This window comes from Natrinema sp. 74, assembly GCF_046097095.1.
GTDB lineage: Archaea > Halobacteriota > Halobacteria > Halobacteriales > Natrialbaceae > Natrinema.
This window is the reverse complement of the sequence record NZ_CP175698.1, coordinates 3,239,481-3,295,144: the sequence shown is the minus strand read 5'-3', so window position 1 is coordinate 3,295,144 and position 55,664 is coordinate 3,239,481. Positions and strand designations below refer to the sequence as shown.

The window sequence follows — 55,664 nt, the reverse complement described above, 5'->3', positions numbered from 1 at the left end:
GCCCAGTTCGAAGCCCTGCTGTGGAAGTTCGAACGCGACGATGCCGGCCAGCAGCAGTTCGCCGCCGGTAACGGCGACCATCATGAGATCGGCGCGTTCGCTGCTGACCGCGACGCCGATCGGTAGTCCGAACTCCTCCTCCCAGACCGGATAGAAGAGCGCGATCCCGCGCTTGCTCCCCGCGACGTCGAGGACGTAATGGGTCAATACGCCGATCCAGACGTACTCGAGGTTCCCGAACACGTAGGGAAAGGCGACGAAAGCGGCCAGAATCGGCAGGTTATGCAAGGTCTTCCGGTGCCTGCCGAAGGCCGTGTCGACGTCCGGAAAGAGCGCCCCCAGCGTCACTGGTACGCCGATCATCACGATCGTCCTGAACGTCTCGAGGTCCCCCGTCGGCTCGAGCAGGTAGCCAAGCCCGATGCTCAACAGGACGGCATTGAGTACATGTCCCTTCTTGTTCATCTACTCGCCCCTGAGGCGGCAGACGGGGAATAGTTTTCTCTCGTGAAACTCGCTTTCCTGTCACTATCACAACACCAGACGAAAACGAGAGACGAACGGAACGTGTTCAAGAACGCGACCGTCAGCGCGACTCGAGTTCGACGAGCAGGTCCTCGAGGGCCCGGTCGACGGTTTTGGCACGAACGTCGGCGCGGTCGCCGTCGAACTCGTAGCGGGAGACGGTCGCGTACGACTCTTCGCTCCCCCAGGGAGCCGCGTACGCGACGCCGATGTAGACGGTGCCGACGGGGATTTCGTCGCTTCCGCCAGTGGGACCGGCAACGCCGGTCGCCGAGACGCCCCAGGTCACATCCGCGACGTCACGAATTCCCTGGGCCATCTCGCGGGCGACCGGCTCGGAGACGGCACCGTGTTCGTCCAGTGCCTCGCGACTGACCCCGAGGTGGCGGCGCTTGGCGTCGTAGGCGTAGGTCGTCAGCCCGGCGTCGAAGTAGTCACTCGCGCCGGGTATAGCGGTGATCGCCGCGCCGATCAGGCCACCGGTACAGGATTCGGCGATGGCCAGCGTCTCCCCGGTGTCTCGCAGGGTATCGCCGACGTCCATCGGCAGATCGCGGTCGACGTCGTCGTTCTGTTCCATGGCTCGAGTGAGGGGCCGCCGGGTTGTCAAATCGTCGGGAGTTGCACGAGCATATTATACAATTCCTGTGATAGTATTTAAAATATGAAATTAATAAGTTATTTAACAAATGGGAATGTATATTGCTCTGCCATCATGGAACGCATCAGCAGTCCCTCGAGACGGTCAGTGATCAAAAGAATCGCTGGAAGCAGTATCGTCGGCGGCATCGGAACCGCCAGTGCAAGCGACCGGGCAGCACCGGACGATCACGAGGTATACATCGTTCTGGGAGGGGGCACTGGGCTTCGTTCTCGACTTGCGAGTGTCGGATTCGACGTTCGACACGAGTTAGCAGATGGGGCGGTCTTCATCGTCTACGGGCCGAAATCAAAGTCCGATGAGCTTCGATCAGTGGCAACCGTCACGGCCGCCATCGCGAACGAAACGTACGTTTTCGACGATATCGAGCAGAGCGAGGGTGAGGCGGTACGAAAAGACGAGCCGTTGTCCAACAAACAATGGGACAAACAGCTCGTTCGCGCAGACGCGGCGCACGACCAGGCGACGGGCGAGGGAACGACGATGGCAATTATCGACTCCGGAGTTAGTTTCGGCCATCCGGATCTCACATCACAGGTTGACACCGACCGAAGTCGACTCGTTCGGAACGCACACGTACACGCCGGAACGGGTGAAGTGCGGACGGCCACGAAACCAGGAAAGATCCTGAAGCCAACTGGCCAAGTCACGCAATCCGTCGCAGCGGACGTCGACGGCCACGGATCTCACGTCGCCGGCATCGCCGCTGCACCGCGAAACAGCACCGGTATCGTCGGAATGGCTCCCAATACGTCGATCGTCTCGCTTCGCACGATGTTTTTCGAACCCGTCTACTCCGTCGGCGGTACCACCTACAGCCAACTGATTGGGACGCTCGCCGATATCCTCATCGCGATCGACTACGCCGCCGACCTCGGTGTCGACGTTATCAACGTCAGCGTTCGGGGGATCCGACCAAACAATAGCCGCGCATTCGCTGCGGTCCGCCGCGTCGTACAGTATGCGATGCGGCGGGGGGTCGTAGTCGTGGCTGCTGCGGGTAACAGAGGAGTCAACGTGGACAGAGAATCCGCTTACGTACTCCCGGCCGAAACACCTGGAACGGTGACCGTCGGAGCGACTGGTCCGACCGACACACGCAGCTTCTATTCGAACTACGGCGATGGAACAATCGATATCGCTGCCCCTGGTGGGGGTTACGAGACGCGAGCGAAGACACGGACGTCCGATCCCGCTGTGGTTAAATATCCGTCCCCGACGAACTACGTTCTCTCGACAGTTCCGGAGTCAATCTACGGAAACCGGTACTTGTACAAGCCGGGCACGTCGATGGCGGCACCACAGGTCGCTGGACTCGCCTGTCTGCTCCGCGAACTCGCGCCCGACCTGCACCCACGGCGCGTGCGACAGGCGATCACGCAGAGCGCCGTTTCGCTTTCGGGCAAGTACACCGATGGGCTCGGAGCCGGCCGGATCGACGCATCCGCTGCACTCGATCGCATCTCGGATCGGCTCTAGGGACGCTCACTCGGCACTCGCCGTGTCGGAGTGGGGTACGGTACAGCCCCATTTCGATCGAAGAGGAGATGGGAAGAGCGAAAGGATCGCCGTCCCATACCGTCACCCATGAACTACGAGACGCCGCTGTTCTTTCGCGTGATGGAGTACGCGGACGCGGCGGACCGCGATGTCGTCGACATGGTCAGCGGCAACCCCGACTGGGAGCCACCCGAGGCGCTTCGAGAGGGGCTTCGCGAGTACGCCGACCTCGAGCCAGATCGGTTCCAGTACCCGCCCAGCGAGGGGCTGCTCGAGTTACGCGAGGAGATCGCCGCTCGCCGCGGCGTCGATCCCGACCAAGTCATCGTCACCAACGGCGCGGGCGAGGCGAACTACCTCGCGATGGCGCGGGCACTCGAGCGCGACCGCGGCGACGAGATCCTGCTGACAGATCCCGTCTACCCCTACTACCCTGGAAAGACGACGATGCTCCGCGGCACGCAGTCGTACGTCGCGACCGACGACACGGGGCAACTCGACCCTGAGGCCGTCCGCGCGGCCGCCGGCGCGGAGACGGCCGCGATCGTGGTGAACACGCCCAATAACCCCACGGGCGCGGTCTATCCCGCGGAGACGATGCGGGAACTCGTCGCGATCGCCGAGGACCACGACGCGATCCTGATCAGCGACGAGGTGTACGACCACTACGACCTCTCCGGGCGGTTCGCGAGCGCGCTCGAGACTGACTCCGCGCATCGAATCGTCACCAACGCGTTCTCGAAGTCGATGGCGATCACCGGCGTCCGCGTGGGCTACGCGATCGTTCCGCCGGAACTGGTCGACGCCGCCAAGAGTCGCCACATGCTGGTCAACGTCGCGACCACCCGGCCCGGTCAGCACGCCGTCCTGAAGGCGCTCCGCGAGACGCCGCCCGAGTACCACGAGCGCAACCGCGAGCGACTCCGCGAGCGCGTCGTGACGTTCACCGACGCGCTCGAGGACGCGGGCGCTGAGTACACCACGCCGAACGGCTCGTTTTACGTGATGGCCCGGTTCGACGGCTATCCGGGGACGCTCGAGAACGTCGAGCGGCTGATCGACGAGGCCGGCGTTGCGGGGATGCCCGGCGAGGCCTTCGGCGACTCGCGGACCGACTGGCTGCGGTTCGCGCTCGTCACGCCGCGGGTCGAGGAGGCCGCCGACCGGCTGGCGGACTACTTCGATTGAGCGCGGCGGGTAGTCGCCGCCTCTCGGTGATCGCTCGCCGACCGGCCACAATACAGATGTGCGGCGATTCCGCACGTAACGGGAGATGCTGCTCGAGGCGGTCGTCGTCGCGTTCGCCCTGACGCAGGCGTGCTATTTCGTCGTTAACTGCGGCCTGCTGACGCTGTTCGTCCGCCGACCTGCCGACGAAGTCGACGAGGCGACGCTCGCCCGCGTCGTCGCGGCGGGCGAGGCCGAGCGCGACGGTCGATCACGTCGAGGCGAAGTCGGCGGTGACCCGGCGGCCGCTACTACGCCGGCCCCGACCGCCTCGAGCCGCGAGCATGTGCCGTCTCCGAGTTCGGGCTGTCGACTTCCACCGTCACGCGTCCGTCGGGTCAATGTCCTCGTTCCGATCTACCGCGACCGCTGGACGACGCTGTCGGACACGCTCGAGACCATCGCAGCCCAGCGGTACCCGACCGAGTACGTCTCCGTCGTCGTGGCCTACGAACCGGCACAGACGACCGCCACCGAACTGCGCGGGGAGCTCGCGGCGGCTCGGACCGATGCGCTGGACGTCAAATTCGTCGCGGTCGATCGCAACGCGCTCGCGACCGGCGCGCCGGACGACCGGTGGTTCGACGGTCTCGGCGACCCGCTGACGACGGCCGTCGCCCTCACCGACGCGTTCTCGTCGCGGTCGTTCGCGAGCGACGATCTCGTCACCGTCTTCGACTCGGGCACGCGGGTCCCGCTCGATACGTTCGAACTCGCCGTCGCCGGCCTCGCGGAGGACGACATCGTCCGAACCAAACAGACGGTTTGCAACGTCGACGAGGGCGTGCTCCCCGTGCTCGAGTCGATGGGGATCGCGGCCTGGTCCGACATCGTCTCCGGTAACTCGGCCGGCGGACCGTATCGGTTCCCGGGGACGGCGTGTTTCACCGAGGCGCGGGTGCTCTCCGACCTCGAGTGCTGGTGGCGCGACGCGGCGAGCGATGACACGGCGCTCTGGGTCGCGGCCCACCGGCGGGGGTATGCGGTCGGCGTCGTGGATCGATACGCCCAGAACCGCTGCCCGACGAGGGTCGACGCGTGGGTGCGACAGAAGCGTCGGTGGGTTCGCGATTGGTACCACCACTCACCGACGCCCGGCCGGTTGGGATTCGAACGCGGTCGGTTCTGGGCGGGAACGGTGCTGACGCAGCTGCTGTCGGTGACGAACGTTGTGGGGGTTCCGATCGGGGTCGTCGTCCTCGCCCTATGCGTTTCGAACCCCGCTACGACGGTCGTCCCCGGCCCAGTGGTGCCGATCGTGCTGTTCAACGCCGCCGTCTGGGCCTACTACGGCTGGCGGTCCTACCGCGCCGCCTGGGACGGCGTCGGCTTTGAGAGCCGGTGGAAATGGCTCGGCTACTCGGTGCTGTCGAACCCGGTTACGCAAGCCGTCTACACGATGCTGTGGGCCGTTTCCATCGCGCTGGCCGTCGCCGACGTCGTCCGCGGCGTCGCTCCGACGGACGCCGTGACGTCGAAGCGCTAACGTCGGCTCGGTCGGCTGACGAGTACGTGCCCTCGCTCGAGTGAGATCGCGGCTCGTCTTCGGCGAGCGGAGACCGACGAATACTCGTGAGAGGACCGGGAACCGTGAGGTATGAGCGGCATCGACGTCGAACCGGTCGACGAGGACGGGGACGGAGCGACGGACAGCGACGAGGGTGTCTCGACCATCGAGGTGACACCGACCGACTCGGTCGACGAGGAGACCGGGGAGCGCGAGACCGTCGACGTCGAGCCCTCCGATGAGCCGATCAGCGGTCCCGAATACGTCCTCTACGGCGGGAAAGGCGGCGTCGGGAAGACGACGATGGCGGCCGCGACCGCGCTAGACAGCGCTCGCGGCGGGACGCCGACGCTGGTCGTCTCGACCGACCCGGCTCACTCGCTGTCCGACACGTACGAAACGGACATCCCGTCCGAGCCCGGCCGCATCCGCGACGATGTCCCCCTCTATGCGGCCGAGATCGATCCGGAGGCGGCGATCGAACGGGGCGAGACGCCTTTCGGCGGCACGGGTGATGGCGGCGACGATCCGCTCGCTGGCGGCGAAGGCGGTGCCGGCGGCTCCCCCTTCCCCGGCGGCGAGGACGGGCAGGGCGGCCCCCTCGGCGGCCTCGGTGAGATGCTCGGCGGCGAGTCGCCGATGGACGCCCTCTTCGGCGGCGCGATGCCCGGGGCCGACGAGGCCGCCGCGATGCAGCTCTTGCTCGAGTACATGGACGATCCGCGTTTCGAGCGCGTCGTCATCGACACGGCCCCGACCGGCCACACTCTCCGGCTGTTGCGGTTGCCCGAGATCATGGACACGATGATGGGCCGACTGATGAAATTCCGCCAACGCATCGGCGGGATGCTCGACGGAGTCAAGGACATGTTCGGTGGCGGAGACCCGTCGGCGGACGAGAACGAACTCGAGGACCTGGAAGTGCTGCGCGAGCGCATCGAACGCCTGCGAGCGGCCCTGCGCGATCCCGCGCGGACGGATTTCCGGATCGTCATGGTTCCCGAGGAGATGAGCGTCTTCGAATCCAAACGGCTCAGACAGCAACTCGACGAGTTCGAGATCCCGGTCGGCACCGTCGTCGTTAACCGAGTGATGGAGCCGCTGTCGAACGTCACCGACGACGTGGAGGGCGAGTTCCTGCAGCCGAACCTCGAGGACTGCGCGTTCTGTCAGCGACGCTGGGACGTCCAGCAGAGCGCCCTCGCCGAGGCGCAGGACCTCTTCCGGGGCACCGACGTCCGGCGCGTCCCCCTGTTCGCCGACGAGGTCCGCGGCGAGGGGATGCTCGAGGTCGTGGCGGCCTGTCTGCGGTAGTCGGCGCTCGGCTGCTACCGCGTACTCGGCGATCACGCACCGCCGTCGCGATCGCCGTCCCACTCGCTGCCGACGCGGTCGGAACAGTCCTGATCGAGTCCGCCGACGCGCTTCAGGGAGTCTCCATCTGAGTAGCGGCCAGGACACCGCTTGCACCCGCAGCGCAAACGTTTGTTAGTCGTCCGCGGACAGTCGCGGCCCGCCGATATCGGGTCGACTCACGTCGCGATCGGTCTCCTCACCCTCGATGTCGTAGGGGTACTCGCCGGTGACGCAGCCGAGACAGAGGTCGATCCGTTCTTGCTCGAGGACGTCGGCGACGGCGTCGGTCGAGAGGTACGCGAGGCTGTCGGCGGCGATCTCGTCGCGGATCTCGGCGGTCGTCTTGTCCGAGGCGATGAGTTCCTCGCGGGTGGCCATGTCGATTCCCATGTAACAGGGGGCGACGATCGCGGGCGCGCCGATACGGACGTGAACCTCCTCGGCTCCGCAGTCTTTGAGGAGCTGGACGAGCTGGGTCGAGGTCGTCCCGCGGACGATCGAGTCGTCGATGACGGTGACCGTTTTGCCCTCGATGGTGGACTTGATCGGGTTGAGTTTCAGCCGGACCGCGCGCTCGCGCTCGTCCTGGGTCGGCATGATAAACGTCCGGCCGACGTACCGGTTTTTCATCAGCCCCTCGGCGAACTCGACGCCCTCGTCGTCGGCATCGCGGGGTTCGCCGTCGGCGGTCGTCTCGCCGGCCGCGTCAGCGTAGCCCGACGCGAACGCGCGCCCGGAGTCGGGCACCGGCATCACGACGTCGGTCTCGACGCCGCTTTCCTCCCAGAGCTTGCGCCCGAGTTCGCGCCGAGCCTCGTAGACCAGCGTGTCGTCGATGACGCTGTCCGGTCGCGCGAAGTAGACGTGTTCGAAAAAGCAGTGGGCGGTGTGTTCGTTCTCGACGAGCTGGTAGGTGTCGAAGCCCTGCCCGTCGTCTCGGAGGACGACCAGTTCGCCCGGCCGCACGTCGCGGACGAGGTCGCCGTCTAACGTGTCGATCGCGGCCGATTCGGAGGCCAGAATGTAGCCGTCCTCGAGTTCGCCGATACAGAGCGGGCGATTCCCCTGTGGATCGCGCACGCCAAGGACCGTGTCGTCGTGGGTGATCGTCAGCGAGTAGGAGCCGTGGATGCGGCCCATCGTGTGCTTGACGGCCCGGACTAGATCCTCCTCTAAGAGATTCCGCGCGAGGTCGTGGGCGATAACCTCGGTGTCACCGTCGCTGGTGAACGCGTGGCCGGCGGCGGCGAGTTCGTCGCGGATCTCGTCGGCGTTGACGAGGTTGCCGTTGTGGCTGAGGCCCAGCGAACCGCTCTTGAACGAGACGGAGAAGGGCTGTGCACACGAGGAGTCGACCGAGCCGGCCGTCGGATACCGGACGTGACCGATCCCCGCTGCCCCGTTGAGCGCGTCGAGGTCGCCCTCGCCGAAGGCGTCGCCCACGAGCCCCATATCGACGTGGCTGTGCTGTTGGAAGCCGTCGTGGGTGACGATCCCCGCGGATTCCTGGCCGCGGTGCTGGAGTGCATAGAGCGCGTAGTACAACGGTCGTGCCGCGTCCCGACCGTCGAGTGAGACGCCGACGACGCCGCACTTTTCGGTCATTCCTGTTCGCCGGGGAGTCTCGCCCCGCCCATCAGTCATGGGAGGCAGTAGGGTATCGAGCCGATAAAAATCCCCGTGTTTGTGCCTCTCCAGTCCCTTCCATTCCCTATCGTTACCCACGTTCGTGCATATCGTTCGGAAGATCGCGCGACGGCGCTCGAGTCCGGATCCAGACCGGCGGCTGTGAGCGGACGGCCGATCGAATCGAGACGGTCGCGGTGCTCGGACAGTGTACCACGGATGACACAGCGTTCAAGAGCATCGCCTCGAGTGCAAGGGGTATGCGACTCGAGGAGTACTGGGGTGTCGGCCCGAAAACGCGGGAGACGCTGGTCGACGAGCTGGGGCGGGAGGAAGCGATCCGGGCAATCGAGAGCGGCGATGTACGGGCGCTGGCCGACGCCGGACTCGCTCGCGGGCGAGCGACGCGGATCCTGCGTCGCGCGACCGGCGGCGCTGGAATCGACGTTTTGGCGACGAGCGACGCCCGCTCGGCATACAACGAACTGCTCGATCTGGCGGTCGACCACGCGGTCACCCAGCGTGCGGCCGACCGGATCCGGGTGCTCACACCGCTTGCCGACCGCGGTGCGATGGAGGATCGGCTCGAGGACGTCCTCGCCGCGCGGGATGCCTGGGCCGACCTCGCCGAAGACGATCGCGAAACCGTCCTCGAGGCCTACGAGCGCTACGACGAACGCGACGGTAGCGAGCACGCGGCCGTCGAAGCCGCGCTGGCGCTGCTCGAGGCCGGTGTTGATTCCGGGCCGTTCGCCGCGATCGCCGACCTCGACGCTGATCGGCTCGAGGACGCCGCCGAAGCGCTGTCGGCGCTGGACGGCCGCGGGGGGAGGGTCCGCGACGGGGCCGACGAGGAACTCGACCGCCTCCGGGACGCGCTGGGTGCAATCGAGGACATGGACGCCGACGCGCTCGAACTGATCGACGACCTCCGATCGGCGGGCGTCCGCGACGTGGAGGGCTTTCGCCAGTCTTTCGAGGACCGTCTGCTGAGCGAGGCGGACGTGACGATCGACCGCGTTCGTGACGCGATGCCGACCGATGCGACCGATGCGACGGACTTCGTCGGTGCCACGCTGCGAACCCTTCGGAGCGATCTCACCGCCGCGCTCGACGAGCGGGAGGTGCTCGTCGCGAGCGACCTCAAGGGGACGCTCGCGGAGAACCGCGACGCCGTCGATCGAGCCGTATCGGCGGTCGACGACATCGCACTGCACCTCTCGCTGGCCCGGTTTGCCCTCGAGTACGACTGCACGCGCCCCAAGTTCATCGAGGGCGAAGCGCAAAGCGCCTCGAGAGAAACGAGTGCACGAAGTGTGCAAACCGACGAGGAAGCCGCCGTCTCGGTCGTCAACGCGCGTAATCTTACGCTCGCGGCGCGCGACGACGAGTCGGTCCAGCCGGTCACCTACGCGCTCGGCGAGCACGACGTAACGAGCGTTCCCGACGGCGTGAACGCGGTCCCCGGCGCGGAGCGCGTCGCCGTCCTGACCGGAGCCAACAGCGGCGGGAAGACGACCTTGCTCGAGACGCTGTGTCAGGTCGTCCTGTTGGCGACGATGGGGCTGCCGGTCCCCGCAGACCGGGCCGAAGTGACGCCGGTCGACTCGCTGGTCTTCCATCGCCGACACGCGAGTTTCAACGCCGGCGTCCTCGAGTCGACGCTGCGGTCGATCGTCCCCCCGCTGTCATCGGGCGGGCGCACGCTGATGCTGGTCGACGAGTTCGAGGCGATCACGGAGCCGGGCAGCGCGGCCGACCTGCTCCACGGGCTGGTCACCCTCTCCGTCGACCGCGAGGCGCTGGGCGTGTTCGTCACCCACCTCGCGGACGACTTAGAGCCGCTGCCGCCCGAAGCGCGGGTCGACGGCATCTTCGCGGAGGGGTTGAACCCCGATCTCGAGTTGCTCGTCGATTATCAGCCCCGCTTTGGCACCGTGGGTCGGTCGACGCCGGAGTTCATCGTCTCGCGACTCGTCGCGAACGCGAGCGACCGAAGCGAGCGCGCCGGGTTCGAACTGCTTGGGGAAGCCGTCGGTAACGAAGTCGTTCAGCGGACGCTCGCGGACGCCCGCTGGACCACCGGCGAGTGATCAGCGGAACGCGTTCCCGTCGCCGCTTTCGCTCTCGTCGTCCGTCTCGTTCGCGTTCTCCGTCCGGTTTTCACCGCCGTTCGCTCGCCCCTCGGGCCAGCGCGTTGACGGCGGTGCGTCCGGTATCCCCGAGTCGGCCGCCGACGAGTCTCCGTAGGTGTAGACGATGCCGTCGTATTCCTCGCACACGCGAGCCTCGAGATACGTCCGCGCTGCCCGCCGGGAGAGCGCCCCCATCTCGACGATGTCCGCCAGCGCGGTCTTGGTGGCGCGAACCCAGCGCCTGACCGCGCTATCGGCCGCGGGATCGACCGCGACGATCGTACCTCGGCCGGGATTCTGCCCGGTTCCCCACTCGAGCCAGCAGACGCGGTAGGGATCGACCCGGTAGTTCGCCGCCGGCGCGACGAGATAGAGCGCCTCGTGGACGCAGGGGTCGAGATGGTCGGTCAGAATCCGATCGCGGGCGACCGAATCGGCCAGCAGTTCGCCCTCGACAGCGCCATCGGCGAGCGGCGTCGTGGCGGTTATCTCGGCGGCGAGCGAGAGGTCCTCGCCGCCCCAGTGGCTGTACCGCAGGTCGTAGCGTCCGTTCGGTCGCCGGTAGGCGACCAGCGCCCTATGGCCCATCGTCCACCAGATCTGGCTTGTCCGAATCGGTCGGTTCGACGCTCGAGCGAGAGTCGATGTCGCGAATCACGGCGGGGCTGGCCGCCCGTCCGTACTTGAACCTGCGGACGGTGCCCCGGTCGGGCTCGAATGCCCTGATCGGACCCGGCCGGTCAGCCACACGCGGCGGTGTACAGTTCGTGCCGGATCGGTGCCCCGACCGGCCCGTCAGCGTCGACCGGCTGCTCGAGACGGTAGATAGTCACTGCACTGACATCATTCGGGGCGCGCTCACAGAAGTACGCGGCCGCCGGCTCGAGGAGGGCGTCGCCGACGCCCTGTCCCTTCGTTCCGTACCGCTTCCAGAGCGTCGTCGGGTACCGGTCCATGGCGTTCGGCGGGCGGTCGAAGTCCACCGCTTCCCCGTCGACGAGATCGATTGCCGGTCCGGATTCGCGCTCGGCTGCGACGACGTACCAGCTATACGAGTCCGGCGGGTTCGGTGCGAAAAAGCCCCAACTCGAGCGCTCGAGGACGCTCCCGTCGTCGTCCGACGGCACGTCGACGAATCCCATCGCGGCCAGTTGCCAGCCCACCACCGCGAGGAGGAAGCCGGCGAGGAAGACCGCCGCGAGGAGTCGACTCCCACGCCGAACGGACGGCGAAAAGCGACGCCAGAGCGGCGATTCGACACCGCTGTCCCGACTCGCGGCGACTGCCTCGAGACGACGCTCGAGCGGACTCTCCGAAACGAGCCGGTCGAGGCGGTCCCAGACCCGCGGCGGCAGGTACAACAGCAGTACGGCGATCATGACGAACGGAAAGACGCCCAACCGCATCGTCGCGGCCATGCCGAGGTGGGCACAGACGAACGCCCCGACGGTCGCGATCCGAAGCCGACCGGTCGCGAAGACGAGGAGTATCGACGCCGACAGCACCCCGGTCCAGAGCCAGTTGATCGCGGTGAGAACCGCGGCGTGCTCGGCCACAGCCGGTCCGAGCACGGAGACGACGTCCTCGAGGTGGAAAATGCGCTGGACCGCGACGCCGCGCATCCAAGCGTCGCTCCGGAACTTGAGTGCCGCGTTGAGCGCGTAGATGACCGCGACGTGGAGGAGGACCGTCGCGGTCGCTACCGAGATCACACGAGGGTCCGCCGGCGCGTCCCCGGCCGAATCACGGCGCTCGAGCGGGCGACGGCGCAGCGCCCACCGCGACTCGAGCGGCAGGAACGCGGCGAGGAGCAGCAGCGAGACGAGGATCGTATCGCCGCCGTTGACCAGGTACGGGTTGCGGGCGTACAGCGACGCGAGGAGTAGCGCCGAGCCGAGCGCCGCGAGTCGGGACCGGTAGCCGGCGAGCAGGCAGACGGCGATCGCAGCGGTGATCGCAAACAGCAGGGCCTGTACCCACGCCGCTCCCGAAAGGGTGTGAAGCGACCACCGCGCGAGTTTCGGAGACGCCTCCGCGAGGGCGGATCGGGGGAAGACGCCGTCGTCCGTATAAAACGTACGCAGCCCCGGCGCTCGAACGACGAGCAGGTCGAAGAGGACGACGAGCGCGAGGCCGATGCGGAACGCGGCTATCGCCCGCGGATCGATCCCGAGGCGCGACCGAGCGGCCGCTCGTAGCGAACGTGTCGGCGTCTCGGTGTGATCCGCGACCGCTATTTCGCGGGACGGAGGTGACATAGGAGACCAGTGGAGCCACTCCCGGATTGTCAGTAGCGGTATAAGTGTTTTCTCCCTCCTATTTGCGGTCGAACATTAGGGTCGCCCTCCGACGCAGCACAACATCGAAATCCCGCCAGACCCTACTGTCTATCACATGGTACTGCGGACGCCGTACGACGCGGTCATCTTCGACAACGACGGCGTGTTGACGACGCCGACGGAGCGGTCCGTACTGGTCGACGCAATGTACGACGCCTTCGAAGCGATCGGCGTAGCCGACCCGCCCGCGGACCACGTCGAGACGCTGCTCGGCCCCACCGTCGACTCGCTCCATCGAGTCGCCGACGGACACGATATCGATCCCGACCGGCTCTGGCAAGCCCGGGAAACGGCAGCGATCGAGGCTCAGCTCGCGGAGCTTCGAGCCGGCCGAAAAGCGCCCTACGACGACGTGGCGACGCTCGAGTCGCTGTCAGTCCCGACCGGAATCGTCAGCAACAACCAACACGAGACGATCGGAAACGTCATCGAGCACTGCGAACTCGCGCCGTTTGATGTCTGGTACGGCCGCGAACCGACGCTCGAGGGGATCGAACGCAAGAAGCCGACGCCACATTACCTCGAGCGAGCGCTCGCGGCCCTCGAGCCCGACAATCCGCTGTTCGTCGGCGACAGTCGGGCCGATATCGGCGCGGCGGACGCGGCGGGGATCGACGCGGCCTTTCTCCGGCGCGATCACCGGACCGACTACGAGTTATCGACCGAGCCAGCCCACGAACTCGAGTCGCTCGCGGCGCTTTCCGACCTGATCTGACGGAGTCGTCCACACCTGGCGGGAAGCAGATCGAGGCAGACCGCATCAGGCGGCCGCGCTCGCCGGTCGTTCCGCTCGGGCCGCGATCGCCTCGTTCATCGCGACGAACGCCCGTTCGACGCGAGCGCGGTCGAACACCAGCGGGGCGAGCGCGCCACGAACCGTCTCCCGCTGGAGCAGGCGCGTGCGTCGACCGCTCTCGATCGGCTCGAGGCGGAACTCGTGGTAGCGATCGAGCGCGAACGGGACGAGGAACCGGTCGCGCCAGGCGAGCCGTCTGCCCGGTTCGACCGCGACTACCGACGGCTCCGCGGCTCGGCGGCCGCGACCGGACGCAAAGCGCGGCCGCCGTGGGTCGCCGCTCTCGACGGTAACGCCCTCGATCGTCCGGCCGATCGGATCCCATTCCGGATACGTCGCGAACGAGAGCAGGGCATCCCAGACGACCGCGGGCGGCGCGTCGATCTCGACGAACACCTCGACTTCGTCCATGTCCTATCTCATGGTGGCGAGTGACATGGGGGTGTCGGTCGCTGCTCGAGACGGGTCGCGCTACCGGCGTCACGTCGCTACGCGCTGTCGTTGAACCGACGGTTCGTCGAGTAGGGCGCCTCGCCCGGTTCGCCGCGAATGAAGTGGCCCGCCGGATTGATCTCGCCGTCGCGCTCCATCGAGAGGAGTTCGACGAACCAGGCCTCGTGTTCGATCTCTTCCTGGAGGATACGCGATGCCATGTCGTAGGTCCGGGGATCTTTCCCGTTGGTCAGATCGCAGATCTCCGACCACGTGCGGATGGCACAGCGCTCGGCCTCGAGTAACACCTCGAGTACGTCCTCGGCCGTGAGTTCGGTGACGTCTAAGCGGCCGCCCTCGTCGTCGTACGGGACGGGCAGTTCGGCGTCCGGGCAGGACGCCCGGTCGGCGAAATCGCGGATGTCGTTTGGCAGATGGCCGCCCAGTTCGTACACCCGCGGCGCGACGAGTTCGAAGTGCGCCCGGTCCTCGAGCCGGGCGTCCTCGGTGATTTCCTTGTAGTCCTCGTGGCCGGCCAGATGCATCCGCAGGTTCGTATAGTAGTAGTAGGTGGTAAACTCGGCACCGATCGCGTCGAGCAGCTTCTCGCGAAGCTCCTCGGGCTCGAGCCCGCGTTCGCGAAGAACCGCCTTTCCGACGCGTTCGCTCGTGTCTCCCTCCTCGATGTTCCCGGACGCGTGTGGTTTCTCATCGGACATCGCAACGGTGGACTCCCATAAGTCGCTACTTAGAGCTTGGCGTTGAACCGGCCGAAACATCCGTCTCGAGCCGATTTTCGACCTCGTTGACGGTCTCTGCGACCGTCGGTTCGGACCGCTGTGACCGCAACCCCCTTTTGCGACGGGCACCCAGACTCGCCTATGCACGAATCGGATCGCGGGCTCTCGCGTCGCGCGTTCGTTCGCAGCGCGGTCGCCATCGGCGGCGCGAGCGCGCTCTCCGCCTGCCTCCAGCGCGAGGAGACCGAGGACGTGCCCCAGGCCGCCCTCTCGCCCGATGAACTCCCCCGCCGCCAGCACGCCTGGAACGAGTTCCTCTCGACCGACGATGCCGGAAACGTCCGACCGCCTGAACACCACCTCCTCCTCGGCCTGGAGTACGCCGGCGACGGCCCCGCCGGTGCGACCGGCGAACGCGACCAGCTCGAGGCCGCGTTCCGGACGCTCGAGCAGGCCTACAAGCGCGGGAACGAGGGGCTGGTGTTTGCGATGGGCTACGGCCCGGCGTACTTCGACCGGTTCGACGCCGACCTCCGGGGAGTCGAGCTCCCCGACCCGCGACCGCTCGCGCCGATCGAGGACCCCACGCTCGACGAGTACGACGCCTTGCTTCACCTGGCCAGTGACTACGGCCACGTCACGCTGAGCGCCGAGGAAGCCCTGAAGGGCGACCTCAAGGAACTAAACGGCATCACGGTCGAGGGATCATTCGACGGCGTGTTTGAGGTGGCCGAACGCCGGACCGGCTTCATCGGCCCCGGAATGCCGGCCGAGCGCCAGTCCGGCATCAGTGGTATCCCGGATAGCGAGCCCGTCCCCGAGAACGCGCCGATGTTCATGGGCTTCAAAACGGGCTTCAGACAGAATCAGGCGAGCGAGGACCGCGTGACGATTCAGGACGGCCTGTTCGCGGGCGGCACGACAATCCACCTCTCGAAGCTCCAGTTGCACCTCCACCAGTGGTACGAACAGGACAGTCGTAGCCAGCGCGTCGCCAAGATGTTCTCGCCGACCCACGCCGACAAGGATCTCGTCGAGGGGGTCGGCGAGAACCTCGGCGACTCGAGCGGCATCACCGAGATACCGGGCAGTGCGGCCGAAGACGCCCGGACCGAGGGGACGGTCGGCCACGCCCAGAAGGCCGTCCGCGCCCGCGAAAACGGCGAGCCGATCATCCTCCGGCGGGACTTCGACTCGACCGACAACGACACGGCGAGCACCCACTTCCTCGCCCTGCAGCGCTCGATCGCCGACTTCGTGACGACCCGCGAGGCGATGACCGGCTCCGACCTCACCGAGGGGGCCGTCGGGCCCCGGATGAACAACGGCATCCTCCAGTATCTCACTGTCCACAACCGGGCGAACTACCTCGTCCCGCCACGGGGGTTGCGATCCCTGCCAGCGCCGACCCCGCAGTGACCGCCTGACGCGACCTCGTTGGTCGGTTCGACTGTCTCGCTCGAGAAGGGTTCGCCTCGATCGAACGTTCTCGAGGGACGGCTATTCGAGCGAGATACACCACCGGGTCGGCTTTTATCGGTCTCGTCAGTGGCCACTCATTATGGCGTCATCACGACGACGGTTTCTCGAACTGGGGGCACTGGCAGGGGTCGGCGGCGTCGCGAGCGCGTCCGGCATCGGCGCGGCGAGACGCGACCACGGAACCGGTGGCAACGGGAACGGCGAGGAACCGGCGGTGACGGTCACGGCCAGACAGGAGCCGGGGAAGGCAGTCTACTGGGTGCTTCCCGGTTCGCGGCCGCTCAGCCCATTCGTGTTCGGCACCGCCGAGAACACACTCCGCGGAACCGACCTCCTCCAACTGCGGATCGAACAGGCGAGTTCCCTCCCGTCGCCGCTGGACGAGGCCGTGGCGCAACTGCTCGCAGAGCTTCCGTTCCTCGTGGCCGCGCCCGACGAGGCCCGCGAGCCGATCGAGGAGTCGGACGGGATCTCCCAGCAGGTGCTCACCGAGCCGACGCTGTACAGCAACAACGCCGAGGTGACCAGCGGCTCGTTCGAGATCAGCTATCGGGATTACCGGCCGTACGACCTCCCCGGCGCGCCGGGCGACACGCCCGACAGGATCGACCTCGAGACGCAGTTCACCGATCCGGCGGGCAACGAGTACGTCCTCGAGCACGATCACGTCGTCCAGCCGCCGATCCCCGGGTACCAGACCGGCGGCGGGGTGTTCACGGACGGCTTCCTCCATGGGATCACGGGCACCGGCTCGCCGCTATTCCCGCGGGTGTACACCTACGGCGCGTCGTGGGGCGTCGGTAACGTCCACGTCAACGGCGAGCTAGCCACCGACGACGGGATGCGCGTCATCCACTTCATGACGACCCAGACGGTCCGTGACGAACGCTACCGGATGGCCCTGGACGAGGAGATGCCCCTCGAGCCGGAGAACACCATCGCGGGGCAGATCCACCATACCCACGGCGTCGTCCTGCCGATCAAGCCGACGCCTGACGGCCCGGTGTACGCGCCGGTCCCGACCGCGTTCGAGCTACCAAACGGCGAGACGCAGCCGTTCATCCACGCGATGTGGGAGCAGGACACGCTCGTCGAGGGACCGTTCGCCGACTGGGAGTACCCCGGCGGTGACGGCCAGCAGGAGGGCGATGGCGGAGGCGCCGCCGACGTGCAAGCCGACTACCGGCTCCTCGCCGACGCGTCTGGGTGGCGAGGCGTCGCGCCCGAAGCCATCGCGGAGACGGAGAACCCGACGCTGACGCTCGAGGCGGGGACCGAGTACGCCCTCATCTAGGAGAACGGCGACGGACTCCAGCATAACTTCGCGATCCAAAACGGGAACGGCGAGGACCTGCTCGCGACGGAACTGCTGGGCGAACAGGGGGCGACCCAGACGGTCCGGTTCACCGCGTCGGCCGAAATGGCCGAGTACTACTGCCAGATCCACCCGCGTACCATGCGAGGAGCGATCGAAGTGCAGTAACGGCGCGGCACCTCGTCGCTTCGAATCCGAGTGCGCCGAGCGCGAACTCGAGCGATCGGATTCACCCGGTCGGCACGTGCGTCCGGCTGCCGGCCGCCGCCAGGTCGTCGAACAGTGCCGTGGCGTCGTCGGCCATCGGGTACGCGTCGTGGTAGGGATCGATCTCGCGATCGGTCCCCGAGACGGTTTGGACGGCGTCAGCGAACCGTTCGTAGCTCTCGTCGACGATGTCCTGGACGAGCACGGGCATTCCGGCGCGGTCGCACAGTTCCGTCGCGGCGACTCGGCCAGCCCAGACTGTTTCGGCTTCGATGTCCACGAAAAAGAGCGCAAAGGGGTTCTCGCCGAACTGGGCCTCGAGGAACGCCTGTGCGGCCGGGTCGTCCCAGGGGACGACGCCGACCGACTCGAGTCGGCGCATCGCGCTCGAGGCCGCCGAGCAGAACGGACAGTCGCCGTCGTAGAGCAAGACACCAGTGAACCGCGGCTCCGTCGACTCCGTCATATCAGTCCGTACGTCGGACGAGCGGAAAACGTTCGATGGGGCAGTTGCCGGCCTCGCCCCGTCAGCTACCGGTTAGCCGAGTTTCGACCGACCCGGGGGCTGATCGTTGTCGGCGCGGTGCTGGAGCAGTTCGTCGTACTGCTCGACTCGGATCACGCAGTCCGAGCGGGGGCGAGCGACGCAAGTGAGGACGAAGTTCGCCGCCTCGTCTTCCGGGTAGTACCGCTTTGCCTGACTGTGGTCGACTTCGCCCTCGAGTAACTTCGCGCCGCAGGTGATACACCAGCCCTGCTGGCAGTCCGCGGAGAGCCAGATATCGGCGGCGCGGGCCGCCGCGAGAATCGACTCGTCCTCGTCGACCGCGATCGTCCGCGACTCGCCGGCGGCGTCCAGCTCGGCGTCCTCGGGGATCACCAGTTCGATGTCCCACGTCGTGGGGGCTGTCACAGGCGTACGTACGGCCGATCGCGAAAAAGGCCTGCGCCGGCCGACCGCAAGCAGGGGGACTGGATCGTGCCCGTCGCGTAGCGTCTCGGACGGCGGTTCGTTTTATAGTATGTTCGATCAGACGTAGCTACCGTAACCGTGGTTGATGCAAATCCGGACGGACGAACGGCCACTCGCCGTGGCGTTCTCGCCGCGTGCAGCGTTTCCTTCACGGGGGTACTCGCCGGCTGTACGAACGGTCTCGAGACGAACGAGAGCGCCGGGAACGAATCGAACGACGAACACCACCACCACTATCATTCGGCCGAGAGCCGATTCACTGACGAAGAGCGGAGCCGAGCGCTCACGACCGGGAAGCGCGTACGGGAATCGGTCGCCGTTCTCAGTGGCCAACGCCGGGGCGGAAACGGTACCGGCGGCGGCACCGCCTGGCATATCGGCGACGGCTACTTCGTCACGAACGGCCACGTCGTCCGACAGGTGACCGATATCGACCTCCACACGCTCGACGACCGGACCGTCGCCGCCGACGTCGTCGAGAACTCCATGGACCCCGATGTCGCCGTTCTCCGGACCGATGCACCGTCCGTGCCCGCCGTCACGACCGGTGACGAATCGTCCCTCGAGTCGGAGCAGCCGGTGCTCCACGTCGGGCATCCCGCTCTCGTCGGGGAGTGGGTGATCAGCATGGGACGGTTCGTCGAGAACGGCCCGTTCGGCGTCCTCACCGACGTTCCCTCGAAACGGGGGTACAGCGGCTCGCCGCTGGCCACGCTCGAGGGAGACGTCGTCGGGCTCACGACCGGTGCCGTCCCCCGCGATCGTACCGGCAGTCCGTCCGACGACCCAGAACCGGACGGTGACACGGTTCACGAGGAGCTCTCCGGTTACACCTACGCCCACCACGTCCCGATTTCGACCGTCGAAGACAGACTCGACGAGTGGACCCGGTGACGCGGCGAGAGCCGCTGCGAGCCACGCTCCGGGCGATCACCGACGGTTCCGCCTTCCCTAGGATCTTTGCCCTCGAGAGCGACTGCGGAACCGATGCGAGCCGCAGCCTTCACCGAACTGACCGGCCCGGAGGGAGTGAGTGTGATCGAACGAGACGAGCCCGAGCCCGGCCCCGGCGAGGCGCTGGTTGACGTCGAGGCCTGCGCGATCAACCGCCACGACCTCTGGATCCTCGAGGGGGACTCGGCAATGGTCGACGCCGACGACCTGCCGTTCGTCACGGGGCTGGACGTGGCCGGCGTCGTCAGCGACGTCGGTGACGACGTACGTGGCGTCGCGCCCGGCGACAAGGTCGTCCTCTGTCCGAACCAGACGTGTGGCTCCTGTCGGTTCTGCCGCGAGGGCCCGGAGAACATGTGCGAGCGTTTCTCACTGTACCACGGCGGACTCGCCGAAACCGCTCGCGTCGAGGCCGATCGGCTCGTCCCGCTGTCCGACGGCGTAGATGCGACGACCGCCGCCGCGATCCCGACGGCGTACATGACCGCCTATCACATGCTCCGGCGGGCCGAGGTCGGCCCCGCCGATCTCGTCTTCGTCCCCGGCGCGACCGGCGGTGTCGGCGTCGCCGCGATCCAGCTGGCCGACACCCTCGGTGCCGAGACGATCGGCTCCTCCTCGTCCGCGGCGAAACTCGAGCGCGTTCGCGAACTCGGCCTCGACCACGGCATCCAGTCGACGGATATCGACGAGCTCCGCGAGGCGGTCGACGAAATTGGCGCGCCCGACGCGGTGATCAATCACCTCGGCGGCGAGTTCACCGACCTCGGCCAGACCGTCATGCGCCGCGGCGGTCGGATGGTCATCTGCGGTCGCACGGCCGGCGGCGAGTCGACGATTCGCGTTGCGAACCTCTTCCTCGGCCATAAGCGCGTCATCGGCTCCACGATGGGCACCCAGGACGACCTCCGACGACTCGTCGAACTCACCGCCGACGGCGAACTCACCCCCGAGATCGACGAGACGTACCCGCTCGAGGAGACTGACGCGGCCTTCGCGGCCATGCAGAACCGCGACAGCGTGGGCAAGATCGTCGTCGAACCGTAGGTTCGCACCCTGTCTGCCGCCGCATTTCTGCTGACCGACTTTTCCACCACCGGGTGGGAATGAAAGGGGCTCCTGCTATCGACGAACCCGAACGAAGTAAGCACTGCAGGGAGCGAGCGGAGCGAACGACCGAGGCGCGCAGCGAGTTCTGGGAGTCGATAGCGGGAGGGGCTTTCTGAGAGTTGTCGACGCTATTCTCGTTTCAACCACGGGTGACTCGGCAAGAAGACGCCGGCCCGACCTATTTCAGCGCGTTCGCTGTCCGTTCCGTATGACGAACATCGCGATCACCGGCGCGGCGGGGAACGTCGGCCGCGAGGCCATCGACGCCTTTCCGGACGACGACCACGAACTGACCCTGTTCTCCCACAGCGAGGCCGAGGACCTGGATGCGACGCCGCTCGAGATCACCGACGAAGACGCCTTCATCGGCGCGCTCGAGGACCAGGACGTGCTGATCCACCTCGCGGCCAACGCCTCGCCGCGGGCCGAGTGGGACGAGGTACGCGGGCCGAACGTCGACGGGCTCTACAACGCCTTCGAGGCCGCAGTGGAGAACGACCTCGAGCGAGTAGTCTTTGCCAGCTCGAACCACGCGGTCAACATGCGAAACACCGCCTCGCCGATCCGGCCGGAGTCGACGGTCGGCACCCCCGAAATCGTCCGGCCCGAAGATCCGACGGATCCGGATACCTACTACGGGGTCACGAAGGTCTTCGGCGAGGCGATGGGGTCCTACTACGCGAAGCGCCACGGGTTCGAGGTGGTGAATCTACGGATCGGCTGGCTGCTCACCCGCGACGAACTCCGCCAGGAGTGTGCGGATCGAGACGGGGCCGGCGAGCGCTACGCCCGCGCGATGTGGCTCAGCCCCGACGACTGCCAGCGGCTGCTCAACGGGGCCGCGACGGCGACGCTCGACGAGTCGCCGTTGATCGCTCACGGTATCTCCGACAATTCGGAACGATTTCTCTCGCTGTCCGAGACCATGCAAGCACTTGGCTACCGGCCCCGGGACGACTCCGAGGACGTGCTGAGCGACGACTCGGACGGCCGAGACGGGCTCACATCACTGAGCTGACCGGCAGTCTGCTACAACCGTTGCGGTTTATAACGTACTACTTCGTTCACAGACACGGCTGTGTCTCGGCTATCACACGGCTCCCCACTTCGACATGCCGGTGGGCGCTTCCACGCCGAAATCGGTCGGACGATCACCGGGAAAAGAGCGTGCCCTTGATTTGGTCGTACAACGACTGATTGCTCCCTGAATCGACCAGTCCACCGAGTTCGCCCCAGGTAATCGGGAGATCAGGGCGGAACTCGTGACTATAGCCGGGGATATCCGCGTCGAAGCTGTGATACGGCGGATAGATGTCGAAGTTATCGTACTTCCCAGTAAAGCGATACTGGCCGTGTCCCAGCACCCGGTACTCCTCGGGCGGTTCCAGTCCCATCATGAGATAGCAGTCCCGGATCTGACACCGCAGATTGTACACGAGGGAGTCTCGGAACGGCGCGGGATCACCCAACGGTGCTGGGAACAGTTCGATTCGGGCATCCGGCTCCCGATCTGGCGCGTCACCACGCCATACTGTCTTGCGTTCCCCTCTGGCAACGTAGTAGGTAATCCCGATTCCCGACACTGCCTCGATCGTGCCATCCTTGAGGTAGATCTCCTGTTTGTAGATAACCGCGTCCTCGCCGCCGATCATCTCCGCCGGCAGCGCTTCCGGGCGCGTAGTATCCCCGATGTCGACATCAGGATCGTCCGCGTAGTGGCTCAGGCTCTGCTCGAGGAGGTCACCGAAATACGTCTCTATCTCCTTGCTCGAGAGGGCCTGCAATGCCTTCCGGACTGTCTCGAAGCGGTCTGCATTGAGATCCCACGTCAGCGTGTCGTACGCTGTTTCTTGGTCGACGTAGTATTTCGCGTATCGGCGCGACTGGCTGACGTGTTCGCCCTCACTGTATGTGCGTTCGTTCGGATCGTCGGGATAACTGTCTTGTAGGTGACCATCAATTTCACCGTTGTAGCGGACACCTATCTTATGCTCAACATTATTGTCGTCGATGATGAGCAAGCCAAACCCATCATTGGTCTCTTTTTTTATCTCTGCCTGCACGGTCAGAAGTCCACCTTCTCGGTATCCGATCCAGTCCGGTCCTCAGAACCGAACTCCTGATTGGTGTTTAAACCGAGTACGTCACGCACGACTTTTTGAATTTCGCCGGCTGCCTGCTCACCGAACTTGGTCGTGAGGAACGCTCCGAGTGGTATACCAGCGAGCCCACCGGCGACAGCACCAACTGGGCCGAAGGCGGACCCGAGCATCGAACCTGCTGTCCAGCCTTTCGTCGCGCCTTTGACTGCGCTACTGGACGCGTCCTGGACGCGACTAGTCACGTCGATGTCGTGATATTCGATGTACTTGGCGAGTCCCTTCGGCGTTTCAACCGACTGCACTAAATCTACCAACTGGTCTTTCGTCAGTCGGTACCTCTTGGTCGTCGATTCGTCGACTTTCTCCACACTAGTCCCAACGAGATCTTTGGTCTTGCTCACCAATTCGTCTCCTGGCAGCTGCTGGATGTGGACCTCCGTCTGAGCCAACCGCTGAACGCCCAGTTCTCCGCCGCTCATCACCCGTTGGGCCGTCTCCTCGGCTTCCTGCTCCAAGCGTGGATCAGGATCGATCTCGAGGCCGAGATCGTCTTGGGGCAGCATCGACACTGCACCGCCGGTTTGTTGTCTCGTATGTACTAACTCGTGAGCCAGCACATGCTGGCCGTCTGCATTCGATGGGGCGAACTCGCCGTTGATATGATTGTCAGCGGTGAAGTCGCGCCCGTTACTCGCCTTGCAGGGAGTCATGGGTTCTCTCCCACGGTTTCCAGGACGTGATTTCAGCGTCTGACGACCAGTAGTTCTCGTACAGGTCACAGAACCTCTGGCACTGGAACCCCTCGTAGGTGCCCCAGCCCTGCGCACGGAACGGAACCGGCGGTTTGACGCCCATCAATAGGAAGCGATCCCGGATCTGGTAGGCGAGATGTGAGACGAGATAGTGCTGGAAGGAGTCGACCGACGCCGGATCGAACGCCAACAGTTCAATTCGTGCGTCTGGCTCACGTTCGAGAGGCTGTTCACTCTCCGCGACCTGTTGGGTGCCCTGGCCGTCATTGTGCAAGACGTGAATCCCGGAAACCGCCTCGATCTCGAAGTTCAATACGTCCATCTCCTCAAATTGGAGCTCGTCGAGTGCGCCGATCGCTGGCGAGTCCGGATCGCCCTCGAAGCGCGCCATGAACTGTTCGAGGACTGGCGGGTCGAACTCGACGGGATTGGGCTGGAGGGAGAGGTCTTGTTGGTAGACGATGGCGTCGTCCGGGTCGGCGTCCGGGAACGGGAGGTCCACCTCGGAGTCGTCGTAGTGGGCTTGGAGCCGTGTTTCGAGGTCACCGAAGTATTCCTCAAAGGCGGTTGGGGAGAGGTCGGCGACCGCCAGCAGTGCCGCCATCAAGCGGTCGGGGTTCTTCCGTGGTGGCACCGTGTCGTAGCCGCGCTCGCGATAGATGTGCCATCGTGCGTAGCGACGAGTTTGGTCGACACGTTCGCATTCTTCGCGCGTTCGGAGTGCTGGGTTGTTCGCTATCTTGTCGCATTTGTGGTAGGTGATTTCGCCATCAAATGCGACATGGATTCCGTGACTCACGCCGACGTTATCGACAACTCGGATACCAGTCCCATCAGCGTCTCCATCACCAAGTACCGCTTTCATTATTCAATCGCCTCCGGAGAGGGAATATCATCAGGTGCCTGGCCTTCTTCCAGCCACGTCCCCTCACGGATCTCCTGTTCGATCTGCGCTGCACGATCCTCTAGGGAGCCATTGGTCTGTTTCCAGATGTCCCGCAGGTCGTCGAGACTCGTAATCTTACCGCGGCGTACCTGTGCGACAGTCTGAACACCACGTGTGTCGATATCTGCTGACGCGAGCCTCGATCCCTGAGTCGCCAAGAACAGCAGATTCGGCAGAGTTGTCCCGCCGAGGATCTTCTTGACGGTACCCCAAGCCACGTTGTCCCAGCCGTCAGTCTCGACGTTACCGCTGAGTTCTTGGCGCTGATCCTCGGTCAACGCGACGTCTTCAAGGTCGGCGTCGATGCTATTCTTGAGAGCTTGAATTTGGGACTTCAAATCCGCCATCGACTCCCAGCGCTGGGCCAGCTCTTGGGCTACCGCATCCGGATTGGCCGACTGCTGGACGTCCTGTTTAATGTCGACCTTGACCTGCTCGTCGTTCTTGTCGATGACCTCGTTTGCTATGTCGTGGAGGTGTCCGAGCTGATTTCGATTGTGTCGCTCCCGAACGTCACTGAGGTCGCCCTCCTCCAGTTCGCCCTCGAACATCGCCAGTGCGTCGAAGACCTTCGACTCCTCCAGTCGCTGAACGTAAACCTCGGTCTGAGCCAGCCGCTGGATGCCTAACTCACCGCCGCTCATCATCCGCTGGGCCGTCTCCTCGGCCTCCCGCTCGAGTGCAGGATCAGGATCGATCTCGAGGCCGGGATCGTCTTGAGGCAGCATCGACACCACCCCGCCGGTTTGCTGTCTCACGTGTGCGAGTTCGTGAGCGAGGACGTGTTGACCCTCCGGACTCTGCGGATCGTACTCGCCGGAATTAAAGGCGACGTGATTCCCGACGGTGAACGCACGCGCGTTGATCTGCTGGCAGGCTTGAGCGGCTTTCGGTCCGGTGTGGATCCGCACGTCTCCAAGCGAGTCTCCCATTCGGTCTTCCATCGCGCGCTGAATCGAAGTGTCCAGCGACCGGCCAGACGAGGAAATGACGTTCCGAACCGACTCGGGCACCTGCGTCTCGCCGGCCGAATCCGTATCGCGTGCCGCCGCGGTGCTTCGCTAGAGCGACGTTGGCGCGTTCGGGCCGGGGCTCCAGTGAGTGTCGGACTGGAAGCCGCTCTGTGTCCGTTCGGTGGCCGTTTCAGTTTGAGTTGTGTCTCGTTGCAGCCGTTCGGCGGCACCCAACCCGCCCGGCGTAGAAATGCCACTGCTCGGTCCCGAGGAATCCGTTCGCTCTCTGACCCGCTCGAGGCGTTCGGCGGCACCGAGGCCACCGACCGAGTCGGGCATCGGTGCTTGGTCGGCCGTGTCGCTGGTCCGCTGGACCGCCCCGTCTACGTCCACCGATTGCCGAATCGAGAGCGAGGACGACGACGACGAGTCGGACTCGTCGGATGACCGCTGCGAGCGTGACGAATATCGTCCCATCGATATATTACTCGCAGCGTTCCAACCCACGCATATTAGTGCTTACTGTTACATTCGAACAAAATTTATCGACAGCTACTGCGTTGATCTGACATTATCGAACTGCCATACGAGATCACGCGAGCGCATCTCCTCGACGAACTCGAGCGAATCGGCGCGCTCCACGAGACGAACACAGAAACGACCGAGACCACCTGATAGATACTCATCAACAACTTGGGTGTGTTAGCAGTTAGGGTATCAACGCGTTCTCCGTTCGGTGCACGGTGCGTGGGCACGTGTTTCCGAAACTGGCCGCACGTTCCCACCGCTCTCGAGCATGAGAGGATCGCAATCGGGTCGAAAGATAGGGTGAGCGACCCGCGGATTCGAAAGAGGGAATAGCGACACGTTCGTAGCGCCACACATGTCAGTCAAGGTGTCCGAGTCGACGGGCTACGGGCCGAACACGCAGATGTCGCTGTTCGGATACGTGATGGCCGCAATCATGGTCATCGTGTTGCTCCCGCTACTTCCGGTCCTCGTCCTCGCGTGGCTCCTCTGGAAAGTGTTCGTCTCGGACGAGGATATCGAGCACAGCTTCGAGAACTGGCGACGCGAGACCGGCCATACCGGCTCCGGTCGGCTCGAGGCCGACGAGACAGGGCCCGGCGAAACTAAGCCGGACGAGACCGAAGCCGCCGATGCCGAATCAGACCAGCCCGAGGCCGATCAGACGGCGGCAGAGTCGTAACGTCACCTCTTTGCTCGAGTGCGTTGGTCCTTAGTCGTCAGCGCTCGCGGTGGTGACGAGATCCGACGGCGGACTGCCCGGCAGGTCGTCACGGTCGTGCGGTGCCTCGAAGTTTAGATCGGGGCCGCGGGCGACGATCAGGTGGGGGTTCACGTCCGGATGAGTCGTGTAGTAGTGTTCTTTGATGTGGTCCATGTTGACCGTCCGTGCCACACCGGGGGTCTGGTACAGGTCGCGCAGGTATGGCCAGAGGTTGTCGTACTCACGGATATACTGGACGTTACACATGAAGTGCGTGTGGTAAACGTTATCAAACCGGACGAGCGTCGTGAACATCGCGATGTCGGCCTCGGTCAGCCGATCGCCTGCGAGGTAGCGCTGCTCTGCCAGCACCTCGTCCCAGTGGTCGAGCGCGGAAAAGAGGTCGTCGACCGCCTCGTCGTAGGGCGCTTGCTCCGTCGCGAAGCCGGCGCGGTAGACACCGTTGTTGATCGGCTCGTAGATCTCATCGATGACCCGGTCGACCTCGTCCCGGTAGCCCTCGGGATAGAGATCGACGTCCCGCGTGGCGTACTCGTCGAACTCCGTATCGAGCATACGCATGATCTCCGCGGACTCGTTGTTGACGATGGTCTCCTCCTCGGTGTCCCAGAGGACCGGCACCGTCACGCGGCAGGTTGCGTCCGGATCGGCCCGCACGTACAGTTCGCGGAGGTAGTCAGCGCCGTGGACGTGATCCGGCGTACAGCCCGCCTTCTCGGGCGTGAACTGCCAGCCGTCCTCGTCTCGATAGGGGTCGACCACCGAGATCGAAATCGCGTCCTCGAGGCCCTTCAGCGCCCGCGTTACGAGCGTTCGGTGGGCCCACGGACAGGCGTATGAAACGTAGAGGTGGTACCGACCCGATTCGGGCTGAAACCGCGCATCTGGATCGTCGCGGATCTCGTCTCGGAACGTCGTCTCCTGGCGCTCGAACGAGCCGTCGTCGCCGGTCGACTCGTACGCGTCGGTTCGCCACTCACCGTCGACGAGCATGTTCATACGACGATCTGGGGGAGCAGCGCATAAATGATCTCGCTAACACTCGCGTCACTGGCTCGCATCGCGTTGCCAACTGCGGGGAACTGCTCTCGAGTCAACCCACGACGCTGGGATTCAGTGTTCCGCGCTGCTGCGCAGAGCGAGACGCCAACTGGGACACGGCGGGTACGCGACACCGCGGCCGACTGGAGCCGTAAGCGTTTAAGCGGTCCGCGTGAGCACTTGAGGCCATGGCAGACGACGGGGACCGGCATCGACAGAGCCGGCTATTCACGAACGACGACGGCGAGTTCGACACCGAGCGCGCCCGCGAGGAGTCGCTGCCGGTCGAAGACGGCGAGGTGATCGACACCGACGAACTGGCCGACCACCAGCGCTACGTCGAGGGTCGCGGAATCTACGACGAGCGCAACCGGGTGAACGACCTCACCGGCAAGGAGTGGAAATACGCCACGAAGTCGGTGATCGCCGAGGGCTATCCGCCCGCCGTCCAACACGACCTTCGCAGCGAGCACGGCGGCCAGAAGCCGCCGCGGCTCTGTGCCGAGTTAATCGGCCGGTTCAGCACGGCCGGCGACACCGTCCTCGATCCCTTCGCCGGCGTCGGCGGCACCTTACTGGGGGCCAGCTTCTGCGAACACGAGGGAACTGGCCGCCGCGAGGCTATCGGCTTCGAGCGCACGCAGCGGTGGATCGATATCTACCACACGGTCCTCGAGCGAGAGAACGAAGACCGTCGCAAGCGCGGTGAGCCGCCGCTGGCCGAACAGGACGTGCACCACGGCGACTGCGCCGAGTTGATCAACGAGGTGCCCGACGACTCGGTCGACCTCCTGCTGACCGACGTTCCGTACTGGCACATGGACGAACTCGAGCAGACGCGCAACGAACGCCGCACGCGCGAGAGCAAGCTGGGATCGTTCGACGGTCCGGACGGCGACGACGCGGACGAGGAGGCCGCTGCCGGCGCGAACCCGTCCGCGTCCGACGGCGAGTGGGAGACGAAAGCCGACTGGCTCGATGACATGGCCGCGAAGTTCGATCGCTTCGCCGACGCGGTCGCGCCCGAGGGCCACCTCGTCGTCTTCATCGGTGACATGTACCGCGAGCAGTCCTACGAGTTCCTCTCGGCCGATCTCGCGCGTGCCATCGAAGACGCCGCCCCCGTGACGCTCGCGGCCACCCTGATCTGGTACGACCCGACGAAGGACCTCCACGTCTACGGCTACCCGTTCTCGTTCGTTCCGTCGATGGTCCACCAGAACATCCTTGTCTTCCGGCTCGATGACGAGGCCAACGCGAACGCGTGACGACCGTCTGACGCGGTTTTATTGGGGGTCGCCGAGACGAAACGAATAGGCGCGCCGACGGCTTCCCCACCCCCTCCCCATCCGTCGCGCGCCTGCTCCCGTTCCTCTCCCTTGTGAGTTAGGCGCTTGCGGGCAACAGCGCCGCCCGAACCGCATCTGCGCGGTCGGTCTCGGTGATGACCGCGACCTCGTCGCCGACCGCGAGTTCGGTCCCCGGTAGCGGAATCGTCAGCGGCTCTCGAGCGCGGCCGTGGGCGTAAATCCGTGCGGACTCGGGTAGCTCGAGCTCGCTCATCCGTTTGCCGACCGCGGGGGAGCCGTCTTTGATCTCGAGGACCGTCAACTGGAGGTTCGTTGCGAGGTCGGCGACGACGTTGAAATCGCCGCCGAGCAGGGCCGTCTTCGCGCCCGCAGCGCCGAGCCGTTCGGGGTAGACGATCTCGTCGACCTCTTCGGCGTATTTCTCGTAGATGTCTTCGCGGTAGTCCTCGTCGATCCGCAGGACGGTCCGACAGCCGTGGTGAGTTCCGACCATGCAGGCCGCGAAGTTGACGTTGAGGTCGGGCGTGAACGCGCCGATCGCGTCGGCGGCTTCAATTCCTGCCGTGACGAGGACCTCCTTGTCGGCACCGTCACCCTGCACCGTCTCGAAGCCGTCGCCGGTGGCGCGTTCGATGCGATCGATGTCGTCGTCGACGATGACGACCTTGTGACCCTCCTCGGCGAGGATCGTCGCCGTCCGCGAGCCGACCCGACCGTATCCAACGATAACAAACCTCATGGTATGTCGGTACGCGCTCGGCTGCCAAATACGTTGGTCCGCTCAGGGGGCGACGCCGGCTACGCCGGCCTCGAAATGGCGAGCAACCGATCGAGACGGCTCGCCGACACATTCGGGCGCGTAGCGGCTCACACGCCGTTGCAGACAAGAATATTTAACTAACCGGTGTGGCTACGCTCGAGCATCTGATGGGGGCACTCGACTCACTCGCAGCGTATTTCGAGATCGATGAACGCGATACCGACCTCGAAACGGAAACGATCGCGGGACTGACAACGTTCCTGGCGATGTCGTACATCATCGTCGTTAACCCGGCGATCCTCAGCGAGGCGATCACGCTCGAGGGATACAGTTCCGGCGAGGTTCAACAGATGATCACCGTCGCGACAATCCTCGCGTCGGCAGTCGCCATCTTCGTGATGGCGTTCTGGGCGAATCGGCCGTTCGGCCTCGCCCCGGGCATGGGCCTGAACGCGTTCTTCGCGTACACGGTCGTCCTCGGGCTGGGCGTTCCGTGGCAAGTCGCGCTCGCGGCGGTCTTCGTCGAGGGCGTGATCTTCATCGCGTTGACCGCGATCGGTGCGCGCCGATACATCATCGAACTGTTTCCCGAGCCCGTCAAGTTTGCCGTCGGGGCCGGGATCGGTGTGTACCTGCTCTTTCTCGGACTACAGGAGATGCAACTCGTCGTCGACGATTCGGCGACGCTCGTCGGGTTAGGTAACGTCGCGACGAGTGCCGTCGCGGCGCTTTCGGTCGTGGGACTTGCAGTGATGCTCATCCTCCACGCCCGTGGCACTCGAGGTGCGATCGTGATCGGAATCGTCGCTACTGCCGTCGCTGGCTGGGTGCTGACGGCCCTCGGTGTCGTCTCGCCAGGCACGCTCACGCCGCCGGGGAGCTACGAGCAGGTCACCAGCGAGGGCGTCGTGAGCCTGATCGCGAACGTCCAGTACGACTTCACGCCGCTCGTCGCCGGGTTCGTCGACGGCCTCGGAATGATCACCGACGATCCGCTCGTTTTCGTGCTGGTCGTTTTCACGTTCTTCTTCGTCGACTTCTTCGATACGGCCGGCACGCTCATCGGCGTCTCCCAGATCGGTGGCTTCCTCGACGAGAACGGCGATCTACCCGAGGTCGAAAAGCCGCTAATGGCCGACGCGATCGGGACCACCGTCGGTGCGATGATCGGAACCTCGACGGTGACGACGTTCATCGAATCCTCGACCGGCGTCGAAGAGGGTGGTCGAACCGGCTTCACTGCGCTCGTCGTCGGCCTCCTCTTCGTGCTCTCCTTGCTCATCGTACCACTGATCAGCGCCATCCCGCAGTATGCGTCCTATCTCGCGCTGGTCGTCGTCGGCATCATCATGCTACAGGGCGTCACTGACATCGAGTGGCAGGATCCCGCGTGGGCGATCGCGGCCGGACTGACGATCACTGTCATGCCGATGACCGCCTCGATCTCGAACGGGCTCGCCGCCGGCATCATGAGTTATCCGCTCGTCAAAGGGGCGATGGGCGAGGCAGACGACGTTCCAGTCGGACAGTGGGCGCTCGCGCTCGCGTTTATCGTCTACTTCGTCGTCTACTTCGCCGTCGATGCCGGTATGGTCTCCTTCTAACAACCGTTTTCCGTCCGTTCTCTGCCGGTCGCTCGTTTGACCGTGTGACGGCCGTAGTTCCGGCAACCGTCCGGACGACCGGTGGGCTCATACCGCGTCCGCAGCAACATCGATGCATGGCTGCTATCACCATGTACGAACTCCCCGGTTGTCCGTACTGTGCGAAGGTCCGGTCGAAGCTCGACGAACTCGAGCTCGAGTACGACATCATCGAAGTTCCCCGCTCCCACGAGGACCGCACCGAAGTCGAGAAAGTCAGCGGTCAAACGGGCGTGCCGGTCATCGTCGACGAGGCCAACGGCGTGGACGGAATGCACGAGAGCGACGACATCGTCGCATACCTCGAGAAGACCTACGGCGACGGCGCGGCGTAATCCGTCCGCGACGAGTAGCGACGCTGCCAACCAGTCCGCGACGAGAGCGGGACACCTCGCCCTCTCGAGCGGGGCGAAAGGATCAAGCAGCGCAAAAGAGCAGCAGCGACCGGCTCAGGCGGCTTCCTCGCGTTCGGAGCGTTCTCGAATGACGTCTCTGAGTTCGTCGGCATCGCGAAGTTCCGCGAGTTCGTCGCGTTCGACCAGCGCCGTGCCGTCGACGGACTCCTGGTTCGCCCGGTCGACGACGTAGACCGAGCGCGTGCGAGTGACGTGACCGATCGAACTCATGATGCGAGCACGTTTCTCCGCGGCCTTGGTGAACTTGGAGTGGCCGGTCAAGACGATATCGCTGTCGTCTTCGTCCTCGCTGACCGCCGTAAACGGCGAACGGGCCGTCGGGTGGACGCGATAGCCGGCCCGCGTGAGGACCGCGACCACCCGTTCGTCGTCGGGATCCGCCGCCGGATCGTCCGGCGTCGATTCGCTCTTATGGACCTCGTCGGCCCCCTCGAGGACGTCGACGGGACTGGTCAGCGGTGCGTCGAACATCTCCTCTAAGTCCATCGCGACCTCGACTGAGGCGTTCATGCCGTCCTCGTATTTCGAGACGGTCCGCCGAGAGACGCCGAGTTCGCTGGCCAACTGACCCAGACTCCAGTCGCGGTCCTGGCGCTCGTCGGCCAGCAGATCGCCGTCGATGCTGACGTAGAGGCCGCCGGGGGCGGCGTAGATCAGCGGCGGAACATCCTCGATAAACATGTTGTACGCCGTGTCGGGACTGAAGACGGGAACGCCGTGGCGGAAGTAGACGACGTCGGGTTTGAGATCTTCGTCGCGACTACGTAGACCGATGACGAGCGGCGTCGCCCGGAGATAGGTCCCCAGACGGCGCATTTCGTGACCGGTCGCCTCGTTGAACGCGTCGATGTTCGCGAGGATCTTCACGAGAATCAGGTCATCACCGCGGCGTGCGGCGATATCGAAACTCTTCGGCCGAATCGCACACCGGTCGCTGACCACGAATCCCGCGTCCTCTAACATCGCGGTTATGTTGCCGACCAGTGCGGAACGGGACATACGGGGACGTAAGCGATTCCTCCTATAAGACGTTTTCCCCGAGATGTCCGCGTGCCGTGTCGCGATTCGGGGCTGTATCGGAGGTATACTTATATAGTTGGCTTCGACGGACGGGCGATCCCGAAAGGGGTTACTCGACCGGTCGACAAGCACCGCCGATGACCGTCGTCGGGATCGACGATACCGACTCACGTGAGCGGGGGATGTGTACGACCTACGTCGCCGCGCGGATCGCCCAACGGCTGCGAACTGACGAGTCCGCGACGGTTTCGCGGCTCCTGCTCGTTCGACTCAACCCCGCCGTCGAGTACAAGACGCGGGGAAACGCCGCGCTGGCGATCCACACCAACTGCGCTCCTGATCGCGCGTTCGCGCTCGCGCGCGAACAACTCGAAATATTGTCCGAAACTGGCGATGAGCGGACGAACCCCGGGCTGGTCGTGGCGGACGGAGACCCCAGCGAATCGGGGGTTCCAGACGATGTAAGCCGATTCGCGAGCGCGGCGATCCGCGACCGCCTCGAGATCGCGGACGCCGCTGCCCTCCTCGAGCGTCACGGCTATCGGTCGTGGCACGCCGGTAACGGCCGCGGCCGGATCGGCGCGCTGGCGGCGATCGGAGCCCGGTCGGCGCTGTCTGAGTGGACGTACGAGTATATCTCCTACCGCGAGTCCGACCGCTGGGGGACGCCTCGAGAGGTCGACCGCGAGAGCGTCTTCGCCGCGGCCGACGAGGCCTACCCTGCGGTGTGGGATACGGCCGATCGCGGCGAGGGCGAGACCGTCTGCGTGCCCCATACTCCCGGCCCAATTCTGCACGGCATCCGCGGTGACGATCCCGACGCAGTCCGGACGGTCGCCGAGCGGATCGAGAGCGAACCCGTCGCCGACGGTCGACTGTTCGTCACCAATCAGGGAACGGACGTCCACCTGCGGGACGGCTCGCTCGAGACCGTCGAAGACGGTCGCGCCTATCGACTCGAGGGTCGAGTCGTAAGCGAGCCCGAGACCCGCCGCGGCGGACACGTCTTCGTCGATCTCGCGTCGCCGACCGACGCGCCGGCGGACGGTGGGCCGGCGGACGATGAGCCGGAATCGGGCGAGCGGCTCGTATGTGCTGCCTTCGAACCGACGAAGCGCTTCCGTGACCGCGTGCGCGCGCTCCGTGTCGGCGACCGGATCACCGCCTGCGGCGAGGTAAGTCGCGGGACGCTGAAACTCGAGAAATTCGCCGTCCGTGACCTCGTCCGACACGAGCGGGTCACGCCGACCTGTTCCGACTGCGGCCGGACGATGGAGAGTGCGGGCCGCGGGCAGGGCTATCGCTGCCGAGATTGCGATACGCGGGCGGCCAAGAAAGCGCGGCGACGACTCGAGCGCGACCTCGAACCGGGCTGGTACGAGGTGCCTCCGTGTGCGCGACGGCACGTCGCGAAGCCGCTCGTCCGCGGCGGGTTCGATGCGCCGACGCATCCGGAGCGGTAGCGGTGGACGGATCGTCCGTGTGGCGTACAGCTGATTTAGCGAACGCTAACTCCGTTGCGGGCGAGGTACTCGCTCGCCGCCTTGATCTCGACGGGGCTGCCAATGATTCGGCAGCGGTCGTCACCTTCCGAAACGACGGAGACGGTGAACTCGTCGTCGAGCCGCGGCTCCAGCCCCTCGAGAATCTCGCGCGAGAGGACGATCTGGGTGCTGTCACGCAGCTGCGACGCGTCCGGCATGCGTAACCGATTCTGCGCCCATCGTTTATGTGTGTCGAAGTCGGGTTGGTATTGGTAATAGGAGGGTTGAGGCGCGTAGAGCCGGTCTTCGGACCGTAAACAGGGCGTTACGGACCGGTCGCTGAGAGTCGGCGGACATCGGTCATGAAACGACCGGATCCGGTTCGGTTACGCGGAGTCTACCGACGACGGCGGAAGTTCGACGGCGACGAGTTCGTGTCCCGTCTCCCGCCGATGGTCGGTACCGACCTGCGTCGCTTCCTCTCGCCCGTCCGCCGGCCGCTCGAAGGAACAGCCGTCGCACTGCACGAGGAACCGCTTCGGCCCCGTCCGCGTTGAGCGCGTTTCGTTCGTCGCCATGATACACGGTTCAGCGGCAGTGGGCTTGAATTATCCTCCAAAGAAATTGGGGTCGCGCCGAATTCGACCCCAGTACGTATCGCTGTTCGAGAGTGTTTACTCCTGCGAACGTGGCGCTGCCTCGAACCGACGTGTGTACAGACGACGCAACGAAAGACATCGTCGGCCCCGCTCGCGCCGTCCCGTCGCTCGAGTCGAGTCGGTCGAGACGTGCCAAACGGCGACGGCCGACGAAGCGCGGACTCCGATTGGTACCGCGTCCCAGTATCGGCTCGCAGACGGAGTTCAGTTCGTCCCGTGGACGGTCACGGTCCGCGTGTCGCTCGTGTGTGGCGACCGCACCGTCACCGGGAACGTGTCGTCATTTCGCACGGGATAGGTCTCGTAGCCGAGCGAGACCGACGCAGACTCGCCCGGACCGAGGCTCACGGTCGCCGAGTCGACCACGTCGGGCGTGCGGCCGACGACGAGTTCGACCGTGTGGGCACCCGCGGCACCGCCCGCGTTCTCGACGGTGGCGTTCACGGTGAGGCGCTGTCCACCGGTCACGGGCGCGTTCGTACCAGTGATCGACACCGCAAACGATGCCGTTCCGGCATCACCGTCGTCGCCGTCACCGTCACCGGCACCGCCGTCGTCGTCGCCATCGCCATCGCCGCCGCGTCCACGGACGAGCACCGAGCGCGAGGCGGAATCGTCGCCGGTCCGGACGCGCACGGGGAACTCGTCGTCGTTTCGAACGGGGTAGGTCTCGTAACCGAGCGAGACCGTCGTCGACTCGCCCGCGCCGACGGTCACCTGTCGGCTATCGACAGTCGTCGGGTCGTGACCGACGACGAGCGTGACCTCGCGGCTGGCCGGCCCGTCGCCAGTGTTCGAAAGCGTCGCGGTCACCGTGAGGCGCTGGCCGCCGGTCACCGGCGTGTTCGTCTCGAGGCCGGTCACCGCGAGGGTCCCGTGAGCGCCACTGTCCTCGGTCCCGATAACGGTGACGTCCGTCTCCGAAGCGGCGTGGCGAGTCTCGACGCGGACGGGGAACGTCTGCGTGTTCCGGACTGTAGCCGTGGTGAACTCGAGTCGCACGGTCTCGGTCTGTCCGGTGAACACCTCGACCGTCTCGCTGTCGACGGTCGTCGGGTCGTGACCGACGATGAGAGCCGTTTCGACGTCGACGAACGCGTGGTAGGTGGAGCTCCCTTCGACGTCCAGGTCGGCGTCGACGACGAGTTCCTCGCCCGCGCGGACCGGCGCGTTCGTGCCGGTGATCCTGACGTCGCGAAACGCGGCGATCGACGGGCCGTCGGTGCGAGCGACCGAGACGCGGCCGTCGTCGCAGACGACCCACGCCATCATCGGATAGCCGCCGATGAACCAGATCGCGTTCCCCGCGGCCATCGTATACGTGACCGTCGCGTCGGCTCCCGACATCCCGGTCGTATCGACGTACGTCGCGTTGCGCCCTTCCTGCCAGATGACCCGCTCGAGCGCGCCACCGCCGTCGCTGGCCGTCGCGGTCACCGCAATCTCATCGCGGGTCGTGACCGTGGTACCTGGCCCGGGATCACACGTTAGCGTTCCGCTCGGTGCCGCCGGCGCGTCTTCGGAGACCGCGACCCGCCAAGCGACGGACGCCTCGCCAACGGTCGCGGTGACCCGGTAGGTTCCAGAGTCATCGAACCGAGCGTACGCCGCCGGGTTCCCCGTCCGATGCGTGTAACTCCAGAAGGGTGCACCGCCCTCGATCTCCCCCGCGCCCGCACCCTCGACTCGCCACTCGGTCGTCGACGGATCGACGGCCGACGATGCCACCGCTTCGAACACCACGTTGTTCCCCGGACGGACGGCCGTCGCGTCGGTCTCTGGACAGACGCGATCCAAGCGCTCCGTCTGCGCCTGCCCGACTCCCGTCGTCGCGAGCACCCCCACGCCACTTCCCACCGTGGTAATGTAGTCCCGCCGTCGCATACGCTGTCATTCGATCTATCGGACGGTATAGCTAACAGAACGTTTGCGATACGAACACGGCCGACGAAACGAGTGTCTGCCTCGATGATACGGCGCATTGAGCGAGAAACGCGGCCAAAGCGCTCTCGAGTCCCCGTCAGAGATGAGGAAGGGTAAACGTACGTCGAACCGTCGGCGGTTCGATCTCCACCGTGCGTCTCGAAAGGGTTTTTCGGCGCGGCCGGTTGTGTACGGGCAAATGGGGCTCGAGGAGGAGATCGAGGAGATCGAGGAGGAAATCGCCAATACGCCCTACAACAAGTCGACGGAGGCCCACATCGGCCGGCTGAAGTCGAAGCTCGCGGAGAAAAAAGAGAAACTCGAGAACCAGCAATCCGGCTCGGGCGGCGGTGGCGGCTATTCCGTCGAGAAACACGGCGACGCGACCGTCGCGCTCGTTGGCTTTCCGAGCGTCGGCAAATCGTCGCTGCTAAACTCGATGACCAACGCCGAGAGCGAGACCGGCTCCTACGAGTTCACGACGCTCGACGTCAATCCGGGCATGCTCAATCACCGCGGCGCGAACATTCAGTTGCTCGACGTCCCGGGGTTGATCGAGGGCGCAGCGTCGGGGAAAGGCGACGGCCAGCAGGTCCTCGCCGTCGTGCGCAACGCCGACTTGATCGTCTTCGTCCTCTCAGTGTTCGAGATCGATCAGTACGATCGGCTGCAAGAGGAACTGTACGACATTAACATCCGCGTCGACCAGAAGCCCCCGAAAGTCACGGTTCGGCCGAAGATTAAAGACGGCATCAAGATTACCTCGAGCACCGAGCAGGACCTAGACGAGCAGACGATCCAGGACGTCCTCCGCGATCAGGGGTACGTCAACGCCGATCTCAATTTGCAGGAGAACGTCACCATCGACAGGCTGGTCGACGGTCTGATGGAGAACCGCGAATACATCCCGTCGATCACCTGCGTCAACAAGGTCGATCTGATCGAACCCGACTACAAGGAAACGGTCGACGAGCAGTTGCGCGAGCGCGACCTCAATCCCAATGCGGTCACCTTCATCAGTGCCGAGAAGGAGAAGGGGCTCGAGGCGCTCAAAGACCGCATCTGGGAGACGCTCGGTCTTATTCGGGTCTATATGGATAAACCCGGCCGCGGCGTCGACTGGGAGGAGCCGCTCGTGATCGAGGACGGTGCCACCGTCGGCGAGGCCATCGAGAAACTCGGCGGCGAGATGGAAGACCGATTCCGCTTTGCCCGAGTGACCGGCCCCAGCGCGACCCACGACGAACAGCAGGTCGGGAAAGACCACGTCCTCGAGGACGAAGACGTGCTGAAGCTGATTCTGCGACGGTAGTCGCCCGTCTGTGAACGTCGCGGGCGTCTGGACGGACCAGCATCCACGGGCGATGCAAGCGAGTTCTGCCGGAGCGAATTTGGTCGCTCGAGGCAAGTCGAGTACAGACTGGAACTAGTGACCCGTCAAAACCGAATACTATAACCCAGTGGTACCGCAATCAATAGCATTATCTGGTCCTCGAACTACCGAGCAAATATGTCTGAGTTTGGGGTTCTTTCGATCGCGCCGCCGCTGCTTGCGATCGTTCTCGCGGTCGCGACCCGCCGGCCGATGCTCTCGCTGTTTCTGGGTATCTGGTCGGGAGCGGTCATCTACACCGAGAGTCTGGGCATCGCACAGACTTTCGATTGGATCGTCGCGGCGATCATCGGCCCGCAGGACGTTCCCGGGTTTCACGCACAGATCCTCGTCTTCACGCTTTTACTGGGGTCCGGCGTCGCACTCATCTGGCGGCTCGGCGGTGCGATCGCCGTCCGCCAATGGGCGATGGACCGTCTCGAGAGCCAGCGAACCGTCGGTGTGACAACGTGGCTGCTGGGGATCGCGATGTTCTTCGACGACTACGCGAACACGGCCATCGTCGGCAGCACGATGCGCGAGATTTCCGACGAGCTGCGCGTCTCCCGCGAGAAGCTCGCGTACATCGTCGACTCGACGGCCGCACCCGTCGCGACGCTGGGCATCTCGAGTTGGGTGGCGTTCCAGCTGTCGCTGATCAGTAGCGCCTACGAGGACATGGGTGTCGCGAGCGAGGCACCGACGGCGTTCGCGACGTTCTTCGGGTCGATTCCGTACAACACCTACGCGATACTCGCGATCGTCATGGTCGGTATTGTGGTCTACACCGGGCGGGACTACGGCGAGATGCTCGACGCCGAACACCGCGCGCGGACGACCGGGGCGGTCAACCGCGAGGGCGCACAGCCGCTCCAGAAGGTCGAGGAAGACCTCGGGAAACCGATCGACGACCGGCCGATGCTCCGGACCTTCTTCGCGCCCGTCGTCGTCCTCGTCGCGGTGACGCTCGGAAGCGCGTTCTGGACCGGCTATCAAACGTGGGTCTCGAATCAGGCCGAAGCGGGCGCGCCGACGTCGATAGGGGCCGCTATCGAGGGCGACGGGGCCGTCGACGTGCTGTTCTCGACCCTGCAGGTGCTAATCGACATCGTCGGCGAGGCCGCCTTCGCGTCGGCGCTGACCTGGGGTTCGTTTGCCATGGTCGTCTCGGCGATCGCGATCGGGCTCGCCTACGGCCTGTTCGATATCGGCGACGGCGTCGACACCGTCATCGACGGCTTCGGTATCATGTTGACGGCGGTGACGATCCTCGTTCTCGCGTGGACGATCAGCAGCGTCGCGGAGACGCTCGGAACCGGCCAGTACGTCGCCAACATAGCCGAACCGTACCTCTCGTCGGAGTTACTGCCCGTCCTCATCCTGTTCGTCTCCGCCTTCGTCGCGTTCACCATGGGTTCGTCGTGGGCGACCATGGGGCTCGTCACCCCGATCGCAATCCGAGTCGCATACGAGTTCGGCACAGGGTTCGAACTCGTCCCGGTCGCCGTCGGGGCCGTCTTCTCCGGGGCGATCTTCGGCGACCATGCATCGCCGATCTCCGATACGACGGTGCTGTCGGCAACGTTCAGCGGCGCAGACCTGATTGACCACGTGCGCACGCAACTGCCCTACGCCCTGACCGTCTTCCTCGTCGTCGTGCTCTGTTACCTCCTTAACGGCTATCTCGGCGTCCCACCGATCGTCTTCTTGCCGCTTGGCGTCCTCCTGCTCGTCGGCCTCGTGGTCGGCCTCTCGAGGTTCGACGCCGATCGGAAAGGGGTCGAACCGACCCCGACCGAACCGGCGGCCGACCTCGCCGACCGCGATACCGATTCGCCCGAAGGAACCAGCTAAACCGCCGCCTTCGCCAATTTTTTGCTTCCCGCAGCCAACCACACACATATGGACGGAACGCTCGACCATACGATGATTCGCGTCGCCGACCTTGCGGAGTCCCTCGAGTGGTACCAGACCCACCTCGAGTACGAGGAGAAAGATCGCTACGAGGGAGACGGCTTCACCATCGTCTATCTCGGGCCCGAAGACATGCACGAGGACAGTGCGATGCTCGAGCTCACCCACAACGAAGGCGAGGAACCCGAGGTAGGCGACGCCTGGGGGCACGTTGCGGTCCGTGTTCCCGAGGGCGAACTCGAGGACTACTACCAACAGCTCATGGACGAGGGCGTCGATGACTACCGCGATCCCGAATCCTGTGGCGGCCGCTATGCGTTCGTCAAAGACCCCGACGGCCACGAGATCGAGATCGTCCAGCGCGATCAGGGTGCGCTGTGGTCCCTCGATCACACCATGATCCGCGTCGAGGACGCCGACGAGGCGCTTGGCTTCTGGACCCGCAAGTTCGAGTACGACGAAGTCGGGCGCTGGGAGTCCGACACCTTCGCAAACTACTTCGTCGAACCCAGAGACGCCGCCCCCGAGGCAATGTCCGTCGAACTTACCTACAACTACGACGGTCGCAGCTACGACATGGGCGACGCCTGGGGTCACCTCTGTGTTCGCATCGACGACCTCGAAGACGATTGGGACCACCTCATGGAGCGAGAGGCCACAGACTACCGCGACCCGGAGAGTTGCGATAACATGTACGCTTTCACGAACGATCAGGACGGCCACGAGATCGAACTCATCGAGCGCGACCTCGAGGCCGACTCGTTATTCCCCTTCTAATCGCTACCGGGCTCGAGGCGTCCCCCACCGATCGCAGTCACCGCCGGCCGAGGGCCGGTAGTGGCTCACGTGTCACGCCGCCGCTATCACTCTGGAATCGGCACGACGACGACCGGACGGGTCGACGACTCGAGGAGGGTTCGTGCGGTCGAGCCAAGTGTGCGCGTCGCATCGGGGTCGCCGCTGTGGGCTCCGATAACGATTTCGTCAGCGTCAGCCGCCGCAGTTCGGAGTTCGTCGGCCGGCGTGCCCGCGCGAACCTCGGTCTCGACGTCGCCGACGGTCGCAAGTCGAACGGCTGCGACGTTCAGTGCCTCCTCGCAGTCGCGTCGCACCATCGACTCGCCGGATGGTGCGACCGCGATCACGGTGACGGTGTCGTCGGCGGTGGCCCGGTCGTCGAGGTAATCACAGATCGCCGCCGTCGTGTGAACGGAGTCGGTCCCGATGAGATAGTCCATAGTGGACGGAAGGCGACGGTCTCGAAGAACCCTGTGGACGCGGCCGGCTCGGAGCGCTCGACGTCGATAGTCGAGTTTTCTGAGCCAGAAAATACGCTCCTGTGACTAATACACTCCGTCGGAAATGGACGGTCGGGGGCGAGAAAGGCCATATCCCCGCACGCCTTGGCGCTCCCCGTCCTTCCCGACGACCGATCATCTGGGGGTCGCGACACTGCCCCATCGCACGTCCGTGCGCTCCCCCTCGGCAGGGACGTGCGCCGTCGATCGACCCCATCGCATCACTCGGTAAACCGATCGTCCGAATCCAATCGCTTCGGCCCTCACGGTCGTGAATCGATTTTCAGTGGTGCCCGTACAGCGAATAGGTGATCGCGACCAGCCCAACCAACCGACTCACGTTCTCGAGCAGTGCGATGACGACTCGGTCCGGGCTGAGTAACGATGTCACCGAGACGTTGAGCAAGAACGGACACAGCGTCAGCAAGAGGAGCCCGAGTGCGAGGTAGAACATCGACGGGGCGTCGTTGCGACGGTAGCCCCGATAGGCCTGATAGGCGATGACCGTCCCGAACAGCGCGACGAGGAAGAGACTCGCGACGGTCAGCAGTTCGAACAGCGACGCCTGATCGAGGCGCACGACGTTCCGACTCATCGCATCCCCTCCCACATGCGAGTGAACTTGTCGGCGACGTCTTCCTCGCGATACGCCAATTCGAGGGAAAACGAACCGTCGTCGAGCGAGAGCTCGAGCCGATCGAGGTTCGCGCTGTAGACGCTGTAGTGATTGCCGTCCGATGCAAGTTCCGTCTCTTCGGTGACGAGATTGCACTCCTCGAGGCGGTCGAGTCGTCGATAGATCGTCGGGAGGGAGGCGTCACACCGTTCGCTCAGGGTACTGGCAGACATGGGTTCGACGCTGGTATGGGTGAGGATATCTCGCGCGTACTCGTCGTCGAGAACTGCAAGTAATGTCGACAAGTCGGATTCCTCACTCACTGGTATAACTGTTCGTTCCGGTGTTATTATGAAAAGCTACCCGATTTTTCTGAGTGAGAAAATACGATCGTCGAAAGACGGTGATCGATCGGCAGCGCTTACGATCCATTTTAGCGGCCGGGCGGCGTCAATCCGCAGTGTGTACGTGGTCTCCGTGGCCGCCTTCGCCTTCGGACGGATCAGAGCGGTGAAGCCAGTAGAGAGCGACGAAAAGCGCCGTTGCCAGCGCGTTGAGCACTAGCTTGTAGTTCATCTCGATTTGTACCTCGGCGACCCGGACGCTCGAGGGGTCGGGAATCAGACCGAGGCCGAGGAACACGAAGTGGACGACGACGCCGGTCAGGACCGCCGAGACGAAGATCATCAGCGAAAGGACGGCCGCGAATGTCGTCCCGTAGTACTCGCGGTAGGCATCTACGATCGGCGGGACGATCAGGTCCGCGTAGATGTAACTCAGGACGCTCCCGAACGGCAGGCCATTCGAGAACAGGACTGCACCGAACGGGACGTTGCCGACCGAGCAGACGAACGTGGCGACGCCGATGAGTGCTCCGACCGCCGCCGTCCAGAAGATGTACACCGGAACGCCGAAGACCGGCCCCGAGAACACGGACGTCCAGACCTGTTCGGGAACGAACCCGGCGATGAGACCGGCGAAAACGAACCCGATGGCGATCTCGTCCCAGAGCATTCCCCACTCTTTCCACTGTTTGTCGGCCAGTTCTCGCCACCCGGAGAGCGACGTCGCCTGTTCGCGGATGGTCGTCTCGGCCGCTTCGGGATCGAAGCTCTCCGTGCAAGACTGCGAACAGAAGTAATAGGTGTGGCCGTCGTGCTCGAGCGAGTAGTCGGTCTCCGTCGGATCGACCTCCATACCACAGACGGGATCTCGTACCGTCGTGGAGCCGTCTTCGAGGACGTTCTCTCGAGCCCGGTCGACGATCTCGTCGGGTACGAGGAAGACGAAGCCAAACGCCATCAGTCCGATGAGCATGAATCCGCCGATGATGTCCGCCAGGAGGAACTGCCAGCCGAGCAGGATCCAGATGACCGCGCCGATCTCGATGACGAGGTTCGTCGAAGCGAACATGAACGCGCCGATGGTCGCCGCCGCGGACCCGCCCTTTTTGAAGAGGTTCTTCGCGGTGGCGATCGCGCTGTACGAACACGACGAGGAGATGAAGCCAAACAGCGATCCGTAGCCGATTTCGCGGAACCCGTGTCCCTCAAGCAGGTCCGCGACTTCCTCGTCGGAGGTCCACGCTTCGACGCCGCCGGCGATCGCAAAGCCGACGACCAGTGCCCACCACGTGATCCACGCCATCGCGACGGTTGTCGTGACGAACTGCCGTGTACTCTCGACGACGAACGTCGCGAGCGGTGCGGTGGTCGTGACGGCACCGAAGCCCACAGTTGCGAGCGCGATGCTCACGAGAATTGCATACTCCGTTCGCTCCATACACGGATACACGCGATCGATAATTAACGGAGTTGGGGCTCACACGCCGTTGGCTCGTCGGGCACAGCCATTGTGTCACTAAGCGGCTGTCGGATCGGGCTTCGAGTTCAAAAGCATCGACCGAAGGTACCTCGGAACTCGAACCGATCGTCGACGACCGCGATTCGGATTGCACAGGTGAGCCACCCGAATAGTAGCGCTTAGTATTGACCATCATCTGAACGTTCGTGGCCAGTCCGTTCGGCGAGGCCGTCAGAACGACAATCATCACGCCCGAAACCGTACATTCTCATCTTACACCGAACCCGCTCCGAAGTCTCCGAAAGGCAAACCGCCCCGCACGGACGTGTTTGTTTCATATATCGGAATAGGATTTATTCGTTCCCTCCCCCGTCACGTGGTCATCAAAGGGACAGCAACGCAGCGTTCGAGCGGCCGATCACGCTTGAGCGCCTGCCCACTCGAGCCAGCCGAACAACCGCTCGAGCAGCCGTTTCTCGCCGGCCCGTGAAAACCGGTGGCCTTCCCCTGAGAATCGCTCGACGAGGACGTCCGTCTCGAGTCGTCGAGCGGCCGCGAAGCTGTCCGCCGGAGCGACGGATTCGTCGTCGCCGCCGTGGAAGATCGCGACGGGGACTGCGAGGCTCCCCGCGACTTCGTCGAAGGGGTGTCGATCGAGCGCGTCGAAGAATCGATCGTCGATTCGCTCGCCGGTGTCGAACGTCGCCGCACCCGTTCGATCGACCGTCGCCCGGTAGTCGTCGAAGGCCCCGTTGAACGTCACGGGCGCACGCGTCGCGACCGCACGAACCCGGTCGTCCGCTGTGGCGGCGTGGAGCGCGACTTTCCCGCCGAAACTCGAGCCGAACAGGGCGTACGATCCCGGATCGAAGAAATCGACGACGCCGCGGAGATCGGCGAGGCGTGCCTCGAGGGTCGAGTCGACGAACGCGCCGTCGGAGTCGCCACAGCCCCGGGCGTCGAACCGGACAGCGTTGTACCCCGCCGTGACCGCTCGCTGACAGCGGTGCTCGTAACTGCCGGATTTATCGCTCCGCAGGCCGTGGCAGAAAAACAGCCAGTCGTCGGTATCGGCCTCGTGGTGGACGGCGGCGATCTCCGGAACCTCCGCCGCCTCAGTCGTCTCTCCCTCGATCGGAACGCAATGTCGGTCGGGCATATATTGACGGACGCGTTCGGTCGTCTTGACACCAATGTCACCGCTTCGACACGGAGACGGCGGAGTGACGAAAGACCGGTCCACGAACGGACGGGTGACCGTGTCCGCGGATTTGAGCCAAGCGATTCGAAGAAGCGATCACGTCGCTTTGGTACTTGTCGGCGCGTCGTTTATCGCTTTCCGCCGGGTTAAAACGACCATGACTCGCACGACCCACCAGTGTCAGTGTGGCGCGCGCCTCGAGTTCAAGCAGGACCTCGAGAAAGAGCCCGGGACGCCGACGCCGACCTGGAAGTGCCGAGACTGCGGAACGCCGGTGCCGGGGATGACCGCCGAGAAGATTAGCCATCAGGATCCGTCCTGATCTCCCGCTTTGGTTCCATTCGAGGAGGAAACTGCCGTTCGATTATCCGCGTGTCCGTCCGTCGACCGCTACTGCCGATCCGTTGTTTCCGTCGGCTGATCTTGACGTGGTGTGAAAGCCGTCTGGTAGTCGTCGTCACCCCGCGGACTCCTAAACTAAATATCGCTATATCAAATTGGCCGGTCGCCGTCGGGTAGACGGTCGTGTTCGCTCGAGGGAAAAGCAATCGCGTAACGGCCATCGAATGATAGGTTTTCGCATAGTGACGGGATCGAAGTCATATAGCACGGAATTATAATCGGCTTTATCGGCGAACGAGGTTGACCGATCCGGAAATGACTGACAACACCGAGACGGAGCGGCGGACCGCCCATCCAGACACGACCGGGAGCGCCTTGCGTCGACGAGCGTTCATCGCCGCGGCGGGCGCATCGGCGACCGGATTCGCTGGCGCTGTGAGCGCGACGCCCGGTCGCGGTAACGACCACGGGGATGTCGATACGGGACGGGATGACGGTGAGGAGACGCGCGGACCCGGCAGCCAAAGCGGAGACCCGAATCTGATCGCACACCGCGGTTTCGCCGGCCTCTATCCGGAGAACACCGTCGGTGCTGTTGAGAGCGCATCCCGCGGCGTCCCGGCGTCGTTCGCGCCGTCTCGTAGCGCCGACATGATCGAGATCGACGTCGTCCCAACAGCGGATTCCGATATCGTCGTCTTCCACGATGATCGACTCGCCGGACGCGATGGCGGCGAGCGCGGACTGACGGACGCCGAAGGCGTTGTCTGGGAGACCGACACCGAGACGGTCACGAGCGCCGAGGTCCTCGAGAGCGGTGAGACGGTGCCGCTGTTGCGAACCGTCTTTGAGGCAATTCCGACGGACGTCGGCGTGAACGTCGAATTGAAGAATCCGGGCTCGTTCGACGTGGCCTTCGCTGAATCGCTGTCGGGGGATGAACTCGAGGCCCAGAAGTCGCTTTGGCAGCCCTTCGTCGCGAGGGTCTTGAACGTCGTCGACGACGTCGATCACGAGGTTCTCTTCTCGTCGTTCTACGAGGCGGCGCTGGCGACGACCCGCGACGCATCGGAATACCCGGTTGCACCGTTACTCTGGAATTCCGTTCGCGACGGCGTCGAGATCGCGCGGCGGTACGACGCCGAGGCAGTCCATCCACCGTATCACATGATCCGGGGGACGCCGTTCTACGCCGACCGCCATCACGAGGAGGGCGCTGACTGGGCGGAGCTCGATCTCCTCGCGGTCGCACACGAGGAGAACAGGGACGTGAACGTGTTTACGCTCGATACGTGGTATCAAGCAGAACGGCTTGCGGCGGCCGGCGTTGACGGGCTCATCAGCGATCACGCCGATGTCCTTCGATTCGGCGCGAGCTACTGAGTCGCCGTCCGATCGGCGATAGACCCACCGTATCCGACCGTCGTTTTTTCCGACCCCGTGACACCGAAACACGGATTTAGCTCCGCAAGACAGTATTGACCGAAGCGATGAATCGTGGCGTCTCCCTCGTGATCCGTGACCGCGGTGGCCGCGGCGACCGCATCGAGCGAGCCGGCGGCGGACGGTTCGAACCCCGGCGGCAGCGACTCGACCCGGCCGCCGACGCGATTCCCGAACGGGTGATCGAACCGTGACCGACGTCGCGATCGCGGACGCCGTCGACGCGTACCTCCAGCGAAAGGCCGTCGGCGATCCCAACGGGTCGGGGGCAGGTACCTACGCCTCGAACGCCGAATCGATCCTCCGGCGATGGGCTGAGTGGCTCAAGCACGACCACGACCTCACGGCGATCGACGCCCTGGAGGTCGACCACATGCGCGCCTACGCTACGGAACTCCACCGGCGAACTGAACGCGGAGAGTACACGGCCTCGACCGCCGGCACCTACTACGCAGTGGTCCGAGCGTTCTGCTCGTGGTGTGTCCGCGGCGGCATCCTCGAAGCGAATCCCGCCGCGACCGACCGCGCCGAAACCGCACTACCGACCACCGAGGAGCGGCCGACGAGCGACTCCTGGACGGCCCAACAGCGCCGCGAACTCGAGCGCCACGTCCGCGACCGGGCGCTCGAAACGGCCGCTCACTCGGCGAGCGAGCGACGAACTCGGTTACGCGAGTACGCGATGGTGGCCGTCCTCGCCCACTCGACAGTCCGTGGGGCGGAATTATTTCGCGTCCCCGACGACGACCGGCGGACGGGTGCGACCTGGCAGGACGTCGATTTCTATACGGGAACGATCCGCGTCCTCGGGAAGTCCCAGCGCCTCGAGGACGTTCCGCTGCCGGCTCGCGCGCGGACCCCGCTGCGCCGGTATCGGGTCGTCCTCGATCCGCCATCGACCGACTGGCCGCTGTTTCCGACCGGCCACGCGCCCTCGATCGCCGCGCGAGTGCGGTCGGTCCTGCGCGAACGGGGATACGAGGACGCGACGATCGAGACAATGCTCGAGGACGCGACAGCGATGGAACTCGCCCGTGAGCGGTCGATCGCGCCGCCGGCGATCACGACGGAAGGCGCGCGGTCGGTGCTGCGCCGACGCTGTGACGCGGCCGGGATCGACGTCGACGGCGACTACCTGACCCCGCGGGGCGTCCGCCGGGACCGAACGGACGAGCCCTACCGGCAGGAGGCGACGGCCTCGAAGCCGACGCTGCGCGCGTCGGTCCTCGAGCAGGCGATCGCCGTACCGGCGGATCGACCGTCGAGCGCGGATATTGCCCCGCGCGACGGGAACGACCCCCCGGACACGGACTGACCGAGTGCGAGCCGACGGCATTCAGTAAGTAGGTCAGTCGATCACGCCCCGACTTCGTAGCGAGGTTCGTCGATCGTTTCTGGTCCGACGGCTTAGACCACGAGCAGCCACAGGACCACGGTCAAGACGACCGTCAGCACCAAGACGGTGGTGCCAATGCCCGCCCGGAGGTGGATCGTCGACGGCCGGCCGCCGTCGGTCGGTCGACGCTCGTCGACGTCGACCAGCGGGAGCCGGCGCGCGGCCGCGTCGACCGCCAGGACGGGATTGTTCCCGACCCAGTAACAGCGTTTGACGACGCCGACGACCGTGGCGTCGACGGCGGCGTAGGTCTCGGTGACCGCGAGCATCGACCACCGGCTGACGTAGTAGGTCGCGGGATAGACGACCATCACCGGGTCCTCGAGATCGAGCTTCGAAAGCGGCTTGCGGACGACGGCGAACGCGACGACCGCGATCGCGATCAGTATCCCCGAGGTCTGCAGGTGACCAAGACTGTACGGGTGAAGGTGGCCGTGTTCGGCCCCGCCGGCGTACGAGAACTCGAGGTGGTGAACCGTCGGTGCGAGGTCGGCAAGCCCCTGCCACCAGACACCGAGCAGGAGACAGGCCCCGCCGAGACCCAGCATCGCGACGGTTTGGCCGGGTTTGGCGTCGGCGACCTCGAAATCGCTCTCGCCGTGGAAGAAGACGTAGTAGCCGAGCTTGATAAACGAGAGCAGGGTCCCGATCGCGCCGAGATAGAGCAGCCAGTACAGCGCCTGATACTGGGGCTCGCCGTAGTAGTGAGGATCGGCAGCGTTGAAGAGCATCCCCTTACTGACGTAACCGTTGAAGCCCGGGATGGCGGTGATCGAGAACGCACCGAGGCCGTATCCGATGGCGGTCAGCGGCATCTCACGCCAGAGGCCGCCGAGTTCGTAGAGATCCTCCTCGCCGGTACGGTAGATGACGACGCCGACGGCCATGAACAGCAGGCTCTTGAAGAGGATGTTGTTGAGCAGGTGCGTCATCGCGCCGGCGACGGCGATGCCGGATGTCATCCCGATTCCGGCGATGATGTAGCCGAGCTGAGCCTGAATGTGGTAGGACAGCAGCGCTCGCATGTCGTGTTGTAGCAGGGCGAAGGCCGCGCCGTAGACGGCCATTAATCCACCCATGTACGCGAGGAACAGCGTTCCTTCGCCCTCGGGAAACGCCCGGTAGAGGACGAACGCGCTCGTCTTGGTCGTATAGACCGAGAGAAACACCGACGCCGCAAAGTGCGGTCGCGGGTAGGTGTCGGGCAGCCACGTGTGGAGGCCGATGAACGCGACGTTGACGCCCATTCCCAACACGGCGAGCAGTGCCGGGAGTCCGTCGGCGATACCCCCGTCGCTGTAGACGAACGTCCCGACCTGAATGTAGTGAGCCGCGACCGCGAGCATCACGAGCACGCCGCCGGTGCCGTGGAAGAGCGCGTACCGGAAACCGGCCCGAACCGCGTCCCCACCGTAGTGCCAGACCACCAGCGTGCTCGTCACGGCCATGAGCTCCCACATGAAGAGGAGCACGAGCCAGTCGCCCGCGAACGCCGCCCCGATCGACGAGGAAACGTACACCAACGCGAGGGCGGTCAGCGCCTTGCTGGCCTCGCTCGAGTAGGCGTAGATGACGCTACAGATCCCGAGGAAGCCGAGCCCGATCCCGATCATTCGGGAGAATTCGTCGACGTAGAACGGGACCACCTCGAATCCGAGGAATGTGCCGGTCAGGTAGTGACCTTCGGGGACGAATAGCGAAATCGCCAACACGGCTGCGAGGCTGAGCGCGCCGAGGGTGAAGCCGGCGATCCGCGGCAGGACGAACACGAGCAGCGCCGCCGCGAAGACCAACAGCGGCGGATAGGCCAGCGAGAGGAACTCGAGTTCCATCAGGCGCTCACCTCCGTCGCAAGCTCCGCGAACGGAACGGTCCCCAGCTCTTCGAGCGGCAGCCCGAAGACCTCCTCGACAATCTGGGTCGCTAGCTCGAGGAAGACGGCGTAGTCGGGGGCGACGCCGAGGACGATCGCACCGGTCGCGATGACGGCAATCGGGGCGAGCATGAGCCACGTGCTTTCCGCGAACGGCGAGCGACGCGGCCAGCCGTCGGCCGGCGGCCCGCCGGTGAGATGGTCGTCGTAGTCGCCGTGATGGTCGACGGTACCGACGCGTTCGCCTCGCGACTCGGGGTCGACATCGTCGGGAACCGTGTGGTCGCTTGGATACTCATCGACGGCGTACTCGTAGTCTTCCTCGCCGTCGGCCGACGCGGCTGTCTCGGCCGATCGGTCCGCCGCCGTATCGGTTCCTTCGCTGTCCGTCTCCTCGCCGTCGGCGTGGTGCTCCTCGCTACTCGCCTCACCGCCGTCCGTCGCGACGCCGTCATCGGACTCGGCCGTATAGGACTCGAAGAGACCGCCTCGTGGGAACTCGAGCAGCGGTTTGGCGTCGTGGTAGTCTTCGCTCTCGAAGAAGGCGGTGTAGACGACCGGCCAGAAGTAGGCGATGTTGAGGACGGCCGACAGCAGCAACGCGCCGGCGAACAGCCAGTACTCGCCGCCCATGGAGCCGGCCCCGATGAGCATGTAGAACTTACTGACGAAGCCGGCGATCGGCGGCAGGCCGGCCATGCCGGCCGCGCCGACGGTGAAGGCGGCCATCGTCAGCGGCATCCGCTTTCCGATACCGGCCATCTCGCTGATGTAGTCGGTGTGGGTCTCGACGTGGATCGAGCCGGCACAGAAAAACAGCGTGAGCTTCGCGAACGCGTGTGCGGGAATATGGAACAGCGCGCCGACAATCGCGTAGGGGTGCAACATCGAGAGCCCGAGCACGATATAGGAGAGCTGTGCCGTCGTCGAGTAGGCGAGCCGGCGCTTGAGGTGGTCCTTCCGCATCGCGATGATACTCGCCGCGGTCAGCGTGAACGCGGCCACGATCGCGACGGGAACGTTCAATCCGACCTCACCGATCCCCGGTACGTCGAGCGGGAGATCGTGAATGAGGCCGGGGCCGTAGACCTCGAGAATTACTCGCGCGATACCGAACGCGCCGGACTTGACGACCGCCACGGCATGGAGCAGTCCGGAGACGGGCGTCGGCGCGACCATCGCGTCGGCGAGCCAAGAGTGCAGCGGCATCAGCGCAGCTTTGACGCCGAACCCGGCGATGAGCAGGAAGAACGCGGCCTGTGCGTAGACCGGGTCGGTCTGGGCGGCCGCGGCCAGCGCGTCCATACCGCCGGCTTCGAAAGCGAGCGTCGGTCCCGCGATCGTCAGGCTGGTGAGCCAGTAGATCATGACGGTGCCGGCAAGCAGGAAGACACCGCCGCCGAAGAACGTGTACGTGACGTATTTCCGGCCGGCGATGCGGGCCTCGCTGTCCTCGTTATGGGCGACTAACGGATACGTGACCAGCGAGAGGAGTTCGTAGAAGACGAAGATCGTCACGAGGTTTGCCGCGAATGCGATCCCGACGGCGGCCGAGAGGCTGGCCGCGAACGACGCGAAAAAGCGCGTTTGGGCGTGCTCGTCGAGGCCGCGCATGTAGCCCACCGCATAAAAGGACGTGAAGATCCAGAGAAAGCTCGCGAGCAGGGCGAAGAAGATCCCCAGCGGATCGGCGCGTAGGGCGAAGTCGATCCCCTCGAGGAACTGGATCCCGGTCGACTCCGCGAGGCTCCACCGGAAGACGGTCCCGTCCATGACGGCGGGAAGCATGCTGACGACGATCCCGAACTTCGCGAGGGCGGCCAGAACGGACCAGCCCTCGCGTAGGTTCGGACGGCGATGCGACGCGACGATCAGGACGATCGCGACCGCCGACACAAGGACGGCGGCCAACGGTCGAATGTCTGCGACCATCAGTTGAACACCTCTGTAAGGAACGGCTCGAGTAAGTCGGCAATCGTGCCGCCCGCGAAGCCGAGCGCAACGGCCCCGACCGCGGCGATCACGACGACGGCGATCATACCGACGGAGACGGCGTCAGCCGACCCCTCGCCGCGGATCGCGGCGGCGGCGGTCGTTCCGCCGTCGGTCGCGGCGGGCCTCGAACGGGACGTCTCGACCGTCGGCGGCGTGAAGTACATCTTCTCGAGCAGGCGGGCGGCGTAGGCGAGGGTGAGCATGGTACTGAGGAAGATTACGGCGGCGACGGGCCACAGCTGCGACTGGACGGCACCCAGGGCGATGTACCACTTACCGACGAAGCCGACGCCCGGTGGGACGCCGACCAGTGCCAGCAGGAGGACGGCCATCGCGCCGGCGACGATCGGTCGGCGCTTTGCGAGGCCGGCGTACTCGTCGACGGTCCGTGCGCCGTGGCTCGTCGCGACGAGCGCGGCCGACAGGAAGAGGCCGGCTTTCAACAGGCCGTGGCCGAGCAGGTGGATCGTCGCACCGACGAACGCCGTCTCGGAGCCGCCGGCGATGACGACCCCGTAGGCGGCGATGACGAGCCCGAACTGCGAGACCGACGAGTAGGCGAGCATCCGCTTGACTCTGGTCTGGATCACGGCGAGGACGGTGCCCGCGAGGACGCTCACGCAGCCGATGGTGAGGACGATCGCGGCCGCGTTCCCCATCCCGGCCAGGTAATCGACGCCGAAGACGGTCACGATCAGCCGGCCGAAGGCGTAGGCAGAGGCCGTCGAGACGAGCGCGGCGATCAACGGCGTCGCGCCGTCGGGAGCCTGCTGGTAGGCGCTTGGCTGCCACGTGTGCAATGGCCACTGGGCGACTTTGGTGGCGAAGCCGACGGTGATGAACCCGAAGCCGGCCCGAATCAACAGCGGCCGTTCGGCAGCCGGAATCTGGGTCGCGAGTGCCACCATGTTGAGCGTCCCCGTGGCCATCAACAGGAAGGCGACGCCGATCAGGTACATCGACGCGGCGACGGTACCCAGAATCAGGTACTTCAGCGCGGCGACCGCCGACTCAGGGCCGTCGCCGCTGGCGACCAGCGCATAGGTCGCGATGCTCGTGATCTCGAGGAAGACGAAGAGGTTGAACACGTCGCCGGTCAGCGAGATGCCCAGCAGGCCGCCGACCAGCAGCAGGTAGGCGGTGTAGAACGTGTTCCCGCGCGGGCCGCCCCGGCGCGTGTACGCGAGGACGCCGGCGGCGACGGCCGTCACGAGCAGGACGATCAGCACCGAGAACTCGTCGGCGACGAGCTGGATGCCGAACGCCGGCTCGTAGCCGCCGAGCTCGTGGGTCACCTCCCCGTCCGCGAAGACGACGCTTGCGAGGGCGACCGCGGCGGCGAACAGGCCGGTCGTCGCGAGCGCGGCGACGCCCCAGCCGGTCCGGTCGTAGCGCAGGCCGAGCGCGATCGGCAGCGTCGCCGCGAGCAGCGGGACGACGATCAGCAGCGGGAGGAGCAGGTCGACGCTACTCATCGGCACGCACCTCCCGAAGCGTGTCCTCGCGGAGCGTCCCGTACTCCGCGTAGATGCGGATGATCAGAGCCAGCCCGACCGCCGTCAGCGCGATCCCGACGACGATTGCGGTCAGGACGATGACTTGGGGAAGCGGGCTCGCGACGAGCAGTTCGCCGGGGTTCTTCTCGGCGGGCACGATCGGCGCAGAACCGCCCTCGACGTAGGCCATCGCGACGAAAAACAGGAAGATGGCCGTCTGGAAGAGGTTCACCCCGATCAGCTTCTTCACGAGGTTCTCGCTGGCGATCACCATGTAAATCCCGATACCGAGCACCACGAACACCAGCGCGTACAGGTAGTAGTTCGAGAGGAACTCAATCATCGTCGCTCACCTCCCGGTCGTCCGACCGGCCGGTCCCGCCGGTCCCGCTCGGGCGTTCGGGCTCGAACCCCGCCGCCATCGAGAAGAACAGGCCGACCATGGTCCCCGAGACGATCAGCGCGATGCCGAGGATCTCGACGGCCTCGAGTCCCCATTTCGGTTTGACGTGGAAGGTTTCCTTGAGCTGATAGAACTCGAGGAACTCTCCGCCCAGCGCGACCATCGCGAGGCCGATCGCGCCGAAGATGACGACGCCGCCGGTGACGAGGCCGACGAGCAAGGAGTTGCGGAGCCACTGACGGGTCGGCTCAATCCCGAAGGCAAAGGCGAGCATGAGGACCGTGACGCCGACGATGGTGCCGCCCTGGAACCCGCCGCCGGGGGCGTCGCCTCCGTGGAAGGTCATGAACAGCCCGTAGGTGAGCGTAAACGGTGCGATGATCTTCACGGCGGTCATGATCACTTGGCTTTCGGTGTACGTATCGTCGTAAGAGTCTGCCATTCAGGCGAACACCTCACGTTTCAACACGAGCAGCGTTGAGACGCCGGCGGCGAAGACGACGACCGCCTCGCCGAACGTGTCGAATCCACGGTAGGCGGCCAGCACGGCCGTGACCGCGTTCTCGACGCCGGTCTCTTCGTACGTCTCCGTGATGTAGTGTTGGGTCACCTGGGGATCCGTCCAGACCGGCGTGTCGGTGATACCGACCGGGTACATCTCGGGGAGGACGACGGTACAAAGCAGGAGAACGAACGCGCCGACGGCGACGGCTCCCGGGACGTGGATCCGTTCTCTGAGTCCGTCGGTCGAGGGGCGTGTCGTCCGCGCGATCGTCAGCAACAGCAACAGCGTCGTGACGCCGGCCCCGATTGCGGCTTCGGTCATCGCCACGTCGGGGGCCAACAGGAAGGTATAGAGGATCGCCATACCGAGACTGTAGGCTCCGAAGACGATGATAACCGACAGCACGTCGCGAAACAGCACGGTCGCGACCGCAGTCGCGAGTATGAAGATCGCAAGTGCGTACGCGAAGGCGCTCACTGCGGGTCACCTCCCGTTCCCGCGTCGTGGTCCGTCGGCTCCGAACCTCGTCCGGAGGGTGCCGGCTCGGGGTCGTGCTCCGGCTCGCTCTCGTCGTCGGCGAGTCGCGGCTCGACGCCCGTCTCGGCCGCCGAACGTGCGATCGCGTGGGCCGCCGTCGGGTTCGTGATAAAGACGAAAAACAGCAACAAGACGGTGTACACCGTCGCGTGCTGCCAGCCCAGCGCCACCGCGACGCCGGCGAGGGTCAGCCCGGCCCCGAGGGTGTCCGCCTGCGAAGCCGTGTGCGTGCGGGCGTAGACGTCGGGAAGCCGGATGACGCCGACCGTCGCGACGAACGTAAAGAACACGCCCAGTCCGACGAAGACGACGGCAACCCAGAAG

55 protein-coding genes (2 of these 55 cut by a window edge) are annotated in these 55,664 nt (G+C 65.0%); 23 read left to right on the top strand and 32 right to left on the bottom strand.

Annotated features, from left to right (window positions below):
• Together ACJ70B_RS16375 and ACJ70B_RS16370 are read right to left on the bottom strand one after the other, a co-directional pair.
• Positions 1–465, bottom strand: the 5' portion of a protein-coding gene (locus ACJ70B_RS16375; protein ID WP_408958060.1) for a metal-dependent hydrolase. The gene continues 21 nt to the left of window position 1, outside the view; 465 of the gene's 486 nt are visible here — the first part of the coding sequence; the start codon lies at positions 463–465; the stop codon falls past the left edge of the window.
• A gap of 121 nt (positions 466–586) precedes the next feature.
• Entirely contained in the window at positions 587–1,105 is a 519-nt protein-coding gene (locus ACJ70B_RS16370; protein WP_408958059.1) for a CinA family protein, read from the bottom strand.
• Positions 1,106–1,240: 135 nt separating this feature from the next.
• Between ACJ70B_RS16370 and ACJ70B_RS16365 the strand changes: the two genes are divergently transcribed.
• From ACJ70B_RS16365 to ACJ70B_RS16350, 4 genes are all read left to right on the top strand, one after another.
• Complete coding sequence (locus ACJ70B_RS16365) at positions 1,241–2,665, top strand: S8 family serine peptidase (RefSeq protein WP_408958058.1); 1,425 nt, start codon at positions 1,241–1,243, stop codon at positions 2,663–2,665.
• Between the two features lie 108 nt (positions 2,666–2,773).
• Positions 2,774–3,874 (top strand): pyridoxal phosphate-dependent aminotransferase, encoded by a 1,101-nt coding sequence (locus tag ACJ70B_RS16360; protein WP_408958057.1) that lies wholly within the window; start codon positions 2,774–2,776, stop codon positions 3,872–3,874.
• A gap of 85 nt (positions 3,875–3,959) precedes the next feature.
• Entirely contained in the window at positions 3,960–5,399 is a 1,440-nt protein-coding gene (locus tag ACJ70B_RS16355) for a glycosyltransferase (RefSeq protein ID WP_408958056.1), read from the top strand.
• A 111-nt stretch (positions 5,400–5,510) separates the two neighbouring features.
• Entirely contained in the window at positions 5,511–6,734 is a 1,224-nt protein-coding gene (locus ACJ70B_RS16350) for an ArsA family ATPase (RefSeq protein WP_408958055.1), read from the top strand.
• 174 nt (positions 6,735–6,908) lie between these two features.
• On the opposite strand, the gene purF is transcribed toward ACJ70B_RS16350, so the two are convergent.
• Positions 6,909–8,381, bottom strand: coding sequence for an amidophosphoribosyltransferase (gene purF, locus ACJ70B_RS16345; protein WP_408960125.1), 1,473 nt, complete (start codon positions 8,379–8,381; stop codon positions 6,909–6,911).
• 281 nt (positions 8,382–8,662) lie between these two features.
• Here purF and ACJ70B_RS16340 point away from each other — a divergent pair, with 281 nt between their 5' ends.
• Positions 8,663–10,495, top strand: a complete 1,833-nt coding sequence (locus tag ACJ70B_RS16340) for a MutS-related protein (RefSeq protein WP_408958054.1) — start codon at positions 8,663–8,665, stop codon at positions 10,493–10,495.
• Here ACJ70B_RS16340 and ACJ70B_RS16335 read toward each other — a convergent pair whose 3' ends face one another.
• Positions 10,496–11,125 (bottom strand): DUF6735 family protein, encoded by a 630-nt coding sequence (locus ACJ70B_RS16335; protein WP_408958053.1) that lies wholly within the window; start codon positions 11,123–11,125, stop codon positions 10,496–10,498.
• A gap of 152 nt (positions 11,126–11,277) precedes the next feature.
• A complete protein-coding gene (locus ACJ70B_RS16330) occupies positions 11,278–12,795 on the bottom strand; it encodes an HTTM domain-containing protein (protein WP_408958052.1) in 1,518 nt (505 codons plus the stop codon).
• 136 nt (positions 12,796–12,931) lie between these two features.
• Here ACJ70B_RS16330 and ACJ70B_RS16325 point away from each other — a divergent pair, with 136 nt between their 5' ends.
• Positions 12,932–13,591, top strand: a complete 660-nt coding sequence (locus tag ACJ70B_RS16325; RefSeq protein ID WP_408958051.1) for an HAD family hydrolase — start codon at positions 12,932–12,934, stop codon at positions 13,589–13,591.
• A 45-nt stretch (positions 13,592–13,636) separates the two neighbouring features.
• Here the strand turns inward: ACJ70B_RS16325 and ACJ70B_RS16320 are convergent, their stop codons facing one another.
• Entirely contained in the window at positions 13,637–14,083 is a 447-nt protein-coding gene (locus ACJ70B_RS16320) for an SRPBCC family protein (protein WP_408958050.1), read from the bottom strand.
• Positions 14,084–14,160: 77 nt separating this feature from the next.
• Positions 14,161–14,823, bottom strand: a complete 663-nt coding sequence (gene dps / locus ACJ70B_RS16315) for a DNA protection during starvation protein (protein WP_408958049.1) — start codon at positions 14,821–14,823, stop codon at positions 14,161–14,163.
• A gap of 162 nt (positions 14,824–14,985) precedes the next feature.
• Between dps and ACJ70B_RS16310 the strand changes: the two genes are divergently transcribed.
• Positions 14,986–16,263 carry a Tat pathway signal protein gene (locus ACJ70B_RS16310; protein WP_408958048.1) on the top strand — a complete coding sequence of 426 codons (1,278 nt, stop codon included), beginning with the start codon at positions 14,986–14,988 and terminating at the stop codon, positions 16,261–16,263.
• 142 nt (positions 16,264–16,405) lie between these two features.
• A complete protein-coding gene (locus tag ACJ70B_RS16305; RefSeq protein ID WP_408958047.1) occupies positions 16,406–17,620 on the top strand; it encodes a hypothetical protein in 1,215 nt (404 codons plus the stop codon).
• 250 nt (positions 17,621–17,870) lie between these two features.
• Here the strand turns inward: ACJ70B_RS16305 and ACJ70B_RS16300 are convergent, their stop codons facing one another.
• Together ACJ70B_RS16300 and ACJ70B_RS16295 are read right to left on the bottom strand one after the other, a co-directional pair.
• Positions 17,871–18,314, bottom strand: coding sequence for a DUF393 domain-containing protein (locus ACJ70B_RS16300; protein ID WP_408958046.1), 444 nt, complete (start codon positions 18,312–18,314; stop codon positions 17,871–17,873).
• Positions 18,315–18,386: 72 nt separating this feature from the next.
• The gene (locus ACJ70B_RS16295; RefSeq protein WP_408958045.1) at positions 18,387–18,761 is read right to left on the bottom strand and encodes a 2Fe-2S iron-sulfur cluster-binding protein; all 375 of its coding nucleotides are present in this window, start codon (positions 18,759–18,761) and stop codon (positions 18,387–18,389) included.
• Between the two features lie 138 nt (positions 18,762–18,899).
• On the opposite strand from ACJ70B_RS16295, the gene ACJ70B_RS16290 reads away from it, so the two are divergent.
• The 3 genes from ACJ70B_RS16290 (at position 18,900) to ACJ70B_RS16280 (ending at position 21,903) form a co-directional block, all read left to right on the top strand.
• Positions 18,900–19,715, top strand: a complete 816-nt coding sequence (locus ACJ70B_RS16290; protein ID WP_408958044.1) for a trypsin-like peptidase domain-containing protein — start codon at positions 18,900–18,902, stop codon at positions 19,713–19,715.
• Between the two features lie 93 nt (positions 19,716–19,808).
• Positions 19,809–20,822, top strand: coding sequence for an alcohol dehydrogenase catalytic domain-containing protein (locus ACJ70B_RS16285; RefSeq protein ID WP_408958043.1), 1,014 nt, complete (start codon positions 19,809–19,811; stop codon positions 20,820–20,822).
• A gap of 271 nt (positions 20,823–21,093) precedes the next feature.
• Positions 21,094–21,903, top strand: a complete 810-nt coding sequence (locus ACJ70B_RS16280) for an NAD-dependent epimerase/dehydratase family protein (protein WP_408958042.1) — start codon at positions 21,094–21,096, stop codon at positions 21,901–21,903.
• A gap of 133 nt (positions 21,904–22,036) precedes the next feature.
• Here the strand turns inward: ACJ70B_RS16280 and ACJ70B_RS16275 are convergent, their stop codons facing one another.
• From ACJ70B_RS16275 to ACJ70B_RS16255, 5 genes are all read right to left on the bottom strand, one after another.
• Entirely contained in the window at positions 22,037–22,948 is a 912-nt protein-coding gene (locus ACJ70B_RS16275) for a hypothetical protein (protein WP_408958041.1), read from the bottom strand.
• 2 nt (positions 22,949–22,950) lie between these two features.
• Positions 22,951–23,697, bottom strand: a complete 747-nt coding sequence (locus tag ACJ70B_RS16270; RefSeq protein WP_408958040.1) for a DUF4157 domain-containing protein — start codon at positions 23,695–23,697, stop codon at positions 22,951–22,953.
• Positions 23,675–24,373 (bottom strand): hypothetical protein, encoded by a 699-nt coding sequence (locus tag ACJ70B_RS16265; protein ID WP_408958039.1) that lies wholly within the window; start codon positions 24,371–24,373, stop codon positions 23,675–23,677. Before ACJ70B_RS16265 ends, ACJ70B_RS16270 begins: the two co-directional genes overlap by 23 nt.
• Before the next feature lie 230 nt (positions 24,374–24,603).
• Positions 24,604–25,617 (bottom strand): DUF4157 domain-containing protein, encoded by a 1,014-nt coding sequence (locus tag ACJ70B_RS16260; RefSeq protein ID WP_408958038.1) that lies wholly within the window; start codon positions 25,615–25,617, stop codon positions 24,604–24,606.
• Between the two features lie 129 nt (positions 25,618–25,746).
• A complete protein-coding gene (locus tag ACJ70B_RS16255; RefSeq protein ID WP_408958037.1) occupies positions 25,747–26,031 on the bottom strand; it encodes a hypothetical protein in 285 nt (94 codons plus the stop codon).
• Positions 26,032–26,521: 490 nt separating this feature from the next.
• On the opposite strand from ACJ70B_RS16255, the gene ACJ70B_RS16250 reads away from it, so the two are divergent.
• Positions 26,522–26,848, top strand: coding sequence for a hypothetical protein (locus ACJ70B_RS16250; protein WP_408958036.1), 327 nt, complete (start codon positions 26,522–26,524; stop codon positions 26,846–26,848).
• 30 nt (positions 26,849–26,878) lie between these two features.
• Here ACJ70B_RS16250 and ACJ70B_RS16245 read toward each other — a convergent pair whose 3' ends face one another.
• Positions 26,879–27,889, bottom strand: a complete 1,011-nt coding sequence (locus ACJ70B_RS16245; protein ID WP_408958035.1) for a glutathione S-transferase family protein — start codon at positions 27,887–27,889, stop codon at positions 26,879–26,881.
• Between the two features lie 230 nt (positions 27,890–28,119).
• Between ACJ70B_RS16245 and ACJ70B_RS16240 the strand changes: the two genes are divergently transcribed.
• On the top strand, positions 28,120–29,199 hold the full coding sequence (locus tag ACJ70B_RS16240; RefSeq protein ID WP_408958034.1) for a DNA methyltransferase: 1,080 nt from the start codon (positions 28,120–28,122) through the stop codon (positions 29,197–29,199).
• A 118-nt stretch (positions 29,200–29,317) separates the two neighbouring features.
• Here the strand turns inward: ACJ70B_RS16240 and ACJ70B_RS16235 are convergent, their stop codons facing one another.
• On the bottom strand, positions 29,318–29,980 hold the full coding sequence (locus tag ACJ70B_RS16235) for a potassium channel family protein (protein ID WP_408958033.1): 663 nt from the start codon (positions 29,978–29,980) through the stop codon (positions 29,318–29,320).
• A 188-nt stretch (positions 29,981–30,168) separates the two neighbouring features.
• Here ACJ70B_RS16235 and ACJ70B_RS16230 point away from each other — a divergent pair, with 188 nt between their 5' ends.
• Positions 30,169–31,605 carry an NCS2 family permease gene (locus ACJ70B_RS16230; protein ID WP_408958032.1) on the top strand — a complete coding sequence of 479 codons (1,437 nt, stop codon included), beginning with the start codon at positions 30,169–30,171 and terminating at the stop codon, positions 31,603–31,605.
• 116 nt (positions 31,606–31,721) lie between these two features.
• Complete coding sequence (locus tag ACJ70B_RS16225) at positions 31,722–31,979, top strand: glutaredoxin family protein (protein ID WP_408958031.1); 258 nt, start codon at positions 31,722–31,724, stop codon at positions 31,977–31,979.
• A gap of 114 nt (positions 31,980–32,093) precedes the next feature.
• On the opposite strand, the gene ACJ70B_RS16220 is transcribed toward ACJ70B_RS16225, so the two are convergent.
• Positions 32,094–33,059: a transcriptional regulator gene (locus tag ACJ70B_RS16220; protein ID WP_408958030.1), complete on the bottom strand. Its 966-nt coding sequence runs from the start codon at positions 33,057–33,059 to the stop codon at positions 32,094–32,096.
• A gap of 158 nt (positions 33,060–33,217) precedes the next feature.
• On the opposite strand from ACJ70B_RS16220, the gene ACJ70B_RS16215 reads away from it, so the two are divergent.
• Positions 33,218–34,543 (top strand): DUF1743 domain-containing protein, encoded by a 1,326-nt coding sequence (locus ACJ70B_RS16215; RefSeq protein WP_408958029.1) that lies wholly within the window; start codon positions 33,218–33,220, stop codon positions 34,541–34,543.
• Positions 34,544–34,578: 35 nt separating this feature from the next.
• Here ACJ70B_RS16215 and ACJ70B_RS16210 read toward each other — a convergent pair whose 3' ends face one another.
• From ACJ70B_RS16210 to ACJ70B_RS16200, 3 genes are all read right to left on the bottom strand, one after another.
• Complete coding sequence (locus ACJ70B_RS16210; RefSeq protein WP_408958028.1) at positions 34,579–34,782, bottom strand: hypothetical protein; 204 nt, start codon at positions 34,780–34,782, stop codon at positions 34,579–34,581.
• A 168-nt stretch (positions 34,783–34,950) separates the two neighbouring features.
• Complete coding sequence (locus tag ACJ70B_RS16205) at positions 34,951–35,142, bottom strand: hypothetical protein (RefSeq protein WP_408958027.1); 192 nt, start codon at positions 35,140–35,142, stop codon at positions 34,951–34,953.
• A 285-nt stretch (positions 35,143–35,427) separates the two neighbouring features.
• Positions 35,428–37,107, bottom strand: coding sequence for a hypothetical protein (locus ACJ70B_RS16200; protein ID WP_408958026.1), 1,680 nt, complete (start codon positions 37,105–37,107; stop codon positions 35,428–35,430).
• Positions 37,108–37,345: 238 nt separating this feature from the next.
• Here ACJ70B_RS16200 and ACJ70B_RS16195 point away from each other — a divergent pair, with 238 nt between their 5' ends.
• The 3 genes from ACJ70B_RS16195 to ACJ70B_RS16185 all read left to right on the top strand — a co-directional run bounded on the left by ACJ70B_RS16195 (position 37,346) and on the right by ACJ70B_RS16185 (position 41,209).
• Entirely contained in the window at positions 37,346–38,458 is a 1,113-nt protein-coding gene (locus tag ACJ70B_RS16195; protein WP_408958025.1) for an OBG GTPase family GTP-binding protein, read from the top strand.
• A gap of 198 nt (positions 38,459–38,656) precedes the next feature.
• Positions 38,657–40,372, top strand: coding sequence for a Na+/H+ antiporter NhaC family protein (locus ACJ70B_RS16190; RefSeq protein ID WP_408958024.1), 1,716 nt, complete (start codon positions 38,657–38,659; stop codon positions 40,370–40,372).
• Positions 40,373–40,420: 48 nt separating this feature from the next.
• On the top strand, positions 40,421–41,209 hold the full coding sequence (locus ACJ70B_RS16185; protein ID WP_408958023.1) for a VOC family protein: 789 nt from the start codon (positions 40,421–40,423) through the stop codon (positions 41,207–41,209).
• Positions 41,210–41,295: 86 nt separating this feature from the next.
• Here the strand turns inward: ACJ70B_RS16185 and ACJ70B_RS16180 are convergent, their stop codons facing one another.
• The 5 genes from ACJ70B_RS16180 to ACJ70B_RS16160 all read right to left on the bottom strand — a co-directional run bounded on the left by ACJ70B_RS16180 (position 41,296) and on the right by ACJ70B_RS16160 (position 45,308).
• Complete coding sequence (locus ACJ70B_RS16180) at positions 41,296–41,670, bottom strand: universal stress protein (RefSeq protein WP_408958022.1); 375 nt, start codon at positions 41,668–41,670, stop codon at positions 41,296–41,298.
• Positions 41,671–42,013: 343 nt separating this feature from the next.
• Entirely contained in the window at positions 42,014–42,325 is a 312-nt protein-coding gene (locus ACJ70B_RS16175; RefSeq protein ID WP_408958021.1) for a hypothetical protein, read from the bottom strand.
• Positions 42,322–42,669: an ArsR/SmtB family transcription factor gene (locus ACJ70B_RS16170; protein WP_408958020.1), complete on the bottom strand. Its 348-nt coding sequence runs from the start codon at positions 42,667–42,669 to the stop codon at positions 42,322–42,324. Before ACJ70B_RS16170 ends, ACJ70B_RS16175 begins: the two co-directional genes overlap by 4 nt.
• A 127-nt stretch (positions 42,670–42,796) precedes the next feature.
• Positions 42,797–44,128 (bottom strand): permease, encoded by a 1,332-nt coding sequence (locus ACJ70B_RS16165; RefSeq protein ID WP_408958019.1) that lies wholly within the window; start codon positions 44,126–44,128, stop codon positions 42,797–42,799.
• Positions 44,129–44,567: 439 nt separating this feature from the next.
• Positions 44,568–45,308, bottom strand: a complete 741-nt coding sequence (locus ACJ70B_RS16160; RefSeq protein ID WP_408958018.1) for an alpha/beta hydrolase family protein — start codon at positions 45,306–45,308, stop codon at positions 44,568–44,570.
• A 199-nt stretch (positions 45,309–45,507) separates the two neighbouring features.
• Between ACJ70B_RS16160 and ACJ70B_RS16155 the strand changes: the two genes are divergently transcribed.
• From ACJ70B_RS16155 to ACJ70B_RS16140, 4 genes are all read left to right on the top strand, one after another.
• Entirely contained in the window at positions 45,508–45,672 is a 165-nt protein-coding gene (locus ACJ70B_RS16155; RefSeq protein ID WP_408958017.1) for a hypothetical protein, read from the top strand.
• A gap of 335 nt (positions 45,673–46,007) precedes the next feature.
• Positions 46,008–47,075 carry a glycerophosphodiester phosphodiesterase gene (locus tag ACJ70B_RS16150; protein WP_408958016.1) on the top strand — a complete coding sequence of 356 codons (1,068 nt, stop codon included), beginning with the start codon at positions 46,008–46,010 and terminating at the stop codon, positions 47,073–47,075.
• Positions 47,076–47,182: 107 nt separating this feature from the next.
• Entirely contained in the window at positions 47,183–47,329 is a 147-nt protein-coding gene (locus tag ACJ70B_RS16145; RefSeq protein ID WP_408958015.1) for a hypothetical protein, read from the top strand.
• Positions 47,326–48,450 carry a tyrosine-type recombinase/integrase gene (locus tag ACJ70B_RS16140; RefSeq protein ID WP_408958014.1) on the top strand — a complete coding sequence of 375 codons (1,125 nt, stop codon included), beginning with the start codon at positions 47,326–47,328 and terminating at the stop codon, positions 48,448–48,450. The genes ACJ70B_RS16145 and ACJ70B_RS16140 overlap by 4 nt, the downstream gene beginning before the upstream one ends.
• Before the next feature lie 92 nt (positions 48,451–48,542).
• On the opposite strand, the gene ACJ70B_RS16135 is transcribed toward ACJ70B_RS16140, so the two are convergent.
• The 7 genes in view from ACJ70B_RS16135 to mnhG are tightly spaced (each overlapping or abutting the next) and all read right to left on the bottom strand, a layout consistent with a single transcriptional unit that may run on beyond the window.
• Positions 48,543–50,363, bottom strand: coding sequence for a Na(+)/H(+) antiporter subunit D (locus tag ACJ70B_RS16135; RefSeq protein ID WP_408958013.1), 1,821 nt, complete (start codon positions 50,361–50,363; stop codon positions 48,543–48,545).
• Positions 50,363–52,336: a proton-conducting transporter membrane subunit gene (locus ACJ70B_RS16130; protein ID WP_408958012.1), complete on the bottom strand. Its 1,974-nt coding sequence runs from the start codon at positions 52,334–52,336 to the stop codon at positions 50,363–50,365. The genes ACJ70B_RS16135 and ACJ70B_RS16130 overlap by 1 nt, the downstream gene beginning before the upstream one ends.
• Complete coding sequence (locus ACJ70B_RS16125; protein WP_408958011.1) at positions 52,336–53,874, bottom strand: proton-conducting transporter membrane subunit; 1,539 nt, start codon at positions 53,872–53,874, stop codon at positions 52,336–52,338. The genes ACJ70B_RS16130 and ACJ70B_RS16125 overlap by 1 nt, the downstream gene beginning before the upstream one ends.
• The gene (locus ACJ70B_RS16120) at positions 53,867–54,238 is read right to left on the bottom strand and encodes a cation:proton antiporter subunit C (RefSeq protein ID WP_408958010.1); all 372 of its coding nucleotides are present in this window, start codon (positions 54,236–54,238) and stop codon (positions 53,867–53,869) included. Before ACJ70B_RS16120 ends, ACJ70B_RS16125 begins: the two co-directional genes overlap by 8 nt.
• Positions 54,231–54,740, bottom strand: coding sequence for an MnhB domain-containing protein (locus tag ACJ70B_RS16115; protein ID WP_408958009.1), 510 nt, complete (start codon positions 54,738–54,740; stop codon positions 54,231–54,233). The genes ACJ70B_RS16120 and ACJ70B_RS16115 overlap by 8 nt, the downstream gene beginning before the upstream one ends.
• Positions 54,741–55,280, bottom strand: coding sequence for a DUF4040 domain-containing protein (locus ACJ70B_RS16110; protein WP_408958008.1), 540 nt, complete (start codon positions 55,278–55,280; stop codon positions 54,741–54,743).
• Positions 55,277–55,664: the 3' portion of a monovalent cation/H(+) antiporter subunit G gene (gene mnhG, locus ACJ70B_RS16105; protein ID WP_408958007.1), read on the bottom strand. The gene runs 17 nt beyond the window's last position; only the last 388 of its 405 coding nucleotides appear in the window; its start codon lies beyond the right edge, outside the window; the stop codon is at positions 55,277–55,279. The genes ACJ70B_RS16110 and mnhG overlap by 4 nt, the downstream gene beginning before the upstream one ends.

Coding starts and splice junctions, on each gene's coding strand:
- ACJ70B_RS16150 (WP_408958016.1), top strand. CDS start 46,008: ATGACTGACAACACCGAGACGGAGCGGCGGACCGCCCATCCAGACACG.
- purF (WP_408960125.1), bottom strand. CDS start 8,381: ATGACCGAAAAGTGCGGCGTCGTCGGCGTCTCACTCGACGGTCGGGAC.
- ACJ70B_RS16160 (WP_408958018.1), bottom strand. CDS start 45,308: ATGCCCGACCGACATTGCGTTCCGATCGAGGGAGAGACGACTGAGGCG.
- ACJ70B_RS16355 (WP_408958056.1), top strand. CDS start 3,960: ATGCTGCTCGAGGCGGTCGTCGTCGCGTTCGCCCTGACGCAGGCGTGC.
- ACJ70B_RS16260 (WP_408958038.1), bottom strand. CDS start 25,617: ATGGGAGACTCGCTTGGAGACGTGCGGATCCACACCGGACCGAAAGCC.
- ACJ70B_RS16250 (WP_408958036.1), top strand. CDS start 26,522: ATGTCAGTCAAGGTGTCCGAGTCGACGGGCTACGGGCCGAACACGCAG.
- ACJ70B_RS16340 (WP_408958054.1), top strand. CDS start 8,663: ATGCGACTCGAGGAGTACTGGGGTGTCGGCCCGAAAACGCGGGAGACG.
- ACJ70B_RS16270 (WP_408958040.1), bottom strand. CDS start 23,697: ATGACTCCCTGCAAGGCGAGTAACGGGCGCGACTTCACCGCTGACAAT.
- ACJ70B_RS16325 (WP_408958051.1), top strand. CDS start 12,932: ATGGTACTGCGGACGCCGTACGACGCGGTCATCTTCGACAACGACGGC.
- ACJ70B_RS16285 (WP_408958043.1), top strand. CDS start 19,809: ATGCGAGCCGCAGCCTTCACCGAACTGACCGGCCCGGAGGGAGTGAGT.
- ACJ70B_RS16215 (WP_408958029.1), top strand. CDS start 33,218: ATGACCGTCGTCGGGATCGACGATACCGACTCACGTGAGCGGGGGATG.
- ACJ70B_RS16365 (WP_408958058.1), top strand. CDS start 1,241: ATGGAACGCATCAGCAGTCCCTCGAGACGGTCAGTGATCAAAAGAATC.
- ACJ70B_RS16280 (WP_408958042.1), top strand. CDS start 21,094: ATGACGAACATCGCGATCACCGGCGCGGCGGGGAACGTCGGCCGCGAG.
- ACJ70B_RS16185 (WP_408958023.1), top strand. CDS start 40,421: ATGGACGGAACGCTCGACCATACGATGATTCGCGTCGCCGACCTTGCG.
- ACJ70B_RS16125 (WP_408958011.1), bottom strand. CDS start 53,874: ATGAGTAGCGTCGACCTGCTCCTCCCGCTGCTGATCGTCGTCCCGCTG.
- ACJ70B_RS16190 (WP_408958024.1), top strand. CDS start 38,657: ATGTCTGAGTTTGGGGTTCTTTCGATCGCGCCGCCGCTGCTTGCGATC.
- ACJ70B_RS16235 (WP_408958033.1), bottom strand. CDS start 29,980: ATGAGGTTTGTTATCGTTGGATACGGTCGGGTCGGCTCGCGGACGGCG.
- ACJ70B_RS16145 (WP_408958015.1), top strand. CDS start 47,183: ATGAATCGTGGCGTCTCCCTCGTGATCCGTGACCGCGGTGGCCGCGGC.
- ACJ70B_RS16350 (WP_408958055.1), top strand. CDS start 5,511: ATGAGCGGCATCGACGTCGAACCGGTCGACGAGGACGGGGACGGAGCG.
- ACJ70B_RS16320 (WP_408958050.1), bottom strand. CDS start 14,083: ATGGACGAAGTCGAGGTGTTCGTCGAGATCGACGCGCCGCCCGCGGTC.
- ACJ70B_RS16360 (WP_408958057.1), top strand. CDS start 2,774: ATGAACTACGAGACGCCGCTGTTCTTTCGCGTGATGGAGTACGCGGAC.
- ACJ70B_RS16225 (WP_408958031.1), top strand. CDS start 31,722: ATGGCTGCTATCACCATGTACGAACTCCCCGGTTGTCCGTACTGTGCG.
- ACJ70B_RS16330 (WP_408958052.1), bottom strand. CDS start 12,795: ATGTCACCTCCGTCCCGCGAAATAGCGGTCGCGGATCACACCGAGACG.
- ACJ70B_RS16130 (WP_408958012.1), bottom strand. CDS start 52,336: ATGGTCGCAGACATTCGACCGTTGGCCGCCGTCCTTGTGTCGGCGGTC.
- ACJ70B_RS16230 (WP_408958032.1), top strand. CDS start 30,169: ATGGGGGCACTCGACTCACTCGCAGCGTATTTCGAGATCGATGAACGC.
- ACJ70B_RS16335 (WP_408958053.1), bottom strand. CDS start 11,125: ATGGGCCATAGGGCGCTGGTCGCCTACCGGCGACCGAACGGACGCTAC.
- ACJ70B_RS16155 (WP_408958017.1), top strand. CDS start 45,508: ATGACTCGCACGACCCACCAGTGTCAGTGTGGCGCGCGCCTCGAGTTC.
- ACJ70B_RS16135 (WP_408958013.1), bottom strand. CDS start 50,363: ATGGAACTCGAGTTCCTCTCGCTGGCCTATCCGCCGCTGTTGGTCTTC.
- ACJ70B_RS16115 (WP_408958009.1), bottom strand. CDS start 54,740: ATGGCAGACTCTTACGACGATACGTACACCGAAAGCCAAGTGATCATG.
- ACJ70B_RS16305 (WP_408958047.1), top strand. CDS start 16,406: ATGGCGTCATCACGACGACGGTTTCTCGAACTGGGGGCACTGGCAGGG.
- dps (WP_408958049.1), bottom strand. CDS start 14,823: ATGTCCGATGAGAAACCACACGCGTCCGGGAACATCGAGGAGGGAGAC.
- ACJ70B_RS16240 (WP_408958034.1), top strand. CDS start 28,120: ATGGCAGACGACGGGGACCGGCATCGACAGAGCCGGCTATTCACGAAC.
- ACJ70B_RS16180 (WP_408958022.1), bottom strand. CDS start 41,670: ATGGACTATCTCATCGGGACCGACTCCGTTCACACGACGGCGGCGATC.
- ACJ70B_RS16120 (WP_408958010.1), bottom strand. CDS start 54,238: ATGATTGAGTTCCTCTCGAACTACTACCTGTACGCGCTGGTGTTCGTG.
- ACJ70B_RS16310 (WP_408958048.1), top strand. CDS start 14,986: ATGCACGAATCGGATCGCGGGCTCTCGCGTCGCGCGTTCGTTCGCAGC.
- ACJ70B_RS16205 (WP_408958027.1), bottom strand. CDS start 35,142: ATGGCGACGAACGAAACGCGCTCAACGCGGACGGGGCCGAAGCGGTTC.
- ACJ70B_RS16175 (WP_408958021.1), bottom strand. CDS start 42,325: ATGAGTCGGAACGTCGTGCGCCTCGATCAGGCGTCGCTGTTCGAACTG.
- ACJ70B_RS16210 (WP_408958028.1), bottom strand. CDS start 34,782: ATGCCGGACGCGTCGCAGCTGCGTGACAGCACCCAGATCGTCCTCTCG.
- ACJ70B_RS16220 (WP_408958030.1), bottom strand. CDS start 33,059: ATGTCCCGTTCCGCACTGGTCGGCAACATAACCGCGATGTTAGAGGAC.
- ACJ70B_RS16200 (WP_408958026.1), bottom strand. CDS start 37,107: ATGCGACGGCGGGACTACATTACCACGGTGGGAAGTGGCGTGGGGGTG.
- ACJ70B_RS16370 (WP_408958059.1), bottom strand. CDS start 1,105: ATGGAACAGAACGACGACGTCGACCGCGATCTGCCGATGGACGTCGGC.
- ACJ70B_RS16245 (WP_408958035.1), bottom strand. CDS start 27,889: ATGAACATGCTCGTCGACGGTGAGTGGCGAACCGACGCGTACGAGTCG.
- ACJ70B_RS16195 (WP_408958025.1), top strand. CDS start 37,346: ATGGGGCTCGAGGAGGAGATCGAGGAGATCGAGGAGGAAATCGCCAAT.
- ACJ70B_RS16165 (WP_408958019.1), bottom strand. CDS start 44,128: ATGGAGCGAACGGAGTATGCAATTCTCGTGAGCATCGCGCTCGCAACT.
- ACJ70B_RS16300 (WP_408958046.1), bottom strand. CDS start 18,314: ATGACGGAGTCGACGGAGCCGCGGTTCACTGGTGTCTTGCTCTACGAC.